General features: G+C 34.0%; 41 protein-coding genes (1 of these 41 running past the window's edge). 18 read left to right on the forward strand and 23 right to left on the reverse strand.

Translation table 11 applies throughout. From position 1 onward, the window contains the following. The first annotated feature begins 17 nt into the window (after window positions 1-17). The 8 genes from ABID42_RS20780 to ABID42_RS20815 all read left to right on the forward strand — a co-directional run bounded on the left by ABID42_RS20780 (window position 18) and on the right by ABID42_RS20815 (window position 6,937). The gene (locus ABID42_RS20780) at window positions 18-413 is read left to right on the forward strand and encodes a helix-turn-helix domain-containing protein (protein WP_367285299.1); all 396 of its coding nucleotides are present in this window, start codon (window positions 18-20) and stop codon (window positions 411-413) included. 10 nt (window positions 414-423) lie between these two features. Then, entirely contained in the window at window positions 424-813 is a 390-nt protein-coding gene (locus tag ABID42_RS20785) for a helix-turn-helix domain-containing protein (RefSeq protein WP_367284700.1), read from the forward strand. A gap of 228 nt (window positions 814-1,041) precedes the next feature. Next, window positions 1,042-1,644 (forward strand): hypothetical protein, encoded by a 603-nt coding sequence (locus ABID42_RS20790; protein ID WP_367285300.1) that lies wholly within the window; start codon window positions 1,042-1,044, stop codon window positions 1,642-1,644. A 261-nt stretch (window positions 1,645-1,905) separates the two neighbouring features. Then, a complete protein-coding gene (locus ABID42_RS20795; RefSeq protein WP_367285301.1) occupies window positions 1,906-3,150 on the forward strand; it encodes an HNH endonuclease in 1,245 nt (414 codons plus the stop codon). Window positions 3,151-3,403: 253 nt separating this feature from the next. Then, the gene (locus ABID42_RS20800) at window positions 3,404-3,976 is read left to right on the forward strand and encodes a hypothetical protein (RefSeq protein WP_367285302.1); all 573 of its coding nucleotides are present in this window, start codon (window positions 3,404-3,406) and stop codon (window positions 3,974-3,976) included. A gap of 19 nt (window positions 3,977-3,995) precedes the next feature. Then, window positions 3,996-4,250, forward strand: a complete 255-nt coding sequence (locus ABID42_RS20805) for a hypothetical protein (protein ID WP_367285303.1) — start codon at window positions 3,996-3,998, stop codon at window positions 4,248-4,250. A gap of 520 nt (window positions 4,251-4,770) precedes the next feature. Continuing rightward, a complete protein-coding gene (locus ABID42_RS20810; protein ID WP_367285304.1) occupies window positions 4,771-5,667 on the forward strand; it encodes a serine hydrolase domain-containing protein in 897 nt (298 codons plus the stop codon). Window positions 5,668-5,944: 277 nt separating this feature from the next. Continuing rightward, complete coding sequence (locus ABID42_RS20815; protein ID WP_367285305.1) at window positions 5,945-6,937, forward strand: S41 family peptidase; 993 nt, start codon at window positions 5,945-5,947, stop codon at window positions 6,935-6,937. Between the two features lie 276 nt (window positions 6,938-7,213). Here the strand turns inward: ABID42_RS20815 and ABID42_RS20820 are convergent, their stop codons facing one another. The 5 genes from ABID42_RS20820 to ABID42_RS20840 are packed head-to-tail and all read right to left on the reverse strand — an operon-like array spanning window position 7,214 to window position 15,278. Then, window positions 7,214-10,324, reverse strand: a complete 3,111-nt coding sequence (locus tag ABID42_RS20820; RefSeq protein ID WP_367285306.1) for a type I restriction endonuclease subunit R — start codon at window positions 10,322-10,324, stop codon at window positions 7,214-7,216. A 1-nt stretch (window position 10,325) separates the two neighbouring features. Beyond that, on the reverse strand, window positions 10,326-11,486 hold the full coding sequence (locus ABID42_RS20825) for an AAA family ATPase (RefSeq protein WP_367285307.1): 1,161 nt from the start codon (window positions 11,484-11,486) through the stop codon (window positions 10,326-10,328). 14 nt (window positions 11,487-11,500) lie between these two features. Continuing rightward, window positions 11,501-12,691 carry a restriction endonuclease subunit S gene (locus ABID42_RS20830; protein ID WP_367285308.1) on the reverse strand — a complete coding sequence of 397 codons (1,191 nt, stop codon included), beginning with the start codon at window positions 12,689-12,691 and terminating at the stop codon, window positions 11,501-11,503. Window positions 12,692-12,710: 19 nt separating this feature from the next. Further along, window positions 12,711-13,727, reverse strand: a complete 1,017-nt coding sequence (locus tag ABID42_RS20835; RefSeq protein ID WP_367285309.1) for a PDDEXK nuclease domain-containing protein — start codon at window positions 13,725-13,727, stop codon at window positions 12,711-12,713. A gap of 3 nt (window positions 13,728-13,730) precedes the next feature. After that, entirely contained in the window at window positions 13,731-15,278 is a 1,548-nt protein-coding gene (locus ABID42_RS20840; protein ID WP_367285310.1) for a type I restriction-modification system subunit M, read from the reverse strand. A 748-nt stretch (window positions 15,279-16,026) separates the two neighbouring features. Here ABID42_RS20840 and ABID42_RS20845 point away from each other — a divergent pair. The 4 genes from ABID42_RS20845 to ABID42_RS20860 all read left to right on the forward strand — a co-directional run bounded on the left by ABID42_RS20845 (window position 16,027) and on the right by ABID42_RS20860 (window position 19,380). Then, window positions 16,027-16,500 carry a DUF1281 family ferredoxin-like fold protein gene (locus tag ABID42_RS20845; protein ID WP_309922057.1) on the forward strand — a complete coding sequence of 158 codons (474 nt, stop codon included), beginning with the start codon at window positions 16,027-16,029 and terminating at the stop codon, window positions 16,498-16,500. 468 nt (window positions 16,501-16,968) lie between these two features. Beyond that, window positions 16,969-17,703: a DUF6577 family protein gene (locus ABID42_RS20850; protein ID WP_323327534.1), complete on the forward strand. Its 735-nt coding sequence runs from the start codon at window positions 16,969-16,971 to the stop codon at window positions 17,701-17,703. 5 nt (window positions 17,704-17,708) lie between these two features. Further along, entirely contained in the window at window positions 17,709-18,767 is a 1,059-nt protein-coding gene (locus ABID42_RS20855) for a nucleotidyl transferase AbiEii/AbiGii toxin family protein (protein ID WP_367285311.1), read from the forward strand. A 457-nt stretch (window positions 18,768-19,224) separates the two neighbouring features. Then, a complete protein-coding gene (locus ABID42_RS20860) occupies window positions 19,225-19,380 on the forward strand; it encodes a hypothetical protein (protein ID WP_367285312.1) in 156 nt (51 codons plus the stop codon). 626 nt (window positions 19,381-20,006) lie between these two features. Here ABID42_RS20860 and ABID42_RS20865 read toward each other — a convergent pair. Beyond that, complete coding sequence (locus ABID42_RS20865; RefSeq protein WP_367285313.1) at window positions 20,007-20,711, reverse strand: LytR/AlgR family response regulator transcription factor; 705 nt, start codon at window positions 20,709-20,711, stop codon at window positions 20,007-20,009. Then, window positions 20,708-21,337 carry a sensor histidine kinase gene (locus ABID42_RS20870; RefSeq protein WP_367285314.1) on the reverse strand — a complete coding sequence of 210 codons (630 nt, stop codon included), beginning with the start codon at window positions 21,335-21,337 and terminating at the stop codon, window positions 20,708-20,710. Before ABID42_RS20870 ends, ABID42_RS20865 begins: the two co-directional genes overlap by 4 nt. 367 nt (window positions 21,338-21,704) lie before the next feature. On the opposite strand from ABID42_RS20870, the gene ABID42_RS20875 reads away from it, so the two are divergent. Both ABID42_RS20875 and ABID42_RS20880 read left to right on the forward strand, forming a co-directional pair. After that, a complete protein-coding gene (locus ABID42_RS20875; protein ID WP_367285315.1) occupies window positions 21,705-22,577 on the forward strand; it encodes an ABC transporter ATP-binding protein in 873 nt (290 codons plus the stop codon). A 12-nt stretch (window positions 22,578-22,589) separates the two neighbouring features. Beyond that, window positions 22,590-25,865 (forward strand): ABC transporter permease/M1 family aminopeptidase, encoded by a 3,276-nt coding sequence (locus ABID42_RS20880; RefSeq protein ID WP_367285316.1) that lies wholly within the window; start codon window positions 22,590-22,592, stop codon window positions 25,863-25,865. A 159-nt stretch (window positions 25,866-26,024) separates the two neighbouring features. Here the strand turns inward: ABID42_RS20880 and ABID42_RS20885 are convergent, their stop codons facing one another. From ABID42_RS20885 to ABID42_RS20895, 3 genes are all read right to left on the reverse strand, one after another. After that, a complete protein-coding gene (locus ABID42_RS20885) occupies window positions 26,025-26,903 on the reverse strand; it encodes a hypothetical protein (protein WP_367285317.1) in 879 nt (292 codons plus the stop codon). 281 nt (window positions 26,904-27,184) lie between these two features. Next, window positions 27,185-27,889 (reverse strand): LytR/AlgR family response regulator transcription factor, encoded by a 705-nt coding sequence (locus ABID42_RS20890; RefSeq protein WP_367285318.1) that lies wholly within the window; start codon window positions 27,887-27,889, stop codon window positions 27,185-27,187. Next, window positions 27,886-29,010: a sensor histidine kinase gene (locus ABID42_RS20895; RefSeq protein WP_367285319.1), complete on the reverse strand. Its 1,125-nt coding sequence runs from the start codon at window positions 29,008-29,010 to the stop codon at window positions 27,886-27,888. The genes ABID42_RS20890 and ABID42_RS20895 overlap by 4 nt, the downstream gene beginning before the upstream one ends. A gap of 216 nt (window positions 29,011-29,226) precedes the next feature. Here ABID42_RS20895 and ABID42_RS20900 point away from each other — a divergent pair, with 216 nt between their 5' ends. Continuing rightward, on the forward strand, window positions 29,227-30,480 hold the full coding sequence (locus tag ABID42_RS20900; protein ID WP_367285320.1) for a S41 family peptidase: 1,254 nt from the start codon (window positions 29,227-29,229) through the stop codon (window positions 30,478-30,480). A 299-nt stretch (window positions 30,481-30,779) separates the two neighbouring features. Here the strand turns inward: ABID42_RS20900 and nhaA are convergent, their stop codons facing one another. Further along, complete coding sequence (nhaA, locus tag ABID42_RS20905) at window positions 30,780-31,946, reverse strand: Na+/H+ antiporter NhaA (RefSeq protein WP_367285321.1); 1,167 nt, start codon at window positions 31,944-31,946, stop codon at window positions 30,780-30,782. A 1,077-nt stretch (window positions 31,947-33,023) separates the two neighbouring features. On the opposite strand from nhaA, the gene ABID42_RS20910 reads away from it, so the two are divergent. After that, window positions 33,024-33,497, forward strand: a complete 474-nt coding sequence (locus tag ABID42_RS20910; RefSeq protein WP_367285322.1) for a DUF1281 family ferredoxin-like fold protein — start codon at window positions 33,024-33,026, stop codon at window positions 33,495-33,497. Window positions 33,498-33,627: 130 nt separating this feature from the next. Here ABID42_RS20910 and ABID42_RS20915 read toward each other — a convergent pair whose 3' ends face one another. From ABID42_RS20915 to ABID42_RS20940, 6 genes are all read right to left on the reverse strand, one after another. Next, window positions 33,628-34,437, reverse strand: a complete 810-nt coding sequence (locus ABID42_RS20915; RefSeq protein ID WP_323259685.1) for an SDR family NAD(P)-dependent oxidoreductase — start codon at window positions 34,435-34,437, stop codon at window positions 33,628-33,630. A 4-nt stretch (window positions 34,438-34,441) separates the two neighbouring features. After that, window positions 34,442-37,708 carry a glycosyl hydrolase gene (locus ABID42_RS20920; protein ID WP_367285323.1) on the reverse strand — a complete coding sequence of 1,089 codons (3,267 nt, stop codon included), beginning with the start codon at window positions 37,706-37,708 and terminating at the stop codon, window positions 34,442-34,444. Between the two features lie 44 nt (window positions 37,709-37,752). Continuing rightward, the gene (locus ABID42_RS20925) at window positions 37,753-39,261 is read right to left on the reverse strand and encodes a glycosyl hydrolase family 79 N-terminal domain-containing protein (RefSeq protein WP_367285324.1); all 1,509 of its coding nucleotides are present in this window, start codon (window positions 39,259-39,261) and stop codon (window positions 37,753-37,755) included. A 118-nt stretch (window positions 39,262-39,379) separates the two neighbouring features. Further along, window positions 39,380-41,830, reverse strand: coding sequence for a glycoside hydrolase family 2 TIM barrel-domain containing protein (locus ABID42_RS20930; protein WP_367285325.1), 2,451 nt, complete (start codon window positions 41,828-41,830; stop codon window positions 39,380-39,382). Window positions 41,831-41,975: 145 nt separating this feature from the next. Further along, window positions 41,976-44,906 (reverse strand): TonB-dependent receptor, encoded by a 2,931-nt coding sequence (locus tag ABID42_RS20935; protein ID WP_367285326.1) that lies wholly within the window; start codon window positions 44,904-44,906, stop codon window positions 41,976-41,978. Window positions 44,907-45,077: 171 nt separating this feature from the next. After that, window positions 45,078-45,458, reverse strand: a complete 381-nt coding sequence (locus ABID42_RS20940; RefSeq protein WP_367285327.1) for a hypothetical protein — start codon at window positions 45,456-45,458, stop codon at window positions 45,078-45,080. A 670-nt stretch (window positions 45,459-46,128) separates the two neighbouring features. Here ABID42_RS20940 and ABID42_RS20945 point away from each other — a divergent pair. After that, the gene (locus tag ABID42_RS20945; RefSeq protein ID WP_367285328.1) at window positions 46,129-46,866 is read left to right on the forward strand and encodes an NUDIX hydrolase; all 738 of its coding nucleotides are present in this window, start codon (window positions 46,129-46,131) and stop codon (window positions 46,864-46,866) included. Window positions 46,867-47,160: 294 nt separating this feature from the next. Here ABID42_RS20945 and ABID42_RS20950 read toward each other — a convergent pair whose 3' ends face one another. Next, window positions 47,161-48,624 carry an ATP-binding protein gene (locus ABID42_RS20950; RefSeq protein ID WP_367285329.1) on the reverse strand — a complete coding sequence of 488 codons (1,464 nt, stop codon included), beginning with the start codon at window positions 48,622-48,624 and terminating at the stop codon, window positions 47,161-47,163. Window positions 48,625-49,991: 1,367 nt separating this feature from the next. Here ABID42_RS20950 and ABID42_RS20955 point away from each other — a divergent pair. Continuing rightward, a complete protein-coding gene (locus tag ABID42_RS20955) occupies window positions 49,992-50,582 on the forward strand; it encodes a recombinase family protein (protein ID WP_367285330.1) in 591 nt (196 codons plus the stop codon). A gap of 23 nt (window positions 50,583-50,605) precedes the next feature. On the opposite strand, the gene ABID42_RS20960 is transcribed toward ABID42_RS20955, so the two are convergent. The 5 genes from ABID42_RS20960 to ABID42_RS20980 all read right to left on the reverse strand — a co-directional run. Continuing rightward, window positions 50,606-51,964 carry an HlyD family secretion protein gene (locus ABID42_RS20960; protein ID WP_367285331.1) on the reverse strand — a complete coding sequence of 453 codons (1,359 nt, stop codon included), beginning with the start codon at window positions 51,962-51,964 and terminating at the stop codon, window positions 50,606-50,608. A 36-nt stretch (window positions 51,965-52,000) separates the two neighbouring features. After that, on the reverse strand, window positions 52,001-54,190 hold the full coding sequence (locus tag ABID42_RS20965) for a peptidase domain-containing ABC transporter (RefSeq protein WP_367285332.1): 2,190 nt from the start codon (window positions 54,188-54,190) through the stop codon (window positions 52,001-52,003). Window positions 54,191-54,244: 54 nt separating this feature from the next. Next, window positions 54,245-55,759 (reverse strand): TlpA family protein disulfide reductase, encoded by a 1,515-nt coding sequence (locus tag ABID42_RS20970; RefSeq protein ID WP_367285333.1) that lies wholly within the window; start codon window positions 55,757-55,759, stop codon window positions 54,245-54,247. A gap of 105 nt (window positions 55,760-55,864) precedes the next feature. Beyond that, entirely contained in the window at window positions 55,865-56,065 is a 201-nt protein-coding gene (locus ABID42_RS20975) for a hypothetical protein (protein ID WP_367285334.1), read from the reverse strand. A gap of 45 nt (window positions 56,066-56,110) precedes the next feature. Further along, window positions 56,111-57,671 carry the 3' portion of a vitamin K epoxide reductase family protein gene (locus ABID42_RS20980; protein ID WP_367285335.1) on the reverse strand. The gene runs 68 nt beyond the window's last position, so the window shows 1,561 of its 1,629 coding nt (coding positions 69-1,629); its start codon lies off the right edge, out of view; the stop codon is at window positions 56,111-56,113.

Raw genomic sequence — 57,671 nt, forward strand, 5'->3', positions numbered from 1 at the left:
GGGAAAAATAAACAATTATGGAATCAAAATTTCATCTTAAGCCAAAGAAGGTACATTTGGGAAGGAACATCGCTAGAATTAGGGCATATAGAGGTATAAAGCAAACTACTTTAGCCACTGAACTAAGTTGGACTCAACAACAATTGTCAAGCCTTGAAAAGCAAGAGGATATTGCGGATGATATTCTTGAGCAAGTAGCAGATATATTAGGCGTTACTATTGAAATTATTAAAGAGTTTGATGAAAGAGCTGTAATTTATAATATCAATAATTATAATGATATTCATGATAATGTTTTTAATGCAGGGGCATCTACGATTACTTACAGTGAGCCAAGCGACAAAATTATCGACCTTTATGAAAGATTATTGAATTTGTTAGAGATAGAAAAATCAAAAACTAACCAAAAATAGTTAATATAATATGGGCACTTTTGAACATCAAAAAAATCATTTGGGAAGGAAGATTGAGCGCATACGCAGTTTGCGTGGAATGACACAATCTCAACTTGGAGAAAAATTAGGAGGAATTAGTAAGCAGGCTGTAAGTAAAATAGAACAAAGTGAAAATTTAGACGATGAACGACTTACAGAAATAGCCAACGCCTTAGGTGTTGTTCCAGATGGATTGAAAAAGTATAATGAAGAATCCATTCTTTATTGTACGGCTAACTTTTATGAAGGTAGCCATTCGGTAAACACTAATATAAATACAATTATTAACGAACCTGTGGACAAAATTATCGAGCTTTACGAAAGAAAGTTCCAAACGCTAAAGGATGAAATTATTAAGGCGTTGAAAGAAGGTAAGTGATTTATTCATAGGATACAGAAGATGAATCATTAGAGAGGCTATGATGTGGTATTTAAGCGTTAAATGAAAAGTTAATACAAAACAATACAAAAAGTACGACATCAATAGTGCAACAGAAAATAGGAATAACACAAAAAAATACAAAAAGTACTACAAAACTTTCGCATATTAGCGAGTTAGCAGAAATCATAAACCAACTACATTAACAAACATTTAAAACTTTTAATTATGGATTTAAGTAATGAAATCATTGAGGAATTAGCAACTAAAGGGCTCATTTTGAAATATGGTGAAACAGAAGGAAAGGTTATTTCTTTTATGCTATTTGGGAAATTTGGTTTAAAGGGTTTAGCAGATATTGAAGACATTGTTAAAAGAGCAACCGATAAAAGAAATTCAAATGTTTCCAAAGAGTTGACCGAAGAAATGGCAGCGGATTTGATTATGGATATTTTTGTTGAAAGTATGCATGTTGTTTTAAAAAATGCAGGTGTAACAATCTTAGAAAGATTTGAAAATCCACTATTAGTTTTATCAATTTTATTTAAACCTGTAAAATTAGGAAACGCAGAGTTGCCACCAGAAATTAGAGCACAAATGGAATATCAACCCGAAATAGAAAACCAAGAAAAACCAAAACAAGAACCCCAAAATGCTCCAACAAATAACCCTGTTCCAGAGCCTCATCACATGAAAGAGGATACAAAAAAGGATTTTGAAGTACATCAAAATACAAAAGAAGCAAAGGAAGCAAAGGAAGCAAAAGAAGCGAAGGAAGCAAAAGAAGCAAAAGAAATGCCTGGAGACGGTCCAAAATTACCTTTAGGATAAACAGACTTCTGCTAACATGGGGTTTTGCAATATTGGGGCTTAACGGAATAACAATGGGCATTTGTAATTCTATGTGGTTTTGGTTTCGACGGACGAATATCTATTTTACTTTTTGTTGTTACCTTAAACAAAAGTTTTTCAATCAGCAGCATTCCTAGGCAGACGGAATTCTATTTCCCCAACATCGCAAAGCCCTGTTCGTTGGTGGTCATGCTATGAGGACAGTGCTAACTCAAACTGACAGTCCTAAAAATATCGATTATGAAAACTTGCATCATTTGTAGAAAGGAGAAAGAAAATTTTAATGACGAACATGTAATCCCTGACTCAATTCAGGGTTATTATCACATTGACAAAGTTTGTGTGCACTGTAACTCTAAACTCGGGACTAACATTGACCACACTTTAACAAACCACAAGTTCATTGAGTTTCAAAGACACTTACAAAACATAAAAGGCAAATCAGGTAATGTGCCTAATCCTCTTAAAGGGTTGCATACATTGAAAGATGACCCTGAGCAAAAAGTTATTTTAGAGGTTGACGATGATGGAAAGTTTATTCCGAGACTGCTTCCAAACATACCTGACTTTAAGAAGGAAGCAATTACCGATTCCTTTACAATCAAAATTGACAAAAGGGACGAAGACAAAATAGAGCAAATCGTTGACAAAATCCTTAAAAGAAATGGTCTTGACAAAAGCAAAATCATATCTACAAAGACTTATGGAGAGAATGAACACCCTTGGTTACACTCAACTTTAGTTATAGACACACACGACTTTAAAGCTGGCATTTTAAAAATCGCTTACGAGTTTGCTGTTGATACAGTTCCAGAGTATTTCAATGACGACCAAGCAAAGGTTATTTCACAAATACTCTTAGACGCTGACTTTAAAAACTTAGACAAGAAAGTTACTTTTTTAGGCAGCGGATTTGACAAGTTAATTTTACAACCCTTTGAGCATTTAATAGAGTTTGAAAACAACAACCACTACTTGATTTTATTTTCGTGTGATATGGGGTTACTCTGCTTCGTAAATCTATTTAATGCTTTTTCTATATGCATAAAGTTAAGCGACAAGACGGACTACTTTCACGACAATCTCTTTGTCGGCAAGAACGATTTAACCGCAAGAACCTACAAGCGTTACGATATTACTCAATTACTCCAAAGCACTTATACACCCATGAGTTATAGATTTCAGCATTGGTTTCCCGACCAAGAATCTGCAAACGAGTTTTTGCAAATGGAAAAGCAAACTGACTTTGGGTATTACTCTGTAAACGACAAAATCCCCTTTTATGACAAGGACGGAAAAGTTGTTTATGAAAACATTGACGACAAACTGCTTTCCTTACCGAGAGTAGCAAAGGGAGACACGAAAAATGTAATGATTACGGAGTTTGTTTTAGATGAAGAGTTATACATCCGACTTCTACCATCAAATAAACTTTACGCAGTAGTTTCAGCCCAGACAGAACAATTTAGAGTTGGTAAAATATGACACAGCACAAGTTCGGACAGACAAAAGCACGAACCGCTAACATTGCATTGGCAATATGGCGGAGCGACGAATATACCCTCAGCTTTTGGTTCGCTAATCAGCTTCGGTTCCAGCCGACGAATAACACGAAGCATCAGAATAAACAATGAGCTTTTGTATCTTTAATCAGTAGCGGCGCCGGGCAGACGGAACACAGAATACCGCCACATCGCCAATGCTTCAACGTTGGCAGTAATTTTAAAGCGACATCAAAATGACAGAATCAACGATTAAAATAGACGATATAACTTTCAAAATATTTAAACATTCCGAAACGGAAGTTCAACAACTAAATGAAGCCAACAACAGTGGACGAAAATTAGCTGGAACTTACACATATGATATTCATAAACCACATAATCCGACAGGGGAATATCACATTCATTTACGAAACAATGGAAATGAAATTTTATCAATGAATAAAAGTGGGACAGCTCATGATGGTTATCACGGGATTAGAATTCCAAACAAAGCATTTAAAGAACTTAAAAAACAATTGCAAGGCTGGACGTGGCCAAATAATCAAATACTTGAATCACTACAACACACTTATATTTTGAACAAAAACGCAACAGACTACTTACGACCGGTACAAGTATTTAAACATAAGAATTACGACTTACAAGAAGTAGATTCATTCGTAGGTTTTTTTCACCAATTTGCAGAAGACCCTTTTTTAACAGGTGGAAATGGCGGTTGGAAAGAAAGAACTATTGCACTTATTGAAACAGAAGACGGCTACGTTAGGAAAATTCCTGTTACATGTTTTAAATTCACAGACGTATAAACATTTAATTTTTTAAAATATGACATTACACATTTTTAATTGCTCAAAGCATAAATTAAGAACAGGTTTGACAGCAGACAAAACAGGAGCAAACTTACCCGCCAATGCTTGTCAAGGCGGTAGTTGGATATATTGGGAAACAATAGATATGAATTTAGGCGAGCCACCAAGAATAGGGACAGCACCTACAAATGCAATATTAGAAGCCATTGCAAAAGACGGTTACTTCATAAATGAAACAACAATAACATTTGAAGAAAAAATAGTGAAATAAAATCTCAAACTAGTCGTAGGTTGTTTCCTATGACTCAAAATGTTAAAAATCGTCCCGCTTGTACAATGTATCAGGGATAAATATTCCTTTTACCTTAAAACATTTTAATATTTTCAATAAGCCCTTTCGTGCGTGAGGCTCTTCCTTGTTTTTGGTCTTAGGATTTACTAAGGCTAGTTTGGGATTGATACTTCAGGATTAAAAAATGGAATGGGTTTAGAACGGGAATAGTGCTATGTTATAGTCAAGATTAAAGGATAATTACTTCGTTTTAAGGAAAAAAACTGCAAACATGCGTATTATTTACGAGTTGGTGTCAATTATGACAAACCGCTCGATTAAAACAAGACAACAAAAAATAAAGACATTTTTAATGACACAAACATTCAGACTTTTAATCATTTTTTTAGCAACCCTTTTAATAAGTTGTAGTAGTTATGGACAAGAAAAAGACGACTATTCTTCCAAAATAGATAGTTTAATCAAAATGACAAATCCGAGAAGTTTCAACGGAGTAATTTTGATTACTCAAAAAGGTAAAACAAAATATAAAAAAGCATTTGGATATTCAAATTTGGAAAACAAAACTCCTTTAAAAACCAAAGACAATTTTATTATTATGTCAAACAGTAAACAAATTACAGCTGTTTTGACTTTAAAAGAAGTTGAAAAAGGGAAAATTGATTTACAAAGTCCAGTTAGAAAATATTTACCCAACTTGCTCCAAACTTGGGCAGACACTGTTACAGTTCACCATTTATTGAACTTCTCTGCTGGAATAACTGATATTGACAAACCCTTGATTTTTAAACCAAGTTCAGACTTTAAATATGGCAACACGACTTATATAATGCTTGGAAAGATAATAGAAAAAGTTACTGGCAGAAGATATATTGATGTAGCAAATGATTTGTTTAAAGCATTGAAAATGAAAAACACATTTTGTTTCGAGCAAGGGAAAGAACAAAATCGAGTTCAAGGTTATCGAAACACAAACAATAATTTTGCAATAGTAGAAAAGCCAATTGAAAATAATGATATGGTTTCTGCGGCTGGAATTATCTCAAATGTAATTGACTTAAATACTTGGGACAAATTATTACACAAAGGAAAAATCCTAAAACCAGAAACCTATAAACTAATGACAACTTATAGTATTACTGCACAACATAACGCTTTTGGAAAAGAAAAAATAGGTTACGGTTATGGCATAAGAATAAGTGACAAAACTCCAATCAAATATGTAGGACACACAGGTGGCGGTTCAGGTTTTGTATCATTTAAAGTATACTTTCCAAAAACAGACGTGGATGTAGTTGTATTAGAAAATCAATCTAATGAGAACATAGACTTATTTTATGAATTTGAAATTAAAATTAGAGAAATCGTAATGAATAGTAGCTTAATGAAAAAATAACTGCCACCAATAACTAAGCGTTTGTGGTAACTGAAAGCCAAACAATGATGAAGGCATGGCGGACGGCTAGTCTAGCGGTCGGCTTCGGAGGTTTCTTTTATGGAGTTGTCGTTTAATTTGGAGATTTTAGAAGAGCAGGTTTTGCCTGCTTTTTTTGTTTTTAAGGGCTTCAGATGTTTCTATTTTGTCATCCTAAAAATAGTTTGTAATTTATACAAAGATAGAACTTTGAAAAGCCAAATGTTACCAGAGGTTTATCAGTTCAATACCATCATTGGTGGCAATTTCTGACACTCCAAGAATTTTAAATGTTTTAAAAATAATCTATCGTATGAAATATCTATTGACAATATTTTTTGTAATAATGTTTGCTCTTAATTCTTTTAGTCAAATTAAAGATAAAGAGGAATTAAAAAAAGTATCAAATGAGATACTGACATACATTAACAAATACTCAATAGTAACAGACTCCATAAATTGGAAAGAATTCAATGAGGACATTTCAACGAAAATTGCACAATTGAATGACATAGATTCAAATGAAATTATTTTTTCTTCAATTTTAAATAAGTTACGACAGTATGGGGACTTTCATTCATTTTATTATGATAAGTCTAAATCAACAAAATTGGTATCAAACGATACGGCTTTAATATACCCATCCTCAAAAATTATTGACAATTCAATTGGTTACCTTTTTTTACCTACACATCTATCAATGAATCAGAAAGAAAATTTTATTTATACCGATACATTAAGAAAACAAATTGAATTATTAGATAAAAAATATCTCATAAAAGGCTGGGTTGTAGATTTAAGAGAAAATAGAGGTGGAAATATGTGGCCAATGTTAGCAGGGCTAAACCCAATTATTGAAGATGGCACTGTTGGATATTTTGTAACTAAAGGCAAAGCAATAAAATGGAAAAGCAATTCTAAAAATACTTATAAATGCAAAAACTTAAATAATAAGATAGCAATATTAATTGATACATTAACTGCAAGTAGTGGCGAAATGACAGCAATATCATTATTAGGCAGAAAAAATTCTAAATCATTTGGTAAAAGAACAAGTGGTTATACTACAGCAAACCAAAACTATAAATTATCAAACGGAGCAATGCTTTTTTTAGCGACTGCCTATTGTGAAGATAGAACAAAGAAAAAATATATTGGAAGAATAACTCCTGATGTTGAAGTTTTAGATAATGCAGAAACCATGATTGAATATAAAAAGTGGGTCCTTGAAAAAATAAACTGCCTTCGCTAGTCTAAGTGTTTCTCACTTAAACCAACAAATAAGTAGGTTGTTTCCTACGCCTCAAAATGTTAAAGAGGGTCACGCTAGTACAATGTATCAGGGATAAATATTCCTTTTGCCTTTAAACATTTTAGTATATTCAATATGCCCTTTCCAGCGTGAGGCTGTTCCTTGTTTTAGGTCTTAGAGAGCCTAAGACTAGTTGGAGTAAAAATAACCACCCAACGAGCTGGTATAGGAAAATGTTGACCAGTTAGTACTATTTTTACAAATAGCTTTCTGTCGTTAAAGCTGTCCACCAACACCCTTAAACTTCTCGATAAATGCGGTAATCTTTTGAAAGATACGCTGTTTTTTGGTCAAATACTGTGGGTTTAATGGACTCATCTTAGGTAAAATAGCATTCAGTTCTGTTCCGTTTTCCGAAGCATATTCACGCTTTAAGGATGTTGTAATATATCTTTTTGCTGCTTCTACATTCAAATTCTCTTCTGTAATTAGTTCAGAAGCTTCCATTTTCTGTTTATCTTGGGCGTATGAGAAGAATGCATCTATAATGTTTGCCTTATCTTGAATAGCATCAAGCTCTGTTTCATTAATAAAATCAACAACCAAACTTTCTTTAGCTCTATTGGCTATGCTGGCACGGATAACCCTACGAATTTCTTCTACTAACTCAACTTTATCTTTATTTTTTTTATTGTTTTCAAAAATTAATTCAAGAATATAGTCTAAGTTGATTTCTTGTGATTTAAGCAGGTCTATTTCAAAAACTACATCATCCCAATCAATTTTTGATTCTTCGGTTGCTGCACCGCTTTTTTGCTGTCTTAGCCAGTCACGAATATCATTATAAGTGGAACGATAATCTTGAACAGTTCTTTCTTTTAGCAATTCAATTGCTTGCATACCAGCTATATCATCATCCGTTACAAAATGAGCTTCTTTGAATGCTTCTACTGCTTTGTCATCATGTATATCGATTGTTTGGAGTGCTTTGACATGCGTAAACTCATCATAATTCTGTAAGATGTTTTCTACACGCAAGTACTCTCCAAATAGCTTTGAGAACTCTTTTTTGTCTTTCTCCGTAACTATTTCATCAGGATTTGGAAACTTCTCATTTAATTCTTTTACAATATCCTTATAACCTCTGCGTGCTTCTCCTGTGGCAATGTCTGTAAAGCCTTCCAAATATTCTTTGTAACTCTTTTCAAGGACTATGTTTTTGGTGCTGCTATCTCCAAACAGCGTAATGGCATCAATAGTTGCTTTTTCTAAATCTCTGAAAGTAACAATATTACCAAAGGTTTTTGTGGCATCATAAATACGGTTGGTACGTGAAAAAGCTTGCATTAAGCCATGATAACGCAGATTCTTATCAATAAACAGCGTATTAAGTGTAGGGGCATCAAACCCTGTAAGGAACATACCAACAACGATGATAAGGTCAACCTCTTTACTCTTTACACGTTTGGCAAGGTCTCGATAATAATCTTGAAACCCTTTACTATCAATACCATAATTCATTTTAAACATGGCATTATAGTCATTGATGGCTTTTGTTAAAAATTCCTTGGCACTGCTATCCATTGCCGAGGGTTCAAAAGTCTCATCCACGATAGTACCTATGGCATTCTGTTCTTCATTGGCTGCAAAGGAGAAGATTGTTGCTATTTTTAGTGGCTTATCGCCATCTTTTTGCAAACGGTTTAGTTCCTCATAATAACATTTGGCGGCATCAACACTACTTACTGCAAACATGGCATTAAAACCTTTGTTACTCCCTTGATTTCTATGGGTTTTTAGCCTGAAATTCTGTAAAATATACTGAGAAATTTCTTTGATACGAGCAGGATGAAGTAAAGCTGTTCTGTTTTCTGCTGCACTCAGTTTTTGCTCATCTTGTTCTGATTCTATCCCTTTAAAGAGTGGACGAACATTGTTATAATCAACTTTGAATTTTAGTACTTTTTCATCTCTAATGGCATCCGTAATTACGTAAGAATGTAACTCTCTACCAAATACGCTTTGGGTACTCTCTGCTCCAAGAGCGTTTATTCCTGCGAAAATGGGCGTTCCTGTAAAACCAAATTGATAGAACTTTTTAAACTTTTTGTTCAAGTTCTTTTGTGCTTCGCCAAATTGTGAACGATGGCACTCATCAAAGATGAATACTACTTGCTTTTGATAGATGCCTAAGTCACTCTCACTTTTCATGAGGTTATTCAGCTTCTGAATGGTGGTAACAATGATTTTATTATCATCCTTTTCAATATTCCGCTTTAAGCCTGCTGTACTGTCTGAACCGTTCACACTATCGGGCGAAAATTTCTTATACTCATTCATGGTTTGATAGTCTAAATCCTTTCTATCTACCACAAAGAATACTTTATCAATGAAACTCATTTGCGTGGCTAACTGTGCGACTTTAAAACTCGTAAGGGTTTTGCCTGAGCCTGTAGTATGCCAAATAAAACCGCCACTTTCGGTTTTGGACCAATTTTTAGCTTGATACGAACTAGCTATTTTCCATAATATTCTTTCTGTGGCTGCAATCTGATAGGGTCTCATAATTAGCAGCGTATCGCTGGTATCAAAAACCGAATAGGTGAGCAATACATTTAAAAGTGTTTGTTTCTGAAAAAACGTTGCCGTAAAGTCTTTTAGGTCTTTTATCAAGGTATTGTCAGCCCTTGCCCAGTTCATCGTAAAGTCAAAGCTGTTTTTATTTCGCTCTACAGTGTTGGCAAAATAACGGCTGTCTGTACCATTTGAGATAACAAAAATCTGTACATATTTAAAGAGAGAGTTTTTACTATTAAAACTCTCTTTAGTATAACGGTGTACTTGATTAAAAGCTTCTCGGATAGCCACTCCACGCTTTTTTAGTTCTACTTGCACTAAAGGCAAACCATTGACTAATATGGTTACATCATAACGGTTGGCTTGTGTGCCTTTTTGTTCAAATTGTGATATTACCTGTACTTTATTACGGGCAATATTCTTTTTATCAACTAAGTAGATATTTTGGATATGTCCATCATCAAATACAAAATCGTAAATATAATTATCATGTATCTTCCTTGTTTTTTCAACAAGGTTATCACTTGGCTTGTCTAAATATTCCTCTATAAATCGTTTCCATTCACTATCCAAAAAACTCATGTTGTTGAGTGCCTGTAATTGAACTCTTACATTGGCAAACATGGCTTCCATCGTGCTAAGGTCGGAGCGATATTCATAACCTTGATTCTGTAAATCTTGGATTAGCTCTTTCTCTAAAGCTGCTTCTGTTTGATAGCTAACAGATAATTCAAAAACTTCTGAAAGTTTAGTATATCTATCAAGGACTATGAAGTTATTTGATTCTGCGATGGTATTATACTGTGACATTTTATTCTGTTTCGCTATTATTAACAATTGTATTAAAGTGGTAAACGCTTTTTACTTCACTCACTAAGAAACTTAACACTCTCTTGTCATTATCATCAATAATTGAAATTTCTTCTCCATTATGTTTAGAATGACTTGAGAGATTGATTATTCGTCTATAATATGCTTCACGTGACTCTTGTGGCAAAAGGTCTTCCCATTTATTGTATCCAAGAAAGGTGGACGTTTTTTCTAAAATGTTACGAAGAAAATTATAGTGATACTTTTGAATATTCCCAGAAGCTATTGCCTTTTCAAGTTCAGATAAAAGAAAAAGATGATAAGAAAAAGGTGAGTCTTTGGGCTGGACATCAAGTGAAAAAGTACCATCACTCAATTTTTCTAATCGTTTCTTTTCACAGTGTTTGGGTTTGTAACCAAAACGAGAATCAGCATTGTTAAATTCATTGAATAGCACATTATAAAATAAAGGATTGTGTGTTGTAATAATGAATTTTAATTCCGAAGTGCTTGACTTAATTAACTCCGCAATATTTACAGCCAATTCAATTAGATGTGTATCATCTAGTGAACTCACGGGGTCATCAATAAACACATATTTTAAATTGTCAAACTGATTGGTGGCTCGTTCGTCTGGTTCTGGAACGTTTAAAATCTCAACAATTTGTTCAAGTAGGCTGTAAAATACGCACCAAATAAAATTACTTTCTTCTCCTTTGGATATTTTTATATTATTAACACTTTGGTCATCACCTCGTTCTATTGAAAATGTCACCTCAGAAAAATCTGAGCTGAATCTTGGTGTTAAGAATTGATTAGTATAATGTTGAAAGTTAGAGGCTATGTTACCATCAAGACCTTGGTCTTTAAGAAAACCGAGAGCCAAATTAGTAAAACCATTGGGACGTATGGTAAGTTTTCTATTTAGGTCAGCATCCAAATCATTGTCCCAGTAGAATAAGTCTTCTGTAAACGCATTGTAATACATTATTTTAATAGCTGATTCTTCTTGCTCCTCTGCATCAATTTCTTTGGGAGCTATCAACTCTTTAAATTCACGTGATAAACGAGTTTTACCTATGCCATTAAAGGCATAGATTAACTGCACTTTTTTGTTAAAACCCTTTAATTCCTGTGCTATTTCGGTTAATGACTGACCCATATTATACTTTTAAATTACTCTTTTGGAAAAGTTAATAATAAATCCCGATAATACTCATATTGCTGCTTCCGTAATGCTATCTCCTTTGGCAATCCTTCACTCATTGAAGTAGTGAGGGTATCGAATTTGTCGAGAATGGAAACAATACGAGCTTGTTCATCTGGTGAAGGAACTGGTATTTTAATTTTCGCTAAATCATCAGCATTTACACGTCTTACTTTTGTACCTGTTATAAAAGACCTTTTTTGTTTTTGAAATTGTTCTGTTTGAAAAAAATACGCAACGTACTTGGGATTTAAACTGTGAGTATAAAAACACGCATCACTGCTTACTGCTATATCTTCATCTCCTAGCCACGCTACTGCTTTACACACATCTTCATCATTTTCACTTGTAGTTGCAATAATCAAATCGCCATACTTTGCCATACGAGCTTTTTTAGCAAATTCTTCAGATACAAATGTTTTTGTTTTATTCGTATATGTTCCGTAGTACGTGTAGATTTGACCATAGTGAATACAACCAACCCCTGTTTCAGTAAAGTCTTTTTTCTGTAATCCACCACCTCGAATAAATTTACCAATATTTTCATTGCCCATAGGTAAATGTTGTACTTCTCCCTCTTCAAAGCTTAACAATTGCTCTCGATAATACTCATACTGCTTTTTACGAGCTGTAAGCTCTGCTGTAAGCTCTGCTGTAAGCTCTGCTGTAAGCTCGGAAAAAGTATCAAGAATACGAACAATTTTTTGTTGAATTTCGAGAGATTTTTTTTGGTTTTCTGGGCATGGAATGGGAATAGGAATTTTTTCAATAACTGGTGCATCTAATGTAGGAATACCAGCCTTTCTAACTCTGGATTGTAAGAAATGTTGCTCCCCGATTAGAAAGTAATAAAGAAATTTATTGTTTAACTTTTCTGAATGTTCAATACTATAACAACCATCAGAAGACCAAAAGTCAACATCACTATATCCCACAGTACCTGCTGAAGCTCCAACATTTATTATCATTACGGAATTTGCGGGTCTATTTTTTTGTTCGTAATAACCCAAAGGCTCCAAACCTCCATGAAAAACAGGAAACTTCTTATCACTTGATAGTTGCTCTCTAGTCAATCTTCGTCCACGAAGTACATTTGTTACCTCCCCCAAAGTTTTCCACTCCACCTCAACACCTTCTAATAATTTATCTAAATAGCTCATGCTTTTATTATCGTAATAATTAGTTGTTATAGGCTTTTATTTCATTTACCAACAAGTCTTGTAATTGGTCTTTTGGTAATAAAAGCTGATATTCTGCCACGCCAATAGGTTTATTGATGTCTTGAAGGGCAATTTCTACATCTAAATGGTCTTTATCAGCACAAAGAATAATTCCGATAGAATTATTTTCGGTTTCGCCCTTCTCCAATTTATCAAGCAACGACAGGTATAAATTCATTTTGCCTACATATTCGGCTTTAAAACTTCCTATTTTTAATTCAACAGCCACCAAACTTCGCAAACCACGATGAAAAAAAAGCATATCTACAAAATACTCTTTGTTATTGTATTCTAAGCGGTGTTGGTTACCGATAAACGTAAAGCCTTTGCCTAATTCCAAGACAAAGTTTTTGATTTTTTCTACCAATCGTTTTTCTAATTCGGTTTCTTTTACTTTCTCGGTAATGCCCAAAAAGCCAAGATTGTAACGGTCTTTAAACACTTCATTGGCATAATCTGCATCAATGGCAGCAAGTGTTTCGTTAAAATTGTGTGATTTAATTTGTGTTTGATGATGGCTGAAACTATCCATTTTGATGGCATTGAGCAACCAATCTCTGCTCCAGCCTTTAGCTATTGCTTCGTTGGCATAAAAAAGTACAGCTTCGAGCGACTGAACCTTATTGATTAGCAACAAATTATGCCCCCATGGCAAAACTGCGACAGCCTGTCGCAGTTTTAAGTCTGCCAAATAGTAACGCTCATAAAACCGTTTCATATCCCACAAATTGCGGGGCGATAAGCCCATATCGGGAAATTCTTTTTTGAGGTCAACCGAAAGTTGATTGACCACCGCACTACCGTAACCTTCGGCTAATTGTTTTTCAGCAATCAACTTACCAAGATTCCAATAAATTGATTGTGTGGCACTGTTTAATTGTTTGGCAACAATTATTCTGGTTGTACGAATTTGCTCAACCGCTTGTTTCAAAATACTTTCGTATTCTTCTTTTTTTAGGCTTATTTCTTGGCTCATCGTTTAACCTTCAATCTCGTTTATAATGGCATCAATACTGCTACGTAGTGCATTTATTTTCTCTACGGTTGTGGCAATCTCTGCGTTTAGTTGTACAATATCTACTTTCTCACGGGTATCTTTTGTTTCTATATAAGAGCTTACCGAAAGGTTATAATCGTTTGCTGCAATAATGGCATTGTCGATAGATTTTGCTACATGTTCAACATCTTCTTTGCTATCAAACATTTCCATAATCTTTTCAATGTGGTCATCATTAAGCACATTGTTGTTGGTAGCTTTCTTGAAGAAATCTTCCCCACTTACATCAATAAACTGCGTTTTGGTATCAGGCTTACGCTTTGAAAGTACCAGAATAGTAACAGCGATAGAAGTACCAAAGAAAAGGTTGGGAGCTAAAGAGATAACAGTCTCCACAAAGTTATTGTCAACCAAATATTTTCTAATCTTCTGTTCAGCCCCACCACGGTAAAAGATACCCGGAAAACAAACCAAAGCCGCCCTACCTTTACCAGAAAGATAACTAAGTGCATGCAATACAAAAGCAAAATCGGCTTTAGATTTAGGAGCAAGCACCCCAGCAGGAGCAAAACGGTCGTCATTAATCAACGTAGGGTCACCGTCACCAATCCATGGTATAGAGTAAGGCGGATTAGAAACAATGGCATCAAAAGGTTTATCATCACCAAAGTGTGGGTCTGTGAGCGTATTACCGAGGGCAATATTAAACTTGTCGTAGTTGACATTGTGCAAAAACATATTCATACGAGCCAAGTTATAGGTCGTATGGTTTATTTCCTGCCCAAAGAAGCCTTCTTCAATAAGATGGTTATCAAAGTGTTTTTTGGCTTGCAACAATAAAGAGCCCGAACCCGCCGCAGGATCGTATATTTTATTGACGGTGGTCTGCTTGTGCATGGCTAATTGTGCAATCAGCTTTGATACACTTTGTGGCGTAAAAAACTCACCCCCCGATTTCCCTGCATTAGCGGCATAATTAGAAATTAGAAATTCATAAGCATCGCCAAAAAGGTCTATTTGGCTATCTTCAAAATTTCCAAAATTCAGTTCAGCAACTCCTTTGATAACCGCTGCCAAACGGCTGTTTTTATGTTCAACGGTATTGCCAAGCCGTGTACTTGTCGTATCAAAATCAGCAAATAATCCTTTTATATCTTCTTCAGAAGGATAACCGTTTGCTGAACTTTCGATGGCATCAAAAATATCTTTTAAGTCGGTATTAAGATTAGTATTGGTATTGGCAGTTTTAGCGATATTTACAAAAAGTTGACTGGGATAAATAAAATACCCTTTTGTTTTGATGGCATCATCTTTTATATCGGGCATTATAATTTCATCAGATAAGTCGGCATATTTGATACTGTCATCACCGCCTTCAATATAATTAGTAAAATTTTCACTGATAAATCGATAGAATAGCGTTCCTAATACAAACTGTTTAAAATCCCACCCATCCACTGAGCCACGTACCTCGTTGGCTATTTTCCATATTTTAGCTTGTAATTCTGCTCGTTGATTTGTACTTATCATTTTTTAATAAATCTTTTGGGTTTAATCTCTCTTCCAATACTTCTTTCATGCTCTTCATGTCTGTTTGAAAAATGGTCGCTAAGATAGACCTAATATTTTAACTATCTCCTTTTGCAATATGAAATTAATGGAATTATTGTCAATCTCAAACTGACCCTAGGTTGCTTCCTACGACTCAAAATGTTAAAGAGTGTCACGATCGTACAGAAGCCGATGAAGCTCCTAACAAACCGCACTTGAAAATATTTCCTCTTTCCATCAGCATTTTTTGTGTCGTTTACGTAGCTACTAAGCCATATTGAATTAAGTCATCAGAATCACCTATTTAGAAATCCTGCTACATGAAAATGCAGGTTCTGTCATCACAAGTTCCCCCTTTCCTAAACGCTTTTTCCATTGGCTTCCACATAGGCTTTTATTCAAGAGCCAGATGCTGTTTTGTCCCATTTCAAGAGCAAAGGTATGAACGTGTTCTTAACCCAGAAACAAGGTCAAGCCTTGTGTTTGCCCAAAAAATCTCCACCCATGCGGGTCGTATTTATTTGGTAAAACCTTGTTCCTGCTAAACACTAACCTTTTATGCTCATGAAACGAAACAAAGCATACTCCGGCTCTTTACACGAATAAAAAAAATGTCAGACATGAAAATATACAGTATTGAAAATGGCAATAAAGAGAAACGAAACAGCACCACCTCTCATTGCCGAATAAATCTAAATAAATCACATCAAATTCAATAATATAAAATATGGCAAATTGGTGCAGTAATATGGTTGTCTTCGAGGGAAGTACCGAAGCAATCAAACAGATACAACAGCTTTTCGAAGCAATGAAGGAAAACGAAGAGAAAACCGAAAAAGGGCAACTACCCGACTTTACAGACAATACTAACGGAGGTTATTTTTTCAATATCTATTGGAACGAGGGAGACGAAGGCATATTTCAGTATGAGACAAGATGGGCACCCAATTCCGAAATATTAAGAACGATAGCAGAACGGTATCTTTTGAACTTTACTCATGACTATGAGGAAATGGGCAACAATATATACGGTAGAGCAAGTTACCAAAATGAAATACTGGACGATGTATGTTTAAGCGATGAAGAATTGGAATTATTTTCGTTTGACGAAGAAACTGATACCTATCATTTTGAAGGAGAAGTCTACGAAATTGAATATGAGATATTGGAAATTCTTCTGGAACGAAAACTATCTTTCTGAAATTAACAGATTTAAAGGTTTGTTGCCTCAATGTAACAAACCTTTAAAAGCTATAATTGCTCTAATGTATAGCATACCAATTAGTTTTAACTTGATTAAGAATATCTTTCTACCACAGTCTGGCAGATTTTACCAGAAAAAAAATTTGATGGATTCAAACCACATTTAAGGAGGCGGAACTTTATCAACTCTTTACTTAACATAATATTTATTATACAATTTGACATATGCTACTGATTTAACTTGACACTTAAACGTTAAGTTCTTGAATATCAATGAATTGAAAATAAATAAAAATTAAACGATTGAAAGGATTGCTAAATCAAATGTCTGAAAAAAGAGAAAACACAGAAATATATATAACAACTATCATCATAATTATTTCCTATTTATCGGCACATAAATACATTTGCTGCCGAAATATTAATTTTGTATCTTTGTGATTGAAAATTAATATTTCGTAAGAAAATGAAGATTCAGAATATACATACGACTGATTTACGTCCAATTTTTGTGAAAAATCATGAATTGGATAGAGAAAGTATAGAAGACTATCTCAGAACGATTGGTAACTATAATGTTGAATATACCTTGAACAGTTTAGTTAAAAATGGTTTGCTCGAAAGAACAGGTAGAGGAAGATATTCACTTGGATTGAAACGGCAAATTTATTCCCCACCCTTAGAAAACGAAATCAAAAGAGTTTACGGATTAATTCAAGAAGAAAAACCATTACTTGAATGTTGTGTTTGGAGAACCTCCATTATCAATGAATTTACCTTACATCAAGCGGGGCGATTTGCCCAAATAGTTGAAATAGAACGAGACGGATTAGAAGCAGTCTTTGATTTATTACGTGACCATTACCCAAATGTCTATCTAAATCCATCGGATGAATTATTGGATAGATATATCGTTTACCAGAATGATGCTATCGTTATCGTTCCTTTAACCTCAGAAGCTCCAACGCAAGTTATTGATGGTATCAGAACGATAACAATTGAAAAGCTTTTAGTGGATTTAATAGTTGATGTTAAACTTTATGAGTCATTTCAAGGAGCAGAACTTGCTTATATTATCAAAGAAGCATTCCGTAAATATCCAATTAATAAGGATAAAATGTTACGATACGCCAGGCGACGACGGAAAGGTAATAATGTTGAAAGTATGATTGAAATGAGTTTACAATTAGAAGATTTTTAAAAATTATGATTGATAAAAAAGTAAGTCACTCCCTTGAATGGCTCAATAAATTTTCTCAGTTAAATAACGGTGCGGATAAAATTTTGGTTGAAAAAACGGTGAGGGCATTAACTTTATTAGAAGGTTTAGTCGAAAGTAAACTGAATTTTATTTTCAAAGGTGGAACGGCTTTAATGTTGATGCAGCAAAATAATCCCAAAAGACTTTCGATTGATATTGACATTATTATCCCCAAAGTATCGGATGATTTATTAGATATTTTGAAACAAGTGTCAGAAAATCAAGGATTTAGTAGAGTTGAAGGACAAGAAAGAAATTCTGAAATAAATATTACAAAAGAGCATTTTAAGTTTTTTTATATTCCCACACACCTAACAAATCAGTCAGAAGACTATATATTATTGGACATCTTGTATGAAGAAAATCCATATCAAAAAGTAGTTAAAACCCCCATCAATTCACCATTTTTGTTTCAAAACGGTGAGAGCCAAACAGTTAAAACTCCTTCATTTGAAGATATACTTGGGGATAAAATGACAGCTTTCGCACCCAATACAACAGGTATTCCATACTATAAAGGGAAGTTTTCAAAAAGTATGGAGATTGTTAAACAATTGTATGATGTTGCCAATTTATTAGAATCAATCAATGACCTTTCCATCGTTAGAAAAACATTCAAGCGTTTAGCTCAAATAGAATCACAATATCGTGAATTAGAGATTACATACGATGATGTATTGCGTGATACTTACCAAACGTGTTTATGTTTGGCTCTGCGAGGAACAGATGGAATAGGGAATTTTGAAGAACTCCTTTCTGGCATCAAAAAGGTAAGCCGATTTATGTTTTCAGAAAATTTTAGCTATGAAAAGGTAGTAGTAATGACAGGTAAAATTGCCTACCTTACCCGTTTAGTAGCTAATGACGAAACCGAAGTACGCCTTTTTAAAGGAGCAAAAACCGTTAAAGATTTATTAATAGTACAACCACACAATACTAAACTAAATAAGCTGAAAAAGCAGTACCCAGAGGCTTTTTGGTATTGGTGGCTGGCGACACAATAATTATTGAATGTTAAATTTCATTACGAATTTGAAGATAAATTCGTAATACTCCTACAACACCAAACATTTGAAAAATAAGAACTACTAAAAATAATTTTGAATAAAATAATGGCAAAAATAGTAGAAGAAGGATTTGATTTATTTTCTTAAAAGATTAACCCAACAGCCACAGAACACAATAAAGTAATCAAGCATAAAAAACGGCACATCGTTGCCTAAAAAATAAGCTCAATTGTTTTTTTTTAATATAGGTTCTTATGGCAACGGAACAGGAATAAGACATCATTCTTATACAGATTATTTTGCAGTCTTACCCTCCAAAATGTTACATTATAATTCATCTATGGCGTTACGTGAAACCAAATAAATATTACAAAGTAAATTTCCTAATACAAATAAAATTGAAGTTGGAACGCCAGTAATTAAAGTTCCATTTGGACAATACGCTTCTGAAACGATGGAAATAATACCTTGTTATTTTTATGGACTAAGCAATACACCACTTAGTCAATTTGAGTCTTTTAGAATTCCTGATGGAAAAGGCAATTGGTACACTTCGAGTCCAAAAGCACATAATGTGTATGTCGAAAATCAAAACAAAAAATTTGGTTGAGAACTTAAATCGTTAATTAGATTAATAAAATCATGGAAATACTATAATAATGTTTCTATTCAATCTTTTTATTTAGAATTGAGTGCTACTAAATATCTTAAAAAAGATTCTTTTCTTTTTTAAGATAAGTTGGATATGTTTCATTTTTGTCTGTTTTTAAGTGGTATCACAAGTTTTAATCCTGACCATTTTTCGTCAATGGCACAAACTTCTATGTCCACCAATCCATTGTTAAGTGCTATGCCCCGAACTATATTTCCGTCTAAGTCGGTTTCAATCTTTGCTGATTTTTTATACCACGAAATCCAAATTATTCCGTTTCATATGCTACTGATTTAACTTGACACTTAAATGTTAAGTATATGAATATCAATGAGTTGAAAAGAAATAAAAAAATCGTAACTTGATACTTTACCTCCGAAAAGTAGTCGAAAGTTACCGTGCTGGATTCGTTTGCTAATAGAGAATTTTTCAACTAATTTATTAGCAGTCAATAGTCATTTCGTCTGTAATTGGGTCAAAATTGTAGTTAATCTGAGGAAAGTCGTTTTGTATAGTTCATTGAGAACTCTCAATAATTTTCATCCAAATTCAAGCAATAAAATACATTGGAAATTTTGTTTCTCTTATTTTAAAAGCCGCTCTAACTGTACCTTAAATAATTTCCCAATAGGCACCGTGTAGTTATCAAGAAATATCTGATTTCCCTCTATGCGTTTGATGTGCTTCTGTGCTACCATAAACGACCGATGTACCTGAACAAAACTGTCAATAGGCATGAGTTCAATCATAGAAGCTAATTTTCCACGGGTAGTAATGATTTCTTCTTTTAGTACAATTTTAATATAGTTGCCCGATGACTCAATAAACAAAATATCATCCATTACAATTTGAATGTATTTATTATCTGAACGTAGGAAAAACCTTGCTTGCTTTTCATCGCTCACTGTACTTTGCGTGTTAGATGGTACTTTGGGAGTATCTGTACGTACCTTATTGACCGCTTTCAAAAAACGTTCGAATGAAAAAGGTTTAAGTAAATAATCAACAATGTTTAATTCGTAACCCTCTAAGGCGTGTTCTTTATAAGCAGTAGTAACAATTACTTTTGGTGAATGAGACAGTGTTTTTAGAAATTCGAAGCCCTTCAGTTTAGGCATATTCAAGTCCAGAAAAATCAAATCTACCTCGTTATGACTGAGGTATTCAATGGCTTCGATGGCATCGTAGCAGTGCTGCATCAATTGCATATTGGGCAATAGCGAGCAATACTTTTTGATGATGTCGTGTGCCACCGATTCGTCATCCACTATAATATATTTAGTACTCATAAAGTAAGTCTTAATCTAATTGTATAAATATCTGCACGCTTAGAAGTTATTTCTAATTCATGTTTGTTCAAATAAACCAATTCTAGTCGCTTTTTCAAATTATTCAGACCAATGCCTTGAGTCCCAACTTGTTCCTCAATGTCAAAATTGTTTTCAATTTCAAAATCAATATTTTGTGATGTAGCTTTTAAGTGAATATATACAAACGCATCTTTTCTGAGTTTTTCTACACCATGCTTGAAAGCATTTTCAACCATAATAATCAAGAGTAATGGCATAATTTTAACACGCCTATCTTCTACATCTACATCAAAGCGAACGGTAATTTCTTTGTGGTATCGCATTTTATGCAAATCCATGTAGTTTTCAAGATAAGTAATTTCATCCGCTAAGGTAACCCAATCATTTTGTCCTTCATAAATACTATACCGCATCATGTCGGATAATTTGAGAATTAACTGCTGTGCTTTAGCGGTGTCTTTTTCTACTAATCCATACAAATTATTCAAGGTATTGAAAAAAAAGTGCGGATTAACCTGACTCTTCAAGTGCATTAACTCAGCTTGTGTTTTATCTTTTTTGAGTCGAAGTATGACTTTAATCTGATTGATTAGCCAGCGTATCATCCAAACCATCATCGAAATGAAAAATAGTAAAATGAAAATGTGATAGTCTTCTTCTTTTCCAAAAAAATCGTTAAAAATCACCAGTAACATAGTGGTCACGATGAAAAAGTAAGGCACCAGCCTTTTAAGAAATTGCTTATCGAATAGTTTTTGCCGTAAAGTCATTCCACAAAACTACACAAAAAATTAAGCCCCGTCGATTGGTTGTTACAGATTTATCAGTAGGCGTGATAAACGTACTGTTTACTGTTATCAAGTGCTTTTGCCACACAGCACCAGCAATTCATACCTATCTGAAGTACGCCTGTCCCAGTTCTTTTTATAGCCATTCTATTCATTTTAATATTGGGTCAAAATTAAATTAATCATGGATAATCTAATAATTACTGACCTTTCTAAAACATACAACAATGGAGTTAAAGCACTCCAAAACGTATCATTACAAATACCCGTGGGGATGTTTGGACTGCTGGGACCAAATGGAGCTGGTAAATCAACCCTCATGCGTACAATAGCGACCTTACAGGAAGCCGATTCTGGAAGTATTCAATTGGGGAATCTCAATATTTTAGAAAACAAGAATGAATTGAAAAAAGTACTGGGTTACCTACCTCAACAATTTGGTGTATATCCAGCACTATCTGCTGAAATGCTATTGAATCATCTAGCGGTGCTAAAAGGGATTATAAACCGAAAAGAGCGTAAAGAAATGATACACGCCCTTCTTAACAAAGTAAACCTATATGAGGTTCGGAGGCAGAAACTGGGGGAGTTTTCTGGAGGAATGAAACAACGCTTTGGCATTGCTCAGGCATTGTTGAACAACCCTAAGTTGCTGATAGTTGATGAGCCAACAGCAGGTTTAGACCCAGTAGAACGCAACAGATTCTATAATTTATTAAGTGAAGTAGGTGAGCATACCATCGTAATTCTCTCAACGCATATCGTTGATGATGTGAAAGAATTATGTCCAAGGATGGCCATCATTAACAAAGGGAAGGTGGTTATTCAGGGAAATCCCTCCCAAATCATCGAAACTCTTCAAGGAAGAGTGTATGAAAAGACGATACTCAAAAACGAATTGGAACAATACAAAAAGGAATATCAGGTCATCAGTGAGCGCCTGTATTTAGGAAATCAAATTGTTCATGTAATCAGTGATACACACCCAGGCTCAACCTTCAAACTTATTGAAGCCAACCTAGAAGATGTATATATGTCTCAAATTTTCAACAGCTAATATTAACGCACCATGCTATACGAATTTTTTATATTTGAAATTAAATACCGTTTAAAGCGACCTGAAACCTATTTCTTTTTTCTGCTGCTATTTTTATTCTCCGCAGTGGGCGTGGAGTTTGTTTTTCAGGGCATAGATTTAGGATTAGTGAAAAAGAATTCTCCACTGGTGATTGCTAAAACCATGGGAGCGATAACTGGATTGTCGATGATTATTGCGTCCATGATTATGGGCGTTCCTGTACTTCGTGATTTTCAGTACGACGTTACTTCACTTATTTATGTTAATCCTATTTCCAAAAGGAAATACCTCTTGGGCCGTTTTTTAGGCTCTTTTGTGGTGTTGCTATTTATTTTCAGTGCTTTGCTTTGGGGGATGATAGTGGGAGAATTATTGCCATGGAATAATCCAAACGATTTTTTGTCTTTTCAATTGATCAATTATCTACAGCCCTTTCTTTGGGTGGTTTTACCTACTTTGTTTTTTGGTGCTGCTGTATTTTTTACCACTGGGGCGCTCAGCAAAAATTTAATGGTCGTATATACTCAAGGTGTAGTCATTTTTGTATTGTTTATGATTACTAAAGGCATTACGAATGAAACATTTCAAGCCTTACTGGATCCCTTTTCGCTTACCACATTAACTAAAGCAACCAAAGGCTGGACGGTAATGGATAGAAATTATCTGCTGATTCCTATGTCGGGGATTATGCTACTTAACAAACTTTTCTGGGTAGGCTTGGGTATTCTGGCATTAGCGATTGGCTATATCAAGTTTCAATTGATGCTCATCAATGAAAAGACTTTCAATAAAAAGCAAAAACAAAAAGTAAAAACCTTACCAGTTACTTTCATTAAGAGCCTACCCACGGTTACACCTGTCTTTCATATCAAGGCACAGCTCATTCAGCTATTGCTCAATGCTTGGTTTCATAGTTTGTCTATTCTCAAACTCATTTCCTTTTGGGCGATTATTCTGTGTTGCTTCATTATTATTCTTATCAATTCGGTGAGTTTAGGCACATCGTATGGAGTAGATAGTTATCCAACTACCTATTTAATTATTGAAGAATTGCGAGAGATGTCCATTTACTTCTTCATGATTATTTTAGTCTTTTATGCTGGTGAAATCATGTGGAAGGAAAGGGATGTAAAGCTTAACCTCATTCATGATGCTGCGCCGATTTCTAGTTTTATTAACGTGAGTAGCAGATTTTTAGGATTATTATTCATTTATGTCATTGTCATGCTTTCGCTCATTGTTGCAGGTGTGCTGTTTCAAACATTGAACGGCTACTATCAATACGAGTTGGATGTCTATATCTTTGGCTTTTTTGTGGAACTATTTCCATTTCTGGCTCTTTATACCTTTGCAGCCATGTTTTTTCAGGCACTTACTGGTAACAAGTTTATGGGGATGCTCGCAACCATCGCATTCGCTATCATCAACGTAGCCATTGGCATATTTGGTTTGGAACATGCCTTACTTAACTTTGGTGGACAGGCACTTGCCGCATACTCGGATATGAATGGTTATGGACACTTTCTGAGTTCCTATCTGTGGGTAAAAATCTATTGGGTATTGTTTGGTTTACTACTCTTGATTTTCACCAGTGTTTTGATGGTAAAGGGAGTCGAAACGGGCTTGAGTAAACGATGGACGAGCGGACTAAAGCAAATAGGAAAACCGTTGAGGATTTTCAGTTTAGTTTGTCTGACGCTCTTCATCAGTATAGGAGCTTATATCTTTTACAATACCAATGTGTTAAATGAATTTTGGACTAAGGGTGAGCAAAATAATTTTAGAGTTGGTTATGAAAAGACGTTGAAACATTTTGAATATATTCCACAGCCCAAAATTACAGATGTTAATCTAAAAGTTGAGCTGTACCCATCACAAAGAGCATATAAAATTGCAGGTTCTTATGTGCTTATCAATACTTCACCATTACCCATTCGGGAAATTCACGTCCAAAAACTAATGGCGTCAAATGTAGCATTAACGGATGTAACCTTTGACCGTCCTGTAACAACAAACAGCAAGTACAAAAAATATCATTATATCATTTACCAATTGAGTCAAGCATTAGCACCAGGTGATACAATGAAAATGAATTTTAAACAGACTTTACAGCCAAAGGGTTTTGAAACTGACAATACTGATATAGATGTAGTGTATAACGGTACTTTTTTTGACAATGCCGTATTACCAAGTTTTGGTTATCAGAAAAAATATGAAATGCAGGATGAGGACAATCGAAAAGATTTTGAGCTGGCTCCAAGACTGCAAAAAGCCAAACGAGATGATGTAAGGGAACTGGTGAATGCACGCACTGGAAGTGATTCGGATGGAATTAACTTAGATATTCTAATCAGTACAGAAGCACCACAAACAGCACTAACTTCTGGCGATTTACTAGCGACATGGACAACAAGTGACCGCAATTATTTTCATTACAAAACCAATCAACGGATTATCCATTTTTATCCCATTGTATCAGGCCAGTATGAAGTAATGAAAAACACCTGCATTCCGTCAGGTAATATTTCAAAGGAGCGGGTTAATTTAGAGATTTATTACCAAAAAGGACATGAGTACAACCTGAAGCGTATGATGGAATCTATGAAAATGTCCTTGGATTATTACAGTAAACATTTCAGTCCTTATCAATACAAACAACTCCGTATTGTGGAGTTTCCAAGGTATCGAACATTTGCCCAATCTCTGCCAGGCATTATTCCATTTTCGGAAGCTATCGGCTTTGTGATGAACATTGATGATGAAAAAGATGTTGACATGGCATTTTATATTACTGCCCATGAAGTGGCTCACCAGTGGTGGGGTTTACAACTGGAAGCTGCAAACGTACAGGGACAAAATATGATTTTGGAAACACTGGCGCAGTATTCAGCCATCATGGTGCTTAAAGAAAAATACCCAGATAAAAAAGTTCAGCAATTTTTGAAGTTCCAATTGGATGAATACACAGAAGCTAACTTAAAGTCTAGCAAGAAGGAAAGTCCACTGACGTTGGTTGAAAATGAAGAACACATTTACTACAACAAAGGAGCACTTGCGATGTATGAATTACAGGAACAAATTGGAGAAAAAAATGTAAACATCGCTTTACAGCATTTTCTTAATGATTGGCATTCTTTCAACAACCCGAAAAAGCCAAATCGTTATTCGACCACTCTGGATTTGATTCAGTATTTTCGTGAAGTAGCTTCGAATTCTAAGAAACATGTTATAACAGAATTGTTTGAACAGGTGAATAGTATTAAGTAAAGCAATATCGGTCTCCTATTGCCCACATAAAGACAAACAAAGCTACTTCAAAAAAGTGGCTTTGTTCTTTTATTTAAGTCTCATTTGAATATTTAAATTTAGCTTTTCATTAAATCCTTGATTGTACAGCGGTACAACAATTAGTTACAAATTTTGTAGTTATTCTAGTCTTAGCTGTTCAATGATTTTAGAATCAACCCAATATTTTTTTGACTCCCAATATGTGCTTCCACCCTCCCTTACTTTTTCTTCTGACCTTTCAAAAAGCAAATATTTTCCATCAGGGGTTAATCTTGCACCACTTTCTACTAGTTTTGAATTTATCTTATCTCCCATATTGATAGTTGAACCCCATGAGCCATCTTGCTGTCGAAAACTGATATAAATGTCAGACTTGCCATATCCATCTTCTCTCTCACTATCCCATATTAAGTAGGATTCATCAGGTGCTATAAAGGGGTGGGCTGTCAATTCCCCTGAGTTAATCTCCTTACCGAGTAGTTTTGGTTCTTCACGCTTTCCGTCTATAATCCTTGATATGCGGATTCCTTTATTGCTTTTATAGTCGTCAAAAACAAGAGTACCCTTAGAAGATACTGACATCACCATAATACCCAAATCTTCCCTATCAAACATAGAGCCTAGACTTTTAATTTTGGACCAGCCAGAATCTGTACGCTCTATGTAGGTCCATCTAGAGTATAAGATGTTACTATCGCTAGGATTATGTTTAAAGCTATACTTATTAACCCTGTAATAACTACCTTCATTACGATACACAACAACGAGAGGCTCAAACGGGTCGTTACCTTGATATGTAAAATAAAACTCATCCATATTCAAAGAGTCAGTATCCCATAATTCCCAATCTTGAGAGGTGCTCTTTTTAGGAATAAAAATTTCGGGGTTTAATCCTGGAGTTTTATGTCCAAAGTAAAGGTTCTCTTTCGTTAAAGGATTATTCTTCTTTGTTTCAAACTTCTCTGTTTTGCAAGCACTTAAAAATAATACAAATACCAGTACTGTAATTTTAATCATGTGATTTCTCATTGCTTAATATGTTTTAATTACCTCCAACGTCAGTCTGTGAAAAAAAACTCAGTTGTATTATCTCCCTATATCATAATTATCCAATGAATTGTTGAATTATATGTTTCTTCTAGTTTTGTTTTTTCTATTCTTTGCGAAATACATTTTGATAAAATTCTTTCCATATATAATTTTCATGCCCTTTTTCAAAACTCTTTTCCTATTTATTTGATAATCTTTTCCAATTTTGCAAAAAGCATGGACTTTTCTGTATCACTTGCAAAATAACATCATAAAAGAATCATGATATTCTCTTTATAGGTTTGTCCAATTGGCACTTCATACTCATTTATTAATATCCTGTTGCCTTCAATCTGTTTGATTTTATTTTTAGCAACAATAAAAGATTTATGAATCCTTATGAAATCACGTTTTGGAAGCAACTGTTCAAAAACTGAAATTTTTTGATGGCTTACAATCATCTCATTCTTTAAATACACTTTGGTATAATGCCCATAAGCTTCTATGAATAATAAATCTTCAAAATGAATTTGATGGTACTTTTTATCCCCACGCAAGAAAAAGCTATTACTATTTGACGCTGTTTCACTTATTGGCAATGCAGTTATGTTATTCCTATTTTGACTACTATCAATTGTTTTGTTAATCGCTTTTATGAAACGGTCAAAGCTAAACGGTTTTAATAAATAATCAGAAATATTAAGTTCATAACCTTCTAACGCAAATTCTCTGTAAGCTGTGGTCACTATTATTTTGGGTGGATTGGGTAGTGTTTTTAAAAAATCGAAACCAGATAGTTTGGGCATTTTTATATCCAAAAACAACAAGTCAACAGTATTTTCATTTAAAAATTGTAAGGCTTCAAAGGCGTTATAACAACTTCCTTTCTTTTCCAAATGTTGCAAATGCTCGCAATAGTTTTCAATAATGCGATGTGCAATAGGTTCATCATCAATAATTAAATAGTGAATCATGTCATTTCTATTTTAAGGGCTAATTTGTAAATAGAATTATTAACTTCTATTTGTATTTTGTGTTTGTTAGGATATAATAATTTCAAACGCTGTTTTAGGTTCTGTATTCCAATACCAGCAGTTGGGGAAGATTCTTGTACTTCAAAATTATTTTCAATATCAAAATAAACTATGTGAGCATCAATTTTTATATTAATATGGATGTAAGCATCTTCTGTTAAGCTTTCTACTCCGTGTTTAAATGCGTTTTCCAAAGGAATAATAAACAGTAAAGGCGCAATTTGATAGTTTATTTCGTAATCATGATTAAAAACAATATCGACTCTTTTCTGGTACCTAATTTTATGCAATTCAATGTAGTTCTTTAGATATTCTATTTCATCCTTCAACAGTACAACATCTTCTTTCCCCATATAAATAGTATAGCGCATTATATCTGATAATTTTAAAACAACACTTGGTGCATCATCAGATTTTTCTATTATCAAACCATATAAATTATTTAAAGTATTGAAAAAAAAGTGCGGATTAATCTGGCTTTTCAATAACGATAATTCTGCTTTAGTTTTTTTTGATTCTATTGTTTTCATCCATTTCCACTGCTGATAAAACCAGGTTAAAAGCAACACAAAAAAAGGAACTGTCAAGATGATTTTGATTTCTTTTTCCTGCTGGAAGTAACTGTTTAAATCATCAATATAAATTCTTATATAGTAGAAATAGCCTAAAGCCAAGACATAGAAACCAATTATCATCAATGCGTTTTTCTTAAAATAGGAAGGTGCTAAAATGGCAAAAAAGGATAATCCAACACCAACTAATCCGACAAAGGTTATTGGATTATCAATTATTTTGGAATTAACATCATTTATTATGATTACAAAAAATACAAAAATCAGGATAAGCAACTTGAGACTAGTGGCTTTATGCTTTTTTAAAAACGAAAAATAATGAATAGGCAAAGAGATTAGTAACCAGCTAAAAATAAAACTAAGCATATTCGCTAATACTCCCGAATCATCAATATAAATGAAATTAAAATACAGTAAAACAACCACTGCTATCCTTTGGATTAGCAATCCATATAAAAAGGCTTTGTACTTTTTAAGAAATTCAATCATGAAGTCAAAATTAATAGAAATTGACTTTTTACCAGTACAACGTGCACCAATTCACTTAAAAGAAGCATAAACGTTGCTTTTTTCGACTTAAAATAGATTTGAACACACAAATCAATTGTATGTGATTAATATTAACTGGTTGATGATAAAAATTTTAGACCGTTTTAGTTTACTGATATGTTTGTTGAAAATTATAAATATTAAAACTAAAACATTATGAAAGTCTATCTCAAAACAATGCTATTGATGTTATTTGTAATCCTACAAGATACAGTAGCACAAGACACTAAACATTTACTGAATAAAAAAGAGAAAAATGCCGTTGTATCAGCAATAAAAACTCATATTGAAGAATCTTACATCGATTTAGATTTATCAAAAAAAATGATAATTGAATTAGACAAAAATTTAAAATCTAATAAGTATGAGAAAATTACAAGTCCTGTTGAATTCTCTAAAACAGTAACTGAAGATTTGCAAAGTATTAGTAAAGATTTGCACCTAAAAGTTCGATTTGAACCAGAGCGTATCGCCCAGGAAAAGCTTATTGTTTCTGAAGAGAAGCAATTAGAAATGGAGAAAAGAACAGCTATGCAAATGGCCGAAATAAATTACGGATTTACAGAGGTAAAAATACTGGATGGAAACATTGGTTATTTAAATTTAAGCCAGTTTACAGATATAAAATATGCTGAAGAAACTGCTACAGCAACGATGAATTTTTTAAGTAATACCAATGCAATCATTATCGATTTACGTTCAAATGGAGGTGGTGTTCCAAGTATGATGCAGTTATTATCGAGTTACTTCTTAGATAAAACACCTGTTTTATTAAGTGACTTTTATGAACGAAAAACAAACACAAAAACGCAAATGTACTCATTTGAAAATGTAAATGGAAAACGAAGTACAAACAAACCTCTTTATATCCTAACCAGTAAGAACACTTTTTCGGCAGCAGAGGCATTTACTTATACTTTAAAACATTTAGACAAAGCCATTGTAATTGGAGAAATTACTAAAGGTGGTGCTAACAGAACAAAACGAATTAATTTAAATGACGAGTTTACAATATCGTTATCTTATATACAATCTATTCACCCTGTTACAAAAACTAACTGGGAAGGAAAAGGAGTTGAGCCTAACATAAAAACAAATGAAAAAGACGCTTTTATTTATGCGTACATAGATGCTATTAAAAAGACATTTAACAGAAATAAGAATACTATTTTAAACAAAATTGGCTACGGTTTTTTTAAAGATAAATTGATTGATAATGCCATTGCCGTATTTCAGGAGAATGCAAAATTATTTCCAAATGATTCAAATTCATGGGATAGTTTAGGGGAAGCGTATTTTGCAAATCAAGATAAAGTGAACGCCTTAAAATCATACAAAAAAGCTTTAGAACTAGATTCTAGTTCAGAATCTGCAAAAGCAATGATTCAGAAATTAGAAGTCATGAAATGAGAAAAACTTACAGCAACCGCTTGGCGCTATAGTTAATATATTTATTAGCTAAAATTTACATAGAGCGAAATTGAAATAACAAAAAAAGCCTTTAAAATAAATCATTTTGAAGGCTTTTAATGCAAAATAACTAATAATTCCAATACCAAAAATCTTACTTTAGCTATCAAGAAATGTCAAAACAGGTTTTTGGGTGTGCTTATCAAGCTTTTTCATCTGAGTAAAGTTTTAGTAAAAAGGATTTTAACAAAATAACTTGAAGATGCTTAAATCCTAATTCAAAAATGATATGATTACATTTATTGAAGTTCAACTTTTAGATTCCCTTTTTTTGTCGAATCTAAAGAAAAATAAATTGCCATAAAACCGATAAAAGCTGCTATGGTTGAAGCAATTAGAATCGTAATTTTTGAGCCGCTTTGAAGGTGAATATCGTCAAATGCGAGTAAAGTAATAAAGATTGACATGGTAAATCCGATACCTCCAAGGAAACCAACACTCATAATTAATCTCCAATTCAAGTCTTTGGGTAATTTACAAATACCTAACATAACGGCTAAAAAGCTGACTAAAAAGATTCCCAATGGCTTGCCTAAAACTAATCCTAAAGAAATACCCAAACTATAGTTTTGAGTAATAATTTCTGTTAAGTTAGTATCCACTACTATTGCAGTATTTGCTAATGCAAACAAAGGGAGAATGATAAATGCTACAGGTTTATGTAGAAAATGTTGCAACGCATAAGATGTTGATTTTTTATTTCCATTTCCAAATGGAATGACAAATGCTAAAAGAACACCTGTTATGGTGGCATGAACACCTGAGTTCAGCATAAAATACCACATCGCAATACCACCAATGATGTAAGGAATCAAACTTTTAACCTGCAAACGATTTAGTACAAATAAACTTCCTAAAATACCAAAAGCAATCAATAAATTTAGCCAAATGATAGTCTTTGTATAGAAAATGGCGATAATCATAATCGCTCCTAAATCATCAATTACAGCTAATGCAGTAAGAAATATTTTCAATGAATTTGGCACTTTGTTCCCTAATAGAGATAGTATTCCTAGAGCAAAAGCAATGTCTGTAGCCATAGGAATTCCTATGCCAGATTGTGTATTTGTACCAAAGTTAAGTAATATATATACTCCAGCGGGAATCATCATTCCTCCCATTGCTCCAAAAATAGGGAGTAGTGCATCTTTTATATTTGAGAGTTCTCCAATATAAACTTCTCTTTCTAACTCTAAGCCTATAAGTAAGAAAAAAATAGTCATTAAGCCATCATTAATCCAAAATTCAATACTTTGTCCAGCAAAATTTGAATGCCAGAAATGCGAATAAGTACTTCCAAAAGCTGTATTGGCTAAAACCATTGAAATAATAGTACAAGCAATGAGTGTTAAACCTCCAGACTTTTCGCTGTCAAAGAAGGCTTTGTATAGTTTTGTTATTTTCATGTGTAAGGATTTTAAAATACTTGCATTAGACAGACAAATTAAACATTCATTTGCCATCTTAGCCCTAATTTTTCCTACAAGATACTGCATATTCAGGGTTTTGGAAAGCAAGTATTTTTTCACTTGTCCAATAGATAACCTCAAATTTCATCAAACAGAAATAAGAGTCATACTTAATTTTGAAATCACAAAAAAGCAGTCTAAATAAGTTTTTAGGCTACTTTTTTGTGATTGAAGGAAACGAATTCATCCTATTAGAGCTGAGTAAATTTAGGAATTTTTGAGACATACACAGTAGTTATTCCTTTTGCCTTAAGGCAAAAAGTAAGGACGAGAACAAGTGCAAACACTTTTAAAATCTTCTAAAACTTACTTTTTCAAGAGAAAAATCAAGATGACTCGTGTTTTGAATTTGTCTAATCCACAAAGTGATAGGCTTGCTTTACAAGCACATTAAATTTAGAATTTTAATCTTGAAACGCCGAAAACGGACGGCAACATACATCAATACTTCAAACCTCTAATTATAACTAGATTAGTTACTAATGAGCATATCATATTTTTTCAAAATTGTAACATGAGCAAGACCTGCTTATTGCTTGATCACTAATCCCATAACCTATAAAAGAGTTTTAAGAGGATGCTTTTATAAAGTATAGAGAAAAACTCTTAACACAATCCCAAAGCAATATTCTTTAACATTTCCTAAATGCTTTTTCCATTGGCTTCCACATAGGCTTTTATTCAAGAGCCAGATGCTGCTTTGTCCCATTTCAAGAGCAAAGGTATGAACGTGTTCTTAACCCAGAAACAAGGTCACGCCTTGGGTTTGCCAAAAAATCTCCACCCATGCGGGTCGTATTTATTTGGTAAAACCTTGTTCCTGCTAAACACTAACCTTTTATGCTCCTGAAACGAAACAAAGCATACTCCGACTCTTTACACGAATAAAAAAAATGTCAGACATGAAAAAATACAGCATTGAAAATGGCAATAAAGTGAAACGAAACAGCACCACCTCTCATTGCCGAATAAATCTAAATAAATCAAATCACATCAAATTAAACAACACAAAATATGGCAAACTGGTGCAGTAATATGGTTACTTTCGAGGGAAGTATCGAAGCAATCAAACAGATACAACAGCTTTTCGAAGCAATGAAAGAAAACGAAGAGAAAACAGGACAAGGGCAACTGCCCGACTTTACAGACAATACTAACGGAGGTTATTTTTTCAATATCTATTGGAACGAGGGAGACGAAGGCATGTTTCAGTATGAGACAAAATGGGCACCCAATTCCGAAATATTAAGAACGATAGCAGAAAGGTATCTATTGAACTTCATTCATGACTATGAGGAAATGGGCAACGGTATATACGGTAAAGCAAGTTATCAAAATGGGATACTAGACGATGTGTGTTTAAGCGACGAAGAATTGGAATTGTATTCTTTTGACGAAGAAACTGATACCTATCATTTTGAAGGAGAAGTCTATGAAATAGAATACGAGATACTGGAAATGCTTCTCGAACGAAAACTATCTTTCTGACAGTAATGGCTTTAAAGGTTTGTTACCTTAATGGAACAAACCTTTAAGTTATTATGAGGTGGAGCCTGAAATAACAGTTTTTGACACATTACACCCAGAACAGCAACAAGAAGCAGACGAAACCCCTCAATTACATATCTTTCAACGTTTTTTTCATCATTTTTCCAATGAAATTAGTCGCTAGCTTTGGATTTAGGCGATAAAGTAAATCCAAAATCATGGCATCTTTTCCAACGGTTACTCTGTATTTGTCGCATTCTATTGCTCGAATAATTATTTCAGCAGCTTTTGAAGCTGGTAAAGCTAATTTTGTTTGTTGCGAATTAGCTTCAATTTTGGGTTTTCCAAGTCCAGAATTCTCTGTAATGTTTGTTGCGATTGCCCCTGGATGTACAACTGTAACCTTTACGTTGGTATCTTTCAGTTCTGCATACAGTCCTTCTGTAAATATTTTCACCGCAGCTTTAGCAGCTCCATAAATAGTTTGTCGTGGAAAAGGAATAAAACCTCCCATACTCGAAATATTAACAATGTGTGCTTCTGGACGCTCTAAGAAATGAGGTAAAAAGGCTTTGGTTAAATAAACCGTTCCATAAAAATTGACGTTGATAACTCGGTTAATCTCTTCAATGTTCAAATCGTTTACTGGAATAAATTTTTGAATAATTCCTGCATTATTAATAATTCCATCTACTGAACCAAAGTGCTTGATAACCTCATTTGGCAAGGCATCAACTTTTTCTTTATTAGTAATATCAAGGGTAAAAACCTTAAATCTATCATCGCCAACACCTGCTATTTTCTGGGTTTCTAAAAGTGAATTTAAGTTTATATCAACACCTACCACATTAGCTTGTTTTTTGATTAATTGTAGGGCTAATTCTCTTCCTATTCCACTACCAGCACCTGTTAGTACAATGGTTTTATTTGCTATTTGCATTTTTTTATTTGTTAAAATAGATTTTAATTGGAGCTAATAAACCTGAAGGTAACAATTGAGCGTCCTTTCTGTAAAATGGGATTGTAGTAAAAGTAGTTTTCTTGGCATTGGGTTGGGCATCGCCAATCAAACGATTTACCCAAAGATTTGAAACCTTGATTTGGATGGTATTTTTGCCAGTCTTTACAGCTTCTGAAATATCCAGTTTAAAAGGCTTCTTCCATGCTGTACCCACATTTTTACCATTAATAATTACTTCAGCAATATGCTTTACATCACCCAAATCAATGATATAATTTCCTGATTTATCAGGGTTGCTGAGCGTAAAAGTGTTTTCATAAGTAGCAGTTCCCGAGAAATACTTAACATCTGCATCTGGATTTTCAGACCAAGAGGTAAGTTCTTCAAAATCAATAATTTTGTTATTGAAATTTGCCTTCCAAGTACCTGTTAAGGGTGTAACCAAACTTTCTTTACTTGCTGTTTTCGTGTAACTCTTTGCTGCTGTTTTACCTTTGAAAATTATAAAATATGCGTCCCAAGATTCAAATTTCAATGGTATAATAGTTCGCCCATCTACTATTTTATAAGAAACTTTTTCTGTTTTTCCCGTTTGAGGATTCCACAATGCTGGTATTTTTCCACTTACCTTAAAACTTACTTCTGTATTAGTTGACTCTTCTCCACGATTATTTAACCAATAAATATCTTGGTCGGAACTCTGACGATGACGGTAAAGTATTTTATTTTTTGTACTGCTAATTATTACATCAGGTTTTAAATTGATTTTATCAAACGCTGTAACATTTGTTTTCGACCAAATTTCATCAGCCAATTTCTTGAAATCTGATTCGTTATCCGTTAAACTTGGTGATTTTTCGGGTTTTGTTCCTATTATCTTTACTCCATTATCTACCAACGATTTGATTTTTTTCAGCACTGGTAGTGTCATGTACTTTGCTGATTCATCTAATATCAACACCTTGTACGTATTTCCGCTTTTAGCGATTAACTCGCCGTTTTTTGCTTGTATGGCGTTGAGTAAAGCAGATGTATTCACAAAATCAAATTCAAATCCAGTAGGAATATTGGGTAGTTTCTCTCTACAAATCCACGTGATATTGGTGTTTTCTCCATAATAATAAAGGATATCGGCAACGTTTTTACCTTGTTGAAGCATATATGAGCTTCGACCCAAATAATCCATCCAAGCTTTTGCTCCTGCTCCTGCCCATGTTTCTTGACGAGTAAAATACTGTCCGAATGGCCCAAGTGAAAAACCTGGTTTCCTATCGTCAAGTGGTTGATGAACAGAAGTATGAATTACAAAACGGTTCAATCCAGAAGCCATCTCAAGATCTGCGGTGCGCTTTAATTTTTCTGGATGCCATGAAAAAGCATTTTGAATTGCCGTCATTGATTCTGCTGCAACTATAGATTTTCCATAAATATTGGCTACTGAGGCTGATTCACGAATATCGGCTTCGCTTCGTACTTCTTCATTTCCACCTGATTGTAAACTACCAGGAGTCCACATCGCAGACATCGGAATCTCAGCATTACGTTTTACATCCATTCCATCGGCCAAAAATATACGTCCATTTTCATGCGATTCAGTATAACGTTTCATTCCTCTTTTGTTCAATTCTTCGCCAATTACTTCATAATGATTTTCGACTATCATTTCACCAATCGTTTTACGAAAATCCCAAAGAAAATTTTCGCTTGCTTCTGTGTTTTTCACAATACGACCAATCAAAACAGGAATCCAAGGTGTCATATCATATCCACGGCGTTTTTTGAATTCTTCAGGAAATGCTTTTGTCCAGTTCATGTGACCCGCTTCGTAGCTATCCAAAACCATGTATTGCAAGCCTTTTTCACCCATCATTCCACCAGTTGCATCTTTGTACATATCTAAATAAGTATTGATGTATTTTCTAACAGCGTCTCTGTCGAGTTTATCTACTTCTAAACCTGTTGCTTCGGGTGATGCTGGATGATTTTGACGACCCGTAAGAGAATATCCAAAACGGATAATTCCCCAAATTCCTGCTGGAGCTTGCCAATTCAGTGTTCCATCTGGTAGCATTTTATTAGTTAAATCTATCACATCTTCGGTCGAAATCACATCCTGCATTACTCCTTGACCCCCTTTTATCATGTTATTTTGTTCTCTCCAAGGCGTAAAACCTGCCTTATCTTCGGCTTGGTCGATTCTGTCAGTATTGTAAAGGATAAATTCTGAAACTTCAACACCATCTGGTTTTTCTACCTTTGGATTTCCACCAGACATTGCTGCCATCACATTCATAGGTGGCGGTAATGTTTTATAAGCTATTCTCCAATATTTGGCTGTGGTTGCAGGAAAGCTTATCGTATTGAATGGGACGATACTACTTGTAAAAGCAGCAATTTCTTTAAAATTAATACCATCGTCACTCGCTTTTATCGAACGATTAAGGGCTACACCATTAAAATCTGACGAACCTCTTGTAATTGCTCCAGCAATAGATGCCGCTTTGAATATTTGGGGTGAATCAAATTCATATTGAACCCACATATCTTCGCCTACTGCCATTGGAGGTAGCATTGTTGCATTCCCCAAATCACCATCGGTAAGATTCTTGAAATTGAATGCTCCACCACTAGAACTTACTTTTGGTGTAAAATCCGCAAACGATTTATCATTTTGAGGCAAACGAAATGCAATAACCATCGCATCACGATAAAAAACAGGTTTGTCGCCTACATATTTACTAAAAAATGATTCTGTTTTGTATGGAGAAGATTGGAATTTACCTGCAATATCTGACGGTTTTGGTAAATTTAATGATATGTTTTTTCCCCCTTCGACTCTGGTTTCTGTCCATACATATTTTTTCATGGCATCTTCTGGTTTTACCCAAGGACCTCCTGTTACACTCCAACCCGGTGAGCCTGCAATAGCCATTTCTAAGCCCTTTTGATTAGCTAATTCCGTAGTGAATTTGAAGGCATCTTTCCATTCTGGAGTCATGAAAACCAATTTTTTGGGTACAACTACAGGAGTAAGTAAATTAGCATCAAAATTCTGGAAACCTCCAATTCCTGTTTTTTCAAACCATTCAAGGTCTTTTTTTATGCCCTCTTTGGTGATATTACCATTCATCCAATGCCACCAAACTCTTGGTTTGGCGGCATTGGGTGGTGTTTGAAAATCTCTCAATTGCGGGCTTTGGGCAAATGTAAGACTAGGAATTAGGAGAATTCCAGTGATAATTTTTTTCATGTTTTTCAATTTAAAATCATGGCTTTTGAGCCAAAAAGACTGTCTTACTTACTAAAAGTCAGGAACATAATACTGTAAGCAGGTAACTCAACAATTCCCTTTTTTACTGTTTTTCCTTCTATTTCGGGTAATTCATCATTTGCAGTCAACTTCAATACTTTTCCGTTTAGGCTAACTTTTTTAGTCACCAATTCATCGGCAGTAAGTAAATATTGTTTTGCATCAGCAGGAATACTTGCAGAGGTTGCTGTTTTATTGGTATTCAGTATCATTACTGTTTTGCCTTTTGATTTATTTTTCAGATTATGAGCATAAGTATATACCCCTGTTTCTGAATTTCCTGCTTCGTACACTTGGTTTCCCATGAGTTTATTCCAAAGATGAGCTGCCCAATAATTTGGGCGAGGATTATGAGTATCATGGTCTAACAAACCATATTCACTTCTTGCAAGCGTATTGTGCATGACTACTTGAACGCCCTTTTTGGCTAATCGCCCCATTTGGTCTAAATATCTGAAACTATCAATATAGGTAGCTGCCCAAGGATTACCACCACAAGCAGTCTCGGCAGTTTCAGTTAGCCAAATGGGCGTATTAGGCATATATTTATCTCTGGCATTTTGATAAAATTCCAGTCCCTTTTCAGTTCTTTTTAACCAATCTGGTGATAAGGCATTTTCTACTTTTTGCCCTCCTAAACAACGCTTTGAGATATTACCGTAATAGTGGTATGTAAATACTTCAAAACTTGGTTTTGGTGTATGTGATAATAATTCATCAATCGGAAAGTCTAATCCAGCAGGAATAATACCACCTTCGGTGCTTGACCCTGGACCAATAATTCTCATTTTAGGAGCATAAGTACTTGCAAAGTCCTTAAAAAGAGCGAATTCTTTGGCGAAAATCTCCCCGTTATATCCTTTAGGTGCATCGCCATGAATGGCGTGAGAAGGCTCATTGAAAAATTCGGCAGCGTGAATATCACCACCCACTGAATTGGTATAATCAATAATTGATTTTACTTGTGTTGGTTGCCACTTTCCAGACTCGTCTCGCATACCCTCACTGATAGGAAATGATGTCACGAGTTTTCCATCAACTGCTTTACAAAAATCTACTACGCCTTTCCATTGTTGACGAGTAAGTATATTTTTAAACCCTTTGGGCGGGCTACTTAACTTAGGTCCATCGTTGTTTTGAAAAAAAATGGCATTTGCCCAAGTACCGCTTACTCTTACATAGGTTGGTCCTAATCCAGCAGCAAGATTTCGTAATTTTTTTTCGTATAGATTTATTGGTTCAATTTTCCATTTCAAGGCATCAATCCCCTTTCTATCAGAGTGTTTTCTGACAGAATCTACCAAATTGTAGGGAATCCAGAAATCGCCACCAATAACCTCACACATTTCTATATTGAATGATTGATACCGCTCATCTACCTTTCCGATAAAGCTCATATCTTTCAAATTAATTTTGTTTTGTGGAGCGTTTTGCTGTGCAAAGACATTTCCACCTAGTAAAGCGAAAACCCAAAAAAGGAGTATTTTTTTCATGATTTTAATTATTAAAAGACATTCTAGTACTTATTTGTATTCTACCTGTTTGATATTTTTATTTAAAAATCACTATAGAAGTGAAGAACCTATTTACCTTATTACAACTATCACTCTATTATTGAGTACTAATAACTATTTGAGCAGCCGTTAACCCATTTGAATATGCTTTCAAAACGATATTCCCCTTTTTACCTGTAGGCCTAAGTATTGCCAAGCATTTTCCATTAGTAGTATTTCGCTTAGGTTGCTGAAAACTTGCCATTTCGGTTGGACTTGCACTACCTACACCAGCCAATTCACCTTCGCCACTGATTGAGAATTGAATCGGCACATCGGCAGTTGGTACAACTTGATTATTTTCATCTACGATTTCGACTGCAACAAAAGACAAATCGTTTCTACTCGCTTTAATTTTAGTGCGGTCGGCTGTTAAGCGAATTTTATTGGCAGTTCCTACCGTTTTTAATACAACACTTTGGGTTTCAATACCATTTTCTACATTTACAGCTTTGAGTGTACCAGCTTGATAAGGCACTTGAAATCTTGCCATAATGCTATTTGGGGCTATTTTTTGTTCATCAATAAGTTGGTTATTCAAATATAAACGCACCAATGAAGCCCTTGAAAATACTCTTACTTGCAATGGTTTACCTTCTGCACCATGCCATGACCAGCTTCTTTTTTCTAAAGGCCATCCCCAATCACTTATATTTTCGACCATGCCATCAGCAATGGGTTCATGTACTGCCATTTCGATAGGGCTGTTTCTCCAAACAACATCTCTGTAATAAGATTGTGGCTTTTTGTTGCCTACCAAATCGATATCTCCACACCAAGCATTAAACCAAGGATACTTCAATAGCCTTACTTTCTTTTCCATTTTATCGTAAGTTGCATTACCTGTTGAGGCTTCTCCGAGATAATCAAAAGCCGTCCAAACAAAGTCTCCAATGATATAAGGGTGTTTTTCTACTAAATTCCAGTTTTCTAAAGCATCTTTAGGGAGAGACTCCGACCCTACCATAATTCTATTAGGATATTTTTCATGGTCAGCCTCATACCTTTGCCATTCGTAATTATAGCCACCAACATCTAAAAGAGCGAAAGCATTAGCGGTTGTGTCCCATTTATAAGTAGGTTTATCCCAAAATTTGCAAAGTGCTTCTGTTACTGGGCGAGTAGGGTCTATTAAATGGACTCTATCAACTAATTTTTTTGCGGTTTGTAAGCTATCTACTCTTTCAGGAATCTCATTTCCAATACTCCACATAATAATAGAAGGATGATTTCTATCTCGAAGAAGCATCGCATCTAAATCTTTTTGCCACCAATCTTTAAAAAATGTATGACTATCATGCGGCAATTTAGCTTTTTCCCATGCGTCAAAAGCCTCGTCTATTACCAACATTCCCAATCTATCACAAATATCAAGAAATTGTTTTGAGGGCGGATTATGGCTTAGGCGTATGGCATTAAAGCCATTCTTTTTAAGAATTTCTATTTTTCGTTCCTCTGCACGATCAATAGCCGCCGCACCCAAAGGACCATTATCGTGATGAACACAGCCTCCTTTCAATAAAACTCTTTTACCGTTTAAGGTAAATCCGTTTTGTGCATCTACATGAACACTTCTAATGCCAAAAGGTGTTTCTACTCGGTCAATTGTTTTATTACTTTCTTTAATTTCAGAAATGAGCGTATAAAGCGTAGGTGCTTCGAGTGTCCATAAATTAGGATTACTGACAATTATTTGTTGATCCGTTGGACTCTTTGTATTTATTTTTTGAGTTGCTTGACCAACTATTTTTCCATTTGGAGTTACGATTTTGGAAACCAAACTCACACTTTGAGGATTTTGTCTTTCATTAATAATAGTTGTGTGTATTTTCACTATAGCCTTTTGCTTGTCTATCAAAGGTGTAGTTACATAAACGCCCCACGTAGCAATATGTGTTGGATCGGTTACAATCAGTGAAGCATGTCGATAAATACCCGAACCGCTATACCAGCGAGAATTCATTCCTTCATTTCTTACTTGTACAGCCAGTACATTTTCTTGACCAAGTGGATTTAGATAAGGTGTTAAATCATAATAAAAAGGAGTATATCCATTCGGATGATTTCCCAAATGATGTCCATTTAACCAAACATCCGAGTTCATATAAATGCCATCGAAATAAATACTTACTTGCTTGTTTTGAAATACTTTGTCTGTTTTAAACTTTTTCCGATACCAAGCTGTGCCTCCTTTGGTAAATCCTGTGAAAATAGACCCCATACTTTTTCTATCGAAAGGACCAATAATAGTATCCTTTTTTTGATTTGGCAAATCTTCGATACTCCAATCGTGTGGAATATCTAATTTTCGCCATTGAGTATCATTGAATGCAATTTGCTGGGCATTAGCAACTTTATCTTTACTAAAAAGCCAATCACTATCAAAAGGAATATTTCTTCTTGACTCAATTGTTTTGTTCCCTCCTTGTGCCAAGGATGAATGAAATAAAAATAAGAATGGCGCTATAAATCCTCCTATAATAGCCCCTAAGTTTTTATTTGATACCATTTCTTAAACTGTTTAATTAGATTTTGAAAAGACTATAACTGGTGTAATGGTTTGCATAAAATAAAATAGGAACAGTTTTACGTGTGTATTTTGAATAAAGGACATGGCACTGATACGTCATACCATGTCCTTTAAATTACCCACGTTAAAATTTGTAACTGAGTGTTAAAAAATAAGCTCTTGGAGGTAAACTTAGTGTATAATACACGGCATTAGGATTAGCCTCTAAGTTTGCCTTTGTAAAGCCTTGCGTGTTCAATGATGCAGGGAATGAACCAGGAGCAGACCATGACATTACACCATTTTGATTAAAGAGATTATTAATATTGGCTTGTAATGAAATGTTTTTGTTAACTGTATAGCCTACGTTTAGATTTGACTGATTGAATGAAGGTAGTTTAAATGTATTTGCAACATTTGCCATTCTACTACCCATATAAGACCAATCTATTGAAGCAAATAATTTACCTGTCGTATATGATGGCGATACTCGTAACATCACTCTTGCATTATTATCGGTTTCATTACCTGAATAAGAAACAACTTTATCATCTGCATTACCATTCGCTCCTAAGTCCCAAGTACCATAATCAAGAGCGACTGATTTTTGAAATGTTGCCACTGCTCTTACGCTGAATTTCTTTGTAAAAGCATAATTTGATTCAAATTCAATTCCCTGTGTTTGGTATTTATTATACACAACTGGCGTAACATAAAGTGTTGATACATCAGCGGTTTCTTGTCCTTGAACTTGTTGAGGAACATTACTTAGCAAGCTATAAAATGGCGTGATAAATAAGCTTGCATTTCCTTTTTTCAGTTTAATACCAGCCTCAAGTTGTTGTATTTTCTGTGCAATTGGGTTGATAAAACGCTCATCAGCAGCAGCACTTACATTTAAGAACATGCTTAAATCTGGCGATTTACTTCCTTGCGAATAACGACCATAAATAGCTAAACCATCATTAAACCTATAATTTAATCCTCCAGAAAACGAGAATGTTTCAATAGGTTTATCATAAGAATACTTTTTTGTAATTTTAGCATAATAGTTATCATATAATGTTAAAGGGTTTTTATCTGTACCGCCATCTGTTGCTGCAAATTGAGTAGCTATTTGGTTTGTTCCTTTTACACGAATTGTCTCATAACGTACTCCCCAATCCAAGTTCAATTTTGGTGAAATTTCCCAGTTATGTCCAAAGAAAGTTGCTAATTGACTTTGTTTAACATTAAAAATGGATGTTGCAACACTTCTTCCCATTCCTCCAGTTATACCATCTGGATTTGTGACTTGATAAACCACTCCTTTAGCATCTGTGTAAGTAATAGCTGTAGGGCTTATACGTGGAGAAGTCATTTGATTATACATTGTACCCACTCCACTAGGATTTTTACGGCTAATATCTGAAACACTATAAAAAATACCACCTGTAAAACTCATGTGGTTAATTTTTTTAGATAAAGTAGCATTTTCTATAAATTCATTTCCTTTATTATCAAAGACAACTAATGGATTGAAAATTAAAGAATTAGGAGAAGCATTAGCACCCGGTAAACTTCCATTCAATACACTAAATTTAATTCCTGCGGGTACACCATTAACGAAATTTAGCCCTTGATTTACCTTTAATAAATTCCGTCCAGTAGCTAAATCAATGAAATCATAAGTGCCAAATTTTCCGGCTAAATTATTTAATCCATAAAAAATCACATTATCCACAGCAATAGGATAAGGAACAGAAGTAGCATTCCAAAAAGATGATTTATCAGAGTATTTAAATTTATTTTCAAAAGTCCATCCTTTCCCAAAATGCAAATCATAATTTAATGAAAAAGACAGCTCTTTAGAATGAATTTTATCCCTTGAATCAAAGGTCTGTTTTTCACCAGTATCATTGATTGTATATTCAGCCGTAACTGGTGGAATCATTACTGAGTTGGTTTGCTCAAAACCAGGTACTAACTGAGGATTCGTGAAGCCTACAGTTGGTAAATATTCAAACCATGTATTTCTATCGTTCAAATATTTTGCATAAAACTTTACTGAACTGTTTTTAAAATGTTTTACTACATTTGCCTTCACTTGTCCACCTTCATTCATCGGATATCCCGGATATCTTGCTCCATCATTTTGTCGCCAGAAACCACCAATATTATAAGTTAAGGTCTTATCTTTTGATAAAGGTCCACCAAAATTTGCTTCGAAACGATAGTAAGGGTTTATGCCATTTCCCTCTAAACCATATTTGCCCCTTACTTCTCCCGCAAATTCAGTCCCTCCTGTCTTTGATACATAGTTAAAGATTCCTCCGGGGGCATTGTTGCCTAAAATAGAAGCTGTACCACCTTTTACTGCTTCAAGTTTTCCAATAGTAATATCAGAGCGCAAGAAGTAATCTGGACCAAAAGTCCCAAAAGTTCCATTAAATACAGGCAAGCCATCTTCTTGCATAGAAACATAATAATAACCACTTGAGCCATCAATTCCTCCCGTCGTCACTCCACGAGAAGTAACAGTATTACGGATTTCGCCGGGGGCTGAATTGACAAAAACTCCTGATATATTTTTTAGTAAATCTGCCGCACTAAGTGGGGCTTGCATCTGTATTTGCCTTGTATTCAACACAGAAATGGCAACAGATGACTCCATACGGCTACGTTTGTCGAAAACTCCTGTTACAACAACTTCTTCTAAAGCATCAACATCTTCAAGAAGTTCAATTGTCAAGGACGTTCTACCAGATAAAGTAACCTCCTTTGTAACATAACCGACAGAAGAGATGACAAGAGTACTGTTGGGGTCTGTCACTTCTATTTTAAAATTACCAGATAAATCTGTAATTACACCCTGTTTTGTTCCTTTCACTATAATCGTTGCTCCTACTACAGGTTCTTTTTTCTCGCCAATAATAGTTCCTGTGATGGAAACACTGATTTTTTTCTCATACTTAATTGCCGTAAGTCCAACTGATGCTTGAACTACATTAGGCACAAATGCAGCACCTAATAGTACTAATCCTTGAAAAAATGATAATCTGAAGGTTTGTACATACGAGTAATAATTTTTCTTCATATTTTTGTATGTTTTGTTTTAGGGAAATCGAAATGAAACATTTTACTCTGAGTGTGAGTGGCCATACCCACACTCAGAATTAGTCAATGGTTATTTTGACCATTGACTATTTTTTTTAACACTAAACACTATTTAACTTGTGCTAGATATTTTAATCTAGGATAGTTTATGCTATTCTTTTAATCTTATACCTTTAGCATCAAACATTCCCATCATACTTCCTTTTAAAGTATTTTCATCAGCTTTAGACATTTCCAAGTTCACATCGTAACCACTTGATGTGAAGTAAATCGTGATTTTATCAGCACTATCTTCAATTTTAGTAATGGCAATTTTTTCTTTGGTTGGGTTAGCTGGATCAGATAGTTCTCCTGTTAATTTTCCATCCTTACGAGTTAAATTAGTTGAAAATTTAGCATCTCCATTAGGCGTTCCCATAACTGTGAATTCCCACTTTCCTACAAAAAAATCTTTTGGAGTAGTGTTTTGAGACAATCCATTAAGGGTAATTCCGAAGAATAAAGTCAATAAAATAATAATTGATTTGTTCATTGCTTTGATTTGTTAAAGTTAAAAATTGATTACAAAAAATTATTTAAACATAAATTCTTTTTGAAAGAGAAACATCAGCTACATATTCTGCCGAAAGGTTCCTTTTTACGATTTGTACTTTGTCAAAACCTCAGCCCACTCATTAGCCTACTCTTGACAATATACGTCGTCATATTTAGTATCAACTGAAATACTAAACTCAATTGTAAAACATTTGTATGAGTACTAGCTATACCTATTTAGGTATAGACTTATTTGAATACATTTCACAGCTATACTTGCCATTTATTTAATTATTCCATGACAAAATTATAAAAAAAAATCATATTGTATATTTTATATACTATAAATTTTATTTTTTTTATACATTTGTAGTCACAAGGATTTTAACAAGAATCTGAGAGTCATATCTTGAGTAGGAAAGGCATTAAAATAACGACAAGAAAAAATCTAAATAAGTGTAATTTTGTGCGATATCACTATCAAACTGAAATGCAATTTGTTGATCATTTAATGATAAATGATATCTTTTTATTGAATACTTAATACGTATTCAAATCAAAAAATACATACAATAAAATGTATAATTAGTCAAAAACTAGAATCTAACTTAGATGAATTGATAGAGAACCCTCCAATTCATTCATACTATTAAAACATTTAAAACTTCATGGAATTAAAAAATTATGCCCCTAGTAAACTAAATTATATTCATCAAATAACTATTGATTGTGTTATTCTTGGGTATTCTAATAAAGAGATAAAGGTATTAGTTCCTAAGCTAATATTTAATGGGGATTTTTTCGCATTACCAAGTGGGTTTGTCTTTCAAGACGAAGATGTAAATGATGCGGCAAAAAGAATTCTTCATGAAAGAACAGGTCTTGAAAATGTATATTTAGAACAATTTCAAGTATTTGGACAAGCTAAAAGAAATAGCACAGTTTTTCTTGATAAGTTAAGGTCGCTAAATCCTGATATTGTGAGTGACCAAAATACAGCCGCTAGAGAACATGAATGGTTTACTAAAAGATTTATTTCTATTGGATATTATGCTTTAGTGGACATTAACAAAGTTGTGCCACAAAAAAGTTCATTAGACCAATCTATTAGTTGGTTCAATATAAAGGACATACCTGAAATGATTATGGATCATAAACAAATTGTTATAGAAGCAAGAAATGCTCTAAGAGTAGATTTAGACGAAAAAATAAGTGCATTTAAACTACTTCCAGAAACGTTTACGATTAAAGAAATACAGGAGTTGTATGAAACTATTTATGAAAAAGAGTTCGTAAGGACTAATTTTCAGAAGAAAATATTAGAATTGAATGTATTAGAAAGGCTTGAAAAAAAATATACAGGTGCAAAAAATAAAGCACCATACTTATATAAATTTAAAAGTTAGCAAGTGTAATTAACAAATCACATTTTCTCCCCTTACCAAAAAACAACTTACACAAAATAAGGGATAGTGTCGGATTTTTAATTTTTGTTTGGATATTACTAAAATATTAGTGTTAAGGTAATAGCAAATTCATAAAACGTATTTTTGCATAACGTTTCCTTTTTAAGATTATGCTAAAATACGTTTTAATTCACCTTAATTGAGACATAGTTACTCAAATCTTTTGAGTAAGAAAAATTGATTGCGATGACAGTCTCTTTATTCATTAGTCCAACCAAACGTCCGTTTAAACTATCAGAGAGACTCGTTCATCCAGTTAGATTTTTGTATTAAAGTAACAACTCCTATGTTGTAAGCATAAATGGCCGCAGGGACAAAAGTAATATTCAGATTATCCAAGGTTCTATTACCTGTTTGGTCCATAGTCGTTACCAAAGTAGCCCTAAAATTATTTTGATTGCAAAAATGTAATAAACTGTTTAACTCCTGTGGTTTATCAAAATAGCGATTACTCCATTTAACTTCAACACACCACTGTGGTCTAAATAATTTATTATCAATGAGAACAATGTCCACTTCACCTTCAGAGCGACCCATTTTCCAACGTGCATACTTTAAATCAAGATTTTCCCTGTGCATCCATTGAGAAAAAATAGCCGTTTCTACCATATTACCTGTCTCATTATCGGTTTCTTGTATGGGTGAAAACAAGGCAGTACGTAATGATGGGTTTGTTAGATATACTTTGAAATTAGTAATCCGCTTAAACTTCTTGGCATTATCGTCAATTTTATGAATGACCTTGATTAAAAAAGCTGCTTCTAAGTATTCTAAGTACTTTTTGATAATTTCTTTTTGAATACCGCTATCTCTTCCCAATTTTTCATAAGAAAATTCATTACCTGAATTATAAGCTAAATAACTGAAAAAGCTATTGAGCTCCTGAACGTCTTTGATACCGTATAAACTCGGGAGGTCACGTAACAAAACTTTATCAACAATATCGTTTTTTACGTAGCGTCCCATATCACGCTGAATTTTTTCAGACAATACTACTTCTGGATACCCTCCATAGTTGAGATAATGGAAAAACTCTTTATTCAAAGCCTTATTATCGTGCGTAGTAAAAAATGGTACTTCTTTTTCGTTATAAATAATTGACTTTGATTGTACTAAATGATTTAAGCCTTTAAGATGTATATACTCATGGAAAGTTAATGGTGGTAACATGAAATCTGTAAACCTACCAGCACCACTTTCTGTACTTTGCAATCGTAAAGCTGCTGCTGCCGAACCAGAAACGATAAACTTTGTTTTGGGATAAAAATCGACTAATACTTTGAGATGACGTTCCCAATCTTTCAGATATTGAATTTCGTCAAAAAACACAAAACACCCATTCAAACTTTCTAAATGGACGGCTTCTTTTGCCAGCAACAATATATCCTCAAGACCCAGTTGCATATAAATAGGATTATCGATACCAATAAAAAAGATTTTCTGAGGTGGAATATTTTCTGTTATCAATTCTTGTATGGCATGAAACATCATAACTGTTTTGCCTACACGTCGTGGTCCCATTAAAACCACCGCCCTTTTTATTTCGGTTTCTTTTACAAAAGGGTAGAACAAATCAAAATATAGTCTTTTTGACATATCCATGTACGTTTGTTGTACTTGACCTGTGAGCCACCAAGGGTTTTCGTACTGTAAACGTTCTATTCTTTTTGATGTTGGAATAATATTATTAAAGTTCATATTTTTATTTATTTTCACGTAAATGTAATAATAAATAAAATAAATAATACTTATATATACAAATAAAACACTTTAAGCTATATAAATTATTATTAATGGTTTATTTCCACCATTCCATCACCACACTGTTATTGGTCATAAGTTTTGCAAATATCATTCAAACAGATCATCCATCGTTAATCCATTTTGGATACTCGAACTTGAATACTCATTAGGTTTTATACCAAAAGTAGTCAACATGTAAGAAAAATGGATTTTGGGGTAGCTGTTACTTCTTTAAAAGATTGGATTTTTTGTCGCAATTTTGCATCATACTCTTTCGTAATTACAAATTCATTGATTGAAAACTTTATCTCGAAAAGGTTTATCACTTGATCTCTTCGATTAATTACTAAATCTATTTGACTACCTTTCGTTTCCCCCTCTCCTTTCGTTCGCCAAGAGTATGTTTCGCTGGCTACTCCTCCCCTCCAATATTCAATGCTCTTTTAATCTGTGGAATATGTGCAAAACAAACTTGCTCAAAAGCAAGTCCAGACCATGTTCTAAAAGCTGGATTATCAATTTTATTCAACCAAATGTTGGGCTCATATTTACCTGATTTATCAATAAATCGAAAATAGAAAAGTGTATAAAAATCTGAAATACAATAAACCTAGTTAGCCAATTTTAATCCAAACTTAGGTAGCTTAGCAATAAACCCACTATTTAAAATTTTGGTCATTGTGCCGCCAGAGGCAATATTTGTATTTTTTACTAATTCATCTCTGTTCAAAGCCCCACCCTTTTCAAAAGGTGTTTTAAAGATTAATTCATGTTTTCAGCATCTCTAAATAAAGAGGAAAATATATATCGGCTAACAATAAATTAATTTTCAGCCAAAATATTAAATATTTGTTAGTTTTGGCTGAAAATAGAAACCAATTTCTTTGATATTTTAAAGAAGAATTAACGTGAATTGTATTATACTAAAGAAGTTTTTATTGGTTAGTAACCAAGGGTATTTTAATATAAAGTGCTCTAATCATCAGTACTTATTATGTGTTTTTAACATCATATATTAAATATAATAGTTGTGTTTGTCCATCGCACGACTTAGCTAGTTTTCAAAATCATTATAGTCTCTCAATTCAAATCTTCTAATTCTTAATCTTATTCAATTATTGCATGAAGTAACTTTCCTAAATACCAGTCATCTACATTCTTTAGTCCAATCAAACGTGCGTTTAATTATACAATATTACTCTTCAATAAATTTATTGAAGAAATAATCTAAAACCCTCAAAAGCCACTCCAAATTGTATAAAATACTTGTATATTATTCAAAGTATAAATATCTTTACTCATACATGAATAACTATATACAAATGAAGATAGGATACGCTAGAGTTAGTACCAAAGATCAAAACCTCGAAATGCAAACTGATGCTTTGACAAAAGCTGGTTGCGAAATTATTTTTACCGAAACGGCTTCGGGTGCAAAAACAGATAGAATTGAACTTACCAAAATGCTAGGCCAAATTCGTAAAGGCGATATAGTAGTGGTTTATAAATTGGATAGATTGGGAAGGTCTTTAAAACATTTGTTAGAAGTAGTAGCTTTCCTTAACGATAAACAAGTTGGAATTCAAAGTATCAGCGATGCTATTGATACGACTACTCCACAAGGGCGTTTGTTTTTTAATATCTCTGCTTGCTTTGCAGAATTTGAAAGAGACTTAATCAGAGAAAGAACAAAGGCTGGCTTAGAAGCAGCTCGTGCCAGAGGAAGAAAAGGTGGTCGTCGCCAAGGAATGACTAAGGAAGCTGAACAGAAAGCAATATTAGCCGAAACCTATTACAAAGAAGGCAAAATGGGTGTAAACCAAATTGCCTTAGAAATCGGAGTTTCTAAAATGACACTTTATAAGTATTTGAGACATCGGAAAGTGGTGATTGGGAGTTACACTAGAGTATGATTTGTTTATGTTTTGCATTAGATTTAGTGCTGATTAAGTATTTTCCGAAGTCCGTAAAAAGTTCGTTCTAACAATCTCAAGTCTTCAGTAATAATTTCCAGAGACCCTTCCATTTCTGTTCTAAAAGGTAGAGTTTTATCATAGTTCGTTTTTAGCCCTTTAGGTAACTTAATCTTTATTCTGTATTGATTGCCCATCGGGGTGGATTCTATTTCATGAATATTGCCAGATAAACTTCCATATTCTTCAAAAGGATAATTAACCAATTTAATAATTACTTGTTGTCCAACTTTTACTTTCCCAAAATTTTGTGCTGAAACATTAGCAAAAGCTACAACTCCACCCTTTTGAGGCAAAACAGCAAATAAGGTATCACCAGCACGAATCATTTGGTTTTCTGTAAGGTTCTTTAAAAAACTTAAAGAGCCTTGCGAAGGAGCAGTGATAACATAATTTTGCTGCCAATTAGCTAGAAGATTGTCTATATTCTGAATTGACTGTTGAATATTGTCCCTGTAGGTTCTAGTTTTTTGAAGATATTCAAAATCTAACTCTACTAACTGCTTTTGTCTTTCTGAAAGTGTTAAACTATTCTCAACTAATACTTTAGCATAATTTTCATTATCTTTCTTTTTTTGTAAAAAAGTATTTTCAAAAGCAAGAAACTCTAATTTACCATATACTTTATCTTGATAAAGCTTTTTATCTGCCACATATTTAATCTCTACATTGCTAAACTCTTCTTTGTTTATTTCAACTTGACGTTGGTTAATAAGGACTAACTTTTTATAATCTGAAATTTGCTGTATCAAGATATTCTTACGTTGCACATAAATCGCATCTCCCAAAAGTCTTTCCGATTCTTGGTAATTTTTCAGCAGAGTATTATACTCTACTTGTAAATCACCAAAGGTGAAGGTGTTCGAAGGAAAAACTACTTTTAAAGACGTATTTTGTAAATACATCTTTAGCTGTTGAGAGAGTGTTTGAAGAATGGGTAAGTTTTCAAGACGAGTAGTATTTTCTATTTCAGCAATAAAATCTCCTTGTTTTACCAATTGATTAGGTTTCACCAACAATCTTTGTAATCGCCCTGAGACTTTGGGAATCACTTTCAACGGTGGAATTTCAGTCGTAATCATCACATTTCCTTTGATGATTTCAGGATATTTAATGTACCATGAAGCTACCAAACCCAATATGCCCAACAAAGCGATTATTGTTAAACCATATCGAATAATCGAAGCGGGTCGTTTACTCAAAATTTCATTGACTTCTTCCGACCGAAGTTCCAATTTTGGTTTTGGCAAATCTACTATCTTCGGTTGTGACCCGTTCAAATAGACTATTGGAGGCTCTTTGTCTTTAATATTTATTTCCATAAATTCCGTAGTACAGGTTTTCAACCTGTGCTACTGTTAATTTCCTAGTTCCAATTGATTTTTTACTAAGTTGAAATACTCCCCTCGTTTTATGGTCAAACTCTCGTGTGTACCAATTTCTGTTATTTCGCCATTGTGAAGCACTACAATTTGGTCTGCATTTTTAACAGTACTCAAACGGTGTGCAACAACGATAACTGTTCTTCCATGAAAGAACTCATTAAGATTTTCTAAAATCTTCTTTTCATTATTGGCATCAAGTGCATTGGTAGCCTCATCAAAAAACAAATATTCTGGATCTTTATAGACAGCTCTAGCAATGAGTAAGCGTTGTTTTTGTCCCTGACTTATTCCATTTCCTTCCGAACCTATTTTTGTATTAAAGCCCAAAGGTAAACTTTCGATAAAGGGTAAAATATTAGCCACTTCGCAAGCATGGTATAGTTTTTCAAGGTTGGGTTGTTCGTCACCCAAAGCGATATTACGAGCAACAGAGTCGGAAAAAATAAAGCCTTCTTGCATAACAACCCCACATTTACTTCGCCAATCTCTAGCTCTAAAACTATCGAATGGTGCATTGCCGATTTTTATTTCTCCTTTTATGTCATAGAATTTTAATAATAATTTCAGTAGGGTCGTTTTACCACTGCCACTCATACCAACAATAGCCGTTATCTTTCCTTGGGGAATTTCTAAATTAATATTTTTTAAAACAGGTTCATTCCCTGCTCCTGGGTAAGTAAAGCTGATATTCTTTAGGCTAATACTTGCTCCTTTTTCTCCCACATTTTTATACGCTAACGTTTCTTTTTTCTCTTCTTCTTCCAATTCATGGATTTCATTCAATCGTTCTAAGCTAATTTTAGCACTTTGGGCAGCTTGTACAAATTGGATTAATGATTCTATCGGTGAATTCAGTTGCCCGATAATATATTGGATTGCTAGCATTGTCCCTAAAGTTAGTTGACCATCAACCACGGCTTTGGCTGAGAAAAAAGTGATTAATATATTTTTTCCTTCATTTAAGAAAAACGCTCCTGCTTGTTGGTATTGGTTTAGAGCCAATCCTTCTGTTTGAAATTGAAACATTCTGGTTTGAATACGCTCCCATTCCCAGCGTTTTAGGTGTTCGGCATTGGCTAATTTTATTTCTTGCATTCCTTGAATCAATTGCACCAATGAGCCTTGATTTTTGGCAGCCACATCAAACATTTTGAAATCTAATTTGCGTCTTTCTTTCAAAAAAAGTACGACCCAACAGGCGTACAGAACCGACCCAATCATAAAGATTGAAAAGATAGGTAAACTATACAAAGCTAACACACAACCAAAAATAACCAGGTTGACCATTGAAAAAAGCGTATTGAGTGTTTGCCCTGTCATAAACTGCTCAATACGGCTATGGTCGCCAATACGTTGCATGATGTCGCCAAACATTTTTGTATCAAAAAATGACATGGGCAACTTCATCAGTTTTATCAGAAAATCGGAAAGAATTGAAAGATTAATACGAATACTAATATGCAGTAATATCCATGAACGAATAAACTCTACGACGGTTCTACTGGCAAAAAGCATCAATTGTGCCGCCAGCATGACATAGATAAAGTTTAGATTACGTGTTTGAATACCAACATCTACGATAGACTGTGTTAGGAAGGGAAAAACCAATTGCAAGCCACTGCCTACTAACAAACCAATGGCTAATTGTACCAATAGTTTTTTATATGACCAAAGGTACTTGAGAAGATAACTAAAATCTAAGCTTTGTTTTTTGTCGTCTTCTTGTTCATAGAAAGCAGGGGTTGGTTCTAATAACAACGCTACTCCAATAGGCAGACCATCTTCTTGCGTAGTAGCCCAATACTCGCAAAAATCATCTTTAGATATTTTGCGTAAACCTTTGCCTGGGTCAGCCAACAAAACAGCATTCTTTTGTACTTCTACCAAAACCACAAAGTGATTTTGTTGCCAGTGGATAATACAAGGAAAAGGAGCATCTTTGATTAATTTATCAATAGTAACTTTTACAGCAACAGTTCTAAAACTCACGCTTTCAGCCGCCTCTGCAATACCCAATAACGAAACACCCTCTCTGCTAAAGCCCGAAGCATCTCTAAGCCTTTGGATATTAAGACTAAGCCCATAATGTTTAGCTATCATGCGTAAACAAGTAGGTCCGCAGTCCATTTGGTCGAGTTGTTGGTAGAAGGGGAAGTTGGGCATAGATATAAATTAAGTGTATTTTTAGAAATAAAATTTTTGTTCCTGTTAAAGGATTTACTTCAACAACTTCTCAAACGTAGCCACCAATTCCTTACTCTCAGCACTTGGGGCATTGGCGAAGGCTAAAACTCCTTTTTTATCGAAAATCATATACCTTGGTATTGCACTTACATTTTGCTTTTTCAGAAAATTTGAAGTCTCTGTATTGATGACCAAATAGCTTTCGGCATAGCTACTTAAACCCTCGGCATTCATCGCTTTTTGCCAAGGCTCAATGGTACTATCCATAGATAAATAAACAAAAACAACTTCCTTATTTTTATCTTTCATTTTGATAGAAGCAGGTAAAGCCTTGCGACAAGGAGCACACCAACTTGCCCAAAAATCCACGTAAATCAATTTTCCAGCGTGGCGTTTTTTTAAGTCATCAAAACTTAATTGTTTTTTATCTGATGACATCAAGACCAAAGAATTACTCTCACTTTTTTTATCATTAAACTTTAAAACGTACTTATTTCTAATGTAGTTGACATAAGTTGTGTCAGTAACATCTTTTTCAAAAAGAGAGAAATATGCTAAAAATTCTTTATTGGGGAAAGATTTGGCGATACGATTCACTTCACGAGCAAGTAAATAATTTTTATCATCCTCGTTTAAAAATGAAATCCCTTTTATCATTTGATATGCTTCTTTATAATCTTTATTTACGCCATCTTTAAAGTCTCTTTGTGTTGTTTTACTCAACCAAAAAGTATCAAAACCACTTTCTAAAAAGGACTTGTAATTAGGGTTCCTTTTGATTTCTTGAGTGATTGAAGTTATATTTTTCTCAAAATCATTTACTTGCATTCTATTATCGACAATTGCCAGTGTTTGACTTATAAAGAAGTTTCTATTTTTGTAATATTCAAAGACCTCTTTTGAGAGTAAATTTTTTGAGAATAAGGAATCTAAGAAAGGGATTTCATTATTTAGTAATGCTAAAGATAACTTCATATTTATCTTTTTAATTTTTACCACTTCCTCCCTAAGTTCTTTCCCTAAATCTTTATGGGGAAGTTTTGAAATGTTAAGAGAAAATAATGGTTCATAGTACCTATCAATAGGTGAAATAATTTCACTGTGAAACCTTTTTTTTAAAAGACTATCATACTGTGCATCATATTTTAGCACAGTTCGATTTAATATCTTTAGTGATGGACGACGATCACCTCTATATTCAAAAATTGCTATATCTCCTTTTTTAAGCAAATAATCATTTTTAGTAATTGTATTGAATCTATGGGTAACAACAATATAATCTGAAATAGGCTTAAGCCTTATAGTATCTATCTTTTTTTCCGTACTTATAGGAATATAAACTGACATCTTAGAATCATAATATGAAACTCTGGGAGAATCATCAGTAATCGTTTGTCCACTACCAAAAACAAAGGGAGTATCATTTTGAGGATATCCTTTAAAAATCACCAAGATTTCATCGTTATTTTTAATATGACTGCAATCTGATAGAGTGCTACTTATTATAATAAGTAAAATTATCTTTGAAACAATAAAATTGTACCTCATTTTTTATTTGATTAAGATTTGTTCGATAATCAAATAAGCAGCTAGGGGTTCATTTACCACTAACTGCCTATAAGCGTAATTGTTAAAAGTCAGAACAAGAATTTTCTATGTCCAAGATGCAGAAAAGCAATTATCACAACACCAATGTGTACCCCATTGACCTGCCAAAGTTTCTGCTTCTGACCTTGAATAGCCTCCAACAGCTCTCCCGCTTACTGTTTGAACCTTACAAGTTCCACCACCATTAACCATCATCATCTCACTTTTTGAAATAACATTTCCTGAAAATCTTTCTAAATTTCTCATGTTTAATTTTTGTTAAGAGTTAAATATATATCTGATTTGCAAATCCTATGGTTGGGGAGTTATTACTTCTGGCACGCTTGAAAGCAAATGTACCAAATCTGGTAACTCATAAATAGATGGTTTCTCAAAACCATTGACGAAAAAAGTAGGTGTGGCGGTAATATTAGCAAAACTGCACCAATCACAATGTGCTTTCGCCATTTCAATAAAATATTGTGGCTCAACCTCAGTTATTGGATACTTATTTTTCCATGATTCAATATTATTTATGCCTTCTTTATACCAATCTGTTAAGGCACTTTCTATTTCATTGGAAGAAGCTTGTAATGCCAGCAAGTATTGGGCTATATCCAATCGTTTTCCTTCGGTATCTACACAAGTAAGAAAAATTATCTCAGCTTTGATATGAGAATTATCCCTCAATATTTCTTCTAAATCGTTGTGTGCTTTAGCACAGGGTTTACAAAATGGATTACTTACCATTAATATTGTATTATTAGCGATTGGATTCCCTAATTGAATGGTTTGAATTCCTCTAGTATCTGGTGCATTAACCTCTTTCTGATTACCAAGTAAAGCTTGAAACAACGAAGGATTATTTTTAAATCTCTGTAAATCTTTTTGTGTTTTATTAAGTTTTTTTGCTCGAATGATTAATGGCTTTATAAAAAGCCATATTGCTGTTGGAATGCTAAATGCTTGTATAGTAACCATAATTTCATTGATTCCAAGTACCTCATTAAACGATATTGGATAATTTATGATAAACTCTATCCAAAGTAAGGCTTGAACCATGAGGCATAAAATACACCAAGATTTAGCTACTTTTGCTTGATAATATACTGACCAAAGCGTGTAAGGCAAAGCAAGGATATTCAGTATTTCCAATAAAACCCAATGATTAACTGGAAGCATCAAAATGGCTAAAAAACTTCCAGAAAAATATAAAAGCCCTACTTCTGACCAACTTAGCCAACCAAATAATTTTGAAGCAGAGGAATTTAGGATGTTGTTGCAATTCCCTGTTTTGCCTATTTGACAAAAATTATTTACCAAGGCATTACCAAATCCCCACTGCACTGTAAAAAGTAAAACGCATATTATAAAGCCGAAAAGTTGATTTGCAATAAATAGATATTCTCGCCAATCAGTAAATGCTTTTTGCAGAATACTTAAAAATACAATACTTGAAAAAAGTAAAATAAAAGTAGGTATTCTTAGTGAAACCAATTGTTCTTGTTTACGCTTATGCTGATAGTCCTTTTCACCAGATTGTTCTGTCGCTTCTGCGACAAGCACAATGCCAGACCACAAACGGTAAAAATCGTGGTAAGCTATTTGATATTGTTTAAAAACACCATCAGTAAAATTTACATTCTCTTTGTCAAGCGATGTTACAAGTACAAATTCTCCGTCATTACTATAAAGATGGGCGACAAAAGGTGCTTCTAACTCTTTAAACTGTTCTGGTTGAAGCTTCAATGCCGCATTTTGAATATTCCAAACATCCAAAGTGTCGCTAAGGCTTAATAGACTTGGATAATCTGGATGTATTTGTAATTGCTCTCTAACAGATGTATTAGTAACTGTTACTTGTAAATGCTCT

The sequence above is a fragment of the Arcicella rosea genome, assembly GCF_040543805.1.
Taxonomy (GTDB): Bacteria; Bacteroidota; Bacteroidia; order Cytophagales; family Spirosomataceae; genus Arcicella; species Arcicella rosea.

Excerpts from the sequence above, each read along its gene's own strand:
- ABID42_RS20840 (WP_367285310.1), bottom strand. The coding sequence starts at position 15,278 with ATGATAAGTACAAATCAACGAGCAGAATTACAAGCTAAAATATGGAAA.
- ABID42_RS20830 (WP_367285308.1), bottom strand. The coding sequence starts at position 12,691 with ATGAGCTATTTAGATAAATTATTAGAAGGTGTTGAGGTGGAGTGGAAA.
- ABID42_RS20790 (WP_367285300.1), top strand. The coding sequence starts at position 1,042 with ATGGATTTAAGTAATGAAATCATTGAGGAATTAGCAACTAAAGGGCTC.
- ABID42_RS20910 (WP_367285322.1), top strand. The coding sequence starts at position 33,024 with ATGGCAAACTGGTGCAGTAATATGGTTACTTTCGAGGGAAGTATCGAA.
- ABID42_RS20895 (WP_367285319.1), bottom strand. The coding sequence starts at position 29,010 with ATGATTGAATTTCTTAAAAAGTACAAAGCCTTTTTATATGGATTGCTA.
- ABID42_RS20915 (WP_323259685.1), bottom strand. The coding sequence starts at position 34,437 with ATGCAAATAGCAAATAAAACCATTGTACTAACAGGTGCTGGTAGTGGA.
- ABID42_RS20795 (WP_367285301.1), top strand. The coding sequence starts at position 1,906 with ATGAAAACTTGCATCATTTGTAGAAAGGAGAAAGAAAATTTTAATGAC.
- ABID42_RS20855 (WP_367285311.1), top strand. The coding sequence starts at position 17,709 with ATGATTGATAAAAAAGTAAGTCACTCCCTTGAATGGCTCAATAAATTT.
- ABID42_RS20785 (WP_367284700.1), top strand. The coding sequence starts at position 424 with ATGGGCACTTTTGAACATCAAAAAAATCATTTGGGAAGGAAGATTGAG.
- ABID42_RS20880 (WP_367285316.1), top strand. The coding sequence starts at position 22,590 with ATGCTATACGAATTTTTTATATTTGAAATTAAATACCGTTTAAAGCGA.
- ABID42_RS20820 (WP_367285306.1), bottom strand. The coding sequence starts at position 10,324 with ATGTCACAGTATAATACCATCGCAGAATCAAATAACTTCATAGTCCTT.
- ABID42_RS20955 (WP_367285330.1), top strand. The coding sequence starts at position 49,992 with ATGAAGATAGGATACGCTAGAGTTAGTACCAAAGATCAAAACCTCGAA.
- ABID42_RS20965 (WP_367285332.1), bottom strand. The coding sequence starts at position 54,190 with ATGCCCAACTTCCCCTTCTACCAACAACTCGACCAAATGGACTGCGGA.
- ABID42_RS20935 (WP_367285326.1), bottom strand. The coding sequence starts at position 44,906 with ATGAAGAAAAATTATTACTCGTATGTACAAACCTTCAGATTATCATTT.
- ABID42_RS20960 (WP_367285331.1), bottom strand. The coding sequence starts at position 51,964 with ATGGAAATAAATATTAAAGACAAAGAGCCTCCAATAGTCTATTTGAAC.
- ABID42_RS20835 (WP_367285309.1), bottom strand. The coding sequence starts at position 13,727 with ATGAGCCAAGAAATAAGCCTAAAAAAAGAAGAATACGAAAGTATTTTG.
- ABID42_RS20950 (WP_367285329.1), bottom strand. The coding sequence starts at position 48,624 with ATGAACTTTAATAATATTATTCCAACATCAAAAAGAATAGAACGTTTA.
- ABID42_RS20825 (WP_367285307.1), bottom strand. The coding sequence starts at position 11,486 with ATGGGTCAGTCATTAACCGAAATAGCACAGGAATTAAAGGGTTTTAAC.
- ABID42_RS20850 (WP_323327534.1), top strand. The coding sequence starts at position 16,969 with ATGAAGATTCAGAATATACATACGACTGATTTACGTCCAATTTTTGTG.
- ABID42_RS20925 (WP_367285324.1), bottom strand. The coding sequence starts at position 39,261 with ATGAAAAAAATACTCCTTTTTTGGGTTTTCGCTTTACTAGGTGGAAAT.
- ABID42_RS20885 (WP_367285317.1), bottom strand. The coding sequence starts at position 26,903 with ATGATTAAAATTACAGTACTGGTATTTGTATTATTTTTAAGTGCTTGC.
- ABID42_RS20805 (WP_367285303.1), top strand. The coding sequence starts at position 3,996 with ATGACATTACACATTTTTAATTGCTCAAAGCATAAATTAAGAACAGGT.
- ABID42_RS20900 (WP_367285320.1), top strand. The coding sequence starts at position 29,227 with ATGAAAGTCTATCTCAAAACAATGCTATTGATGTTATTTGTAATCCTA.
- ABID42_RS20875 (WP_367285315.1), top strand. The coding sequence starts at position 21,705 with ATGGATAATCTAATAATTACTGACCTTTCTAAAACATACAACAATGGA.
- ABID42_RS20865 (WP_367285313.1), bottom strand. The coding sequence starts at position 20,711 with ATGAGTACTAAATATATTATAGTGGATGACGAATCGGTGGCACACGAC.
- ABID42_RS20890 (WP_367285318.1), bottom strand. The coding sequence starts at position 27,889 with ATGATTCACTATTTAATTATTGATGATGAACCTATTGCACATCGCATT.
- ABID42_RS20780 (WP_367285299.1), top strand. The coding sequence starts at position 18 with ATGGAATCAAAATTTCATCTTAAGCCAAAGAAGGTACATTTGGGAAGG.
- ABID42_RS20970 (WP_367285333.1), bottom strand. The coding sequence starts at position 55,759 with ATGAGGTACAATTTTATTGTTTCAAAGATAATTTTACTTATTATAATA.
- ABID42_RS20920 (WP_367285323.1), bottom strand. The coding sequence starts at position 37,708 with ATGAAAAAAATTATCACTGGAATTCTCCTAATTCCTAGTCTTACATTT.
- ABID42_RS20945 (WP_367285328.1), top strand. The coding sequence starts at position 46,129 with ATGGAATTAAAAAATTATGCCCCTAGTAAACTAAATTATATTCATCAA.
- nhaA (WP_367285321.1), bottom strand. The coding sequence starts at position 31,946 with ATGAAAATAACAAAACTATACAAAGCCTTCTTTGACAGCGAAAAGTCT.
- ABID42_RS20930 (WP_367285325.1), bottom strand. The coding sequence starts at position 41,830 with ATGGTATCAAATAAAAACTTAGGGGCTATTATAGGAGGATTTATAGCG.
- ABID42_RS20845 (WP_309922057.1), top strand. The coding sequence starts at position 16,027 with ATGGCAAATTGGTGCAGTAATATGGTTGTCTTCGAGGGAAGTACCGAA.
- ABID42_RS20975 (WP_367285334.1), bottom strand. The coding sequence starts at position 56,065 with ATGAGAAATTTAGAAAGATTTTCAGGAAATGTTATTTCAAAAAGTGAG.
- ABID42_RS20870 (WP_367285314.1), bottom strand. The coding sequence starts at position 21,337 with ATGATACGCTGGCTAATCAATCAGATTAAAGTCATACTTCGACTCAAA.
- ABID42_RS20940 (WP_367285327.1), bottom strand. The coding sequence starts at position 45,458 with ATGAACAAATCAATTATTATTTTATTGACTTTATTCTTCGGAATTACC.
- ABID42_RS20800 (WP_367285302.1), top strand. The coding sequence starts at position 3,404 with ATGACAGAATCAACGATTAAAATAGACGATATAACTTTCAAAATATTT.
- ABID42_RS20860 (WP_367285312.1), top strand. The coding sequence starts at position 19,225 with ATGGAAATAATACCTTGTTATTTTTATGGACTAAGCAATACACCACTT.